55 protein-coding genes (2 of these 55 running past the window's edge) are annotated in these 56588 nt (G+C 71.5%); 9 read left to right on the top strand and 46 right to left on the bottom strand.

All coding sequences use genetic code 11. The features are described from left to right. Positions 1-221, bottom strand: partial view of an MBL fold metallo-hydrolase gene (locus tag HD593_RS15830; RefSeq protein ID WP_185102889.1) — the start only. 1627 nt of this gene lie to the left of the window's left edge; only the first 221 of its 1848 coding nucleotides appear in the window; its start codon is at positions 219-221; the stop codon falls past the left edge of the window. Between the two features lie 113 nt (positions 222-334). Here HD593_RS15830 and HD593_RS15825 point away from each other — a divergent pair, with 113 nt between their 5' ends. Further along, the gene (locus tag HD593_RS15825; RefSeq protein ID WP_185102888.1) at positions 335-1888 is read left to right on the top strand and encodes a protein O-GlcNAcase; all 1554 of its coding nucleotides are present in this window, start codon (positions 335-337) and stop codon (positions 1886-1888) included. 77 nt (positions 1889-1965) lie between these two features. On the opposite strand, the gene HD593_RS15820 is transcribed toward HD593_RS15825, so the two are convergent. The 12 genes from HD593_RS15820 to HD593_RS15765 all read right to left on the bottom strand — a co-directional run bounded on the left by HD593_RS15820 (position 1966) and on the right by HD593_RS15765 (position 16256). Next, positions 1966-3468, bottom strand: a complete 1503-nt coding sequence (locus tag HD593_RS15820) for an FAD-dependent oxidoreductase (RefSeq protein WP_185102887.1) — start codon at positions 3466-3468, stop codon at positions 1966-1968. After that, positions 3465-5174: an alpha-amylase family protein gene (locus tag HD593_RS15815; RefSeq protein ID WP_185102886.1), complete on the bottom strand. Its 1710-nt coding sequence runs from the start codon at positions 5172-5174 to the stop codon at positions 3465-3467. Before HD593_RS15815 ends, HD593_RS15820 begins: the two co-directional genes overlap by 4 nt. Positions 5175-5177: 3 nt before the next feature. Further along, the gene (locus HD593_RS15810; protein ID WP_185102885.1) at positions 5178-6524 is read right to left on the bottom strand and encodes a GH1 family beta-glucosidase; all 1347 of its coding nucleotides are present in this window, start codon (positions 6522-6524) and stop codon (positions 5178-5180) included. Further along, positions 6521-7348, bottom strand: a complete 828-nt coding sequence (locus HD593_RS15805) for a carbohydrate ABC transporter permease (protein WP_221524781.1) — start codon at positions 7346-7348, stop codon at positions 6521-6523. The genes HD593_RS15810 and HD593_RS15805 overlap by 4 nt, the downstream gene beginning before the upstream one ends. Continuing rightward, positions 7345-8247, bottom strand: a complete 903-nt coding sequence (locus HD593_RS15800; RefSeq protein WP_185102884.1) for a carbohydrate ABC transporter permease — start codon at positions 8245-8247, stop codon at positions 7345-7347. The genes HD593_RS15805 and HD593_RS15800 overlap by 4 nt, the downstream gene beginning before the upstream one ends. A 25-nt stretch (positions 8248-8272) precedes the next feature. Beyond that, entirely contained in the window at positions 8273-9664 is a 1392-nt protein-coding gene (locus HD593_RS15795) for an ABC transporter substrate-binding protein (protein WP_185102883.1), read from the bottom strand. Positions 9665-9982: 318 nt separating this feature from the next. Further along, entirely contained in the window at positions 9983-11581 is a 1599-nt protein-coding gene (locus HD593_RS15790; protein ID WP_185111881.1) for a solute symporter family protein, read from the bottom strand. Between the two features lie 17 nt (positions 11582-11598). Then, positions 11599-11928 carry a DUF485 domain-containing protein gene (locus tag HD593_RS15785; RefSeq protein WP_185102882.1) on the bottom strand — a complete coding sequence of 110 codons (330 nt, stop codon included), beginning with the start codon at positions 11926-11928 and terminating at the stop codon, positions 11599-11601. Between the two features lie 165 nt (positions 11929-12093). Further along, on the bottom strand, positions 12094-12918 hold the full coding sequence (locus HD593_RS15780) for a carbohydrate ABC transporter permease (protein ID WP_185102881.1): 825 nt from the start codon (positions 12916-12918) through the stop codon (positions 12094-12096). After that, a complete protein-coding gene (locus tag HD593_RS15775) occupies positions 12915-13799 on the bottom strand; it encodes a carbohydrate ABC transporter permease (RefSeq protein ID WP_185102880.1) in 885 nt (294 codons plus the stop codon). The genes HD593_RS15780 and HD593_RS15775 overlap by 4 nt, the downstream gene beginning before the upstream one ends. Next, positions 13796-15058, bottom strand: coding sequence for an ABC transporter substrate-binding protein (locus HD593_RS15770; RefSeq protein ID WP_185102879.1), 1263 nt, complete (start codon positions 15056-15058; stop codon positions 13796-13798). Before HD593_RS15770 ends, HD593_RS15775 begins: the two co-directional genes overlap by 4 nt. Before the next feature lie 40 nt (positions 15059-15098). After that, entirely contained in the window at positions 15099-16256 is a 1158-nt protein-coding gene (locus HD593_RS15765) for a trans-sulfuration enzyme family protein (RefSeq protein ID WP_185102878.1), read from the bottom strand. Between the two features lie 136 nt (positions 16257-16392). Between HD593_RS15765 and HD593_RS15760 the strand changes: the two genes are divergently transcribed. Then, positions 16393-17391, top strand: coding sequence for a LacI family DNA-binding transcriptional regulator (locus tag HD593_RS15760; RefSeq protein ID WP_185102877.1), 999 nt, complete (start codon positions 16393-16395; stop codon positions 17389-17391). Here the strand turns inward: HD593_RS15760 and HD593_RS15755 are convergent. From HD593_RS15755 to HD593_RS15710, 10 genes are all read right to left on the bottom strand, one after another. Beyond that, entirely contained in the window at positions 17388-18263 is an 876-nt protein-coding gene (locus tag HD593_RS15755) for an inositol monophosphatase family protein (protein WP_221524779.1), read from the bottom strand. The two genes, HD593_RS15760 and HD593_RS15755, sit on opposite strands and share 4 nt — an antisense overlap. Before the next feature lie 5 nt (positions 18264-18268). Continuing rightward, the gene (locus tag HD593_RS15750) at positions 18269-19444 is read right to left on the bottom strand and encodes an alpha-D-ribose 1-methylphosphonate 5-triphosphate diphosphatase (RefSeq protein ID WP_185102875.1); all 1176 of its coding nucleotides are present in this window, start codon (positions 19442-19444) and stop codon (positions 18269-18271) included. After that, positions 19441-20190 (bottom strand): ATP-binding cassette domain-containing protein, encoded by a 750-nt coding sequence (locus HD593_RS15745; RefSeq protein WP_185102874.1) that lies wholly within the window; start codon positions 20188-20190, stop codon positions 19441-19443. Before HD593_RS15745 ends, HD593_RS15750 begins: the two co-directional genes overlap by 4 nt. Beyond that, entirely contained in the window at positions 20187-21023 is an 837-nt protein-coding gene (locus HD593_RS15740; RefSeq protein WP_185102873.1) for an ATP-binding cassette domain-containing protein, read from the bottom strand. The genes HD593_RS15745 and HD593_RS15740 overlap by 4 nt, the downstream gene beginning before the upstream one ends. Further along, entirely contained in the window at positions 21020-21877 is an 858-nt protein-coding gene (locus tag HD593_RS15735) for an alpha-D-ribose 1-methylphosphonate 5-phosphate C-P-lyase PhnJ (RefSeq protein WP_185102872.1), read from the bottom strand. Before HD593_RS15735 ends, HD593_RS15740 begins: the two co-directional genes overlap by 4 nt. Beyond that, positions 21874-22992, bottom strand: a complete 1119-nt coding sequence (locus HD593_RS15730; protein WP_185102871.1) for a carbon-phosphorus lyase complex subunit PhnI — start codon at positions 22990-22992, stop codon at positions 21874-21876. The genes HD593_RS15735 and HD593_RS15730 overlap by 4 nt, the downstream gene beginning before the upstream one ends. Before the next feature lie 2 nt (positions 22993-22994). Then, complete coding sequence (gene phnH / locus HD593_RS15725) at positions 22995-23666, bottom strand: phosphonate C-P lyase system protein PhnH (RefSeq protein WP_185102870.1); 672 nt, start codon at positions 23664-23666, stop codon at positions 22995-22997. Then, positions 23663-24103, bottom strand: coding sequence for a phosphonate C-P lyase system protein PhnG (phnG, locus tag HD593_RS15720; RefSeq protein WP_185102869.1), 441 nt, complete (start codon positions 24101-24103; stop codon positions 23663-23665). The genes phnH and phnG overlap by 4 nt, the downstream gene beginning before the upstream one ends. Then, a complete protein-coding gene (locus tag HD593_RS15715) occupies positions 24100-24819 on the bottom strand; it encodes a GntR family transcriptional regulator (RefSeq protein ID WP_185102868.1) in 720 nt (239 codons plus the stop codon). Before HD593_RS15715 ends, phnG begins: the two co-directional genes overlap by 4 nt. Positions 24820-24890: 71 nt before the next feature. Then, a complete protein-coding gene (locus tag HD593_RS15710; RefSeq protein WP_185102867.1) occupies positions 24891-26450 on the bottom strand; it encodes a PhnE/PtxC family ABC transporter permease in 1560 nt (519 codons plus the stop codon). 4 nt (positions 26451-26454) lie between these two features. Between HD593_RS15710 and HD593_RS15705 the strand changes: the two genes are divergently transcribed. Further along, positions 26455-26592 carry a hypothetical protein gene (locus HD593_RS15705; RefSeq protein WP_185102866.1) on the top strand — a complete coding sequence of 46 codons (138 nt, stop codon included), beginning with the start codon at positions 26455-26457 and terminating at the stop codon, positions 26590-26592. 10 nt (positions 26593-26602) lie between these two features. On the opposite strand, the gene phnC is transcribed toward HD593_RS15705, so the two are convergent. Continuing rightward, positions 26603-27364, bottom strand: coding sequence for a phosphonate ABC transporter ATP-binding protein (phnC, locus tag HD593_RS15700; protein WP_185102865.1), 762 nt, complete (start codon positions 27362-27364; stop codon positions 26603-26605). Next, positions 27361-28284 carry a phosphate/phosphite/phosphonate ABC transporter substrate-binding protein gene (locus HD593_RS15695; RefSeq protein ID WP_185102864.1) on the bottom strand — a complete coding sequence of 308 codons (924 nt, stop codon included), beginning with the start codon at positions 28282-28284 and terminating at the stop codon, positions 27361-27363. The genes phnC and HD593_RS15695 overlap by 4 nt, the downstream gene beginning before the upstream one ends. Positions 28285-28514: 230 nt before the next feature. Between HD593_RS15695 and HD593_RS15690 the strand changes: the two genes are divergently transcribed. Continuing rightward, on the top strand, positions 28515-29042 hold the full coding sequence (locus HD593_RS15690; protein ID WP_185102863.1) for an HD domain-containing protein: 528 nt from the start codon (positions 28515-28517) through the stop codon (positions 29040-29042). On the opposite strand, the gene HD593_RS15685 is transcribed toward HD593_RS15690, so the two are convergent. From HD593_RS15685 to HD593_RS15630, 12 genes are all read right to left on the bottom strand, one after another. Then, positions 29039-30526, bottom strand: coding sequence for a sodium/solute symporter (locus HD593_RS15685; RefSeq protein WP_185102862.1), 1488 nt, complete (start codon positions 30524-30526; stop codon positions 29039-29041). The genes HD593_RS15690 and HD593_RS15685 overlap by 4 nt on opposite strands. A 37-nt stretch (positions 30527-30563) precedes the next feature. After that, positions 30564-30965 (bottom strand): hypothetical protein, encoded by a 402-nt coding sequence (locus tag HD593_RS15680; RefSeq protein ID WP_185102861.1) that lies wholly within the window; start codon positions 30963-30965, stop codon positions 30564-30566. Next, on the bottom strand, positions 30962-31711 hold the full coding sequence (locus tag HD593_RS15675; protein WP_185102860.1) for a LytR/AlgR family response regulator transcription factor: 750 nt from the start codon (positions 31709-31711) through the stop codon (positions 30962-30964). Before HD593_RS15675 ends, HD593_RS15680 begins: the two co-directional genes overlap by 4 nt. A gap of 33 nt (positions 31712-31744) precedes the next feature. Beyond that, positions 31745-32926, bottom strand: coding sequence for a sensor histidine kinase (locus HD593_RS15670; RefSeq protein ID WP_185102859.1), 1182 nt, complete (start codon positions 32924-32926; stop codon positions 31745-31747). Positions 32927-32945: 19 nt separating this feature from the next. Then, on the bottom strand, positions 32946-33350 hold the full coding sequence (locus HD593_RS15665) for an HIT family protein (protein WP_185102858.1): 405 nt from the start codon (positions 33348-33350) through the stop codon (positions 32946-32948). Continuing rightward, positions 33347-34054, bottom strand: coding sequence for a DUF1838 family protein (locus HD593_RS15660; protein ID WP_185102857.1), 708 nt, complete (start codon positions 34052-34054; stop codon positions 33347-33349). The genes HD593_RS15665 and HD593_RS15660 overlap by 4 nt, the downstream gene beginning before the upstream one ends. A 10-nt stretch (positions 34055-34064) precedes the next feature. Further along, positions 34065-34499 carry a protease inhibitor I42 family protein gene (locus tag HD593_RS15655; RefSeq protein ID WP_312903490.1) on the bottom strand — a complete coding sequence of 145 codons (435 nt, stop codon included), beginning with the start codon at positions 34497-34499 and terminating at the stop codon, positions 34065-34067. After that, a complete protein-coding gene (locus tag HD593_RS15650; RefSeq protein ID WP_185102856.1) occupies positions 34496-35446 on the bottom strand; it encodes a YihY/virulence factor BrkB family protein in 951 nt (316 codons plus the stop codon). The genes HD593_RS15655 and HD593_RS15650 overlap by 4 nt, the downstream gene beginning before the upstream one ends. 3 nt (positions 35447-35449) lie before the next feature. After that, positions 35450-36151 (bottom strand): DUF3618 domain-containing protein, encoded by a 702-nt coding sequence (locus HD593_RS15645; RefSeq protein WP_185102855.1) that lies wholly within the window; start codon positions 36149-36151, stop codon positions 35450-35452. Then, positions 36148-36528 (bottom strand): phage holin family protein, encoded by a 381-nt coding sequence (locus tag HD593_RS15640; protein WP_185102854.1) that lies wholly within the window; start codon positions 36526-36528, stop codon positions 36148-36150. Before HD593_RS15640 ends, HD593_RS15645 begins: the two co-directional genes overlap by 4 nt. Positions 36529-36598: 70 nt before the next feature. After that, on the bottom strand, positions 36599-36772 hold the full coding sequence (locus tag HD593_RS15635) for a hypothetical protein (protein ID WP_185102853.1): 174 nt from the start codon (positions 36770-36772) through the stop codon (positions 36599-36601). A gap of 80 nt (positions 36773-36852) precedes the next feature. Further along, the gene (locus tag HD593_RS15630) at positions 36853-37602 is read right to left on the bottom strand and encodes a methyltransferase domain-containing protein (RefSeq protein WP_185102852.1); all 750 of its coding nucleotides are present in this window, start codon (positions 37600-37602) and stop codon (positions 36853-36855) included. A gap of 81 nt (positions 37603-37683) precedes the next feature. Here HD593_RS15630 and HD593_RS15625 point away from each other — a divergent pair, with 81 nt between their 5' ends. Together HD593_RS15625 and HD593_RS15620 are read left to right on the top strand one after the other, a co-directional pair. Continuing rightward, complete coding sequence (locus HD593_RS15625; RefSeq protein ID WP_185102851.1) at positions 37684-40803, top strand: DEAD/DEAH box helicase; 3120 nt, start codon at positions 37684-37686, stop codon at positions 40801-40803. A gap of 49 nt (positions 40804-40852) precedes the next feature. Further along, positions 40853-41620, top strand: a complete 768-nt coding sequence (locus HD593_RS15620) for an SWIM zinc finger family protein (protein ID WP_185102850.1) — start codon at positions 40853-40855, stop codon at positions 41618-41620. Positions 41621-41733: 113 nt separating this feature from the next. Here HD593_RS15620 and HD593_RS15615 read toward each other — a convergent pair whose 3' ends face one another. From HD593_RS15615 to ctaD, 8 genes are all read right to left on the bottom strand, one after another. Further along, positions 41734-42672 carry a diacylglycerol/lipid kinase family protein gene (locus tag HD593_RS15615; RefSeq protein WP_185102849.1) on the bottom strand — a complete coding sequence of 313 codons (939 nt, stop codon included), beginning with the start codon at positions 42670-42672 and terminating at the stop codon, positions 41734-41736. Positions 42673-42771: 99 nt separating this feature from the next. Beyond that, positions 42772-45516, bottom strand: coding sequence for an immune inhibitor A domain-containing protein (locus HD593_RS15610; RefSeq protein ID WP_312903489.1), 2745 nt, complete (start codon positions 45514-45516; stop codon positions 42772-42774). 122 nt (positions 45517-45638) lie between these two features. Then, on the bottom strand, positions 45639-45980 hold the full coding sequence (frdD, locus tag HD593_RS15605; protein WP_185102848.1) for a fumarate reductase subunit FrdD: 342 nt from the start codon (positions 45978-45980) through the stop codon (positions 45639-45641). Further along, positions 45977-46408, bottom strand: coding sequence for a fumarate reductase subunit C (locus tag HD593_RS15600; RefSeq protein WP_221524778.1), 432 nt, complete (start codon positions 46406-46408; stop codon positions 45977-45979). Before HD593_RS15600 ends, frdD begins: the two co-directional genes overlap by 4 nt. After that, positions 46405-47166: a succinate dehydrogenase iron-sulfur subunit gene (gene sdhB, locus HD593_RS15595; RefSeq protein WP_312903488.1), complete on the bottom strand. Its 762-nt coding sequence runs from the start codon at positions 47164-47166 to the stop codon at positions 46405-46407. The genes HD593_RS15600 and sdhB overlap by 4 nt, the downstream gene beginning before the upstream one ends. After that, on the bottom strand, positions 47159-48892 hold the full coding sequence (gene frdA / locus HD593_RS15590) for a fumarate reductase (quinol) flavoprotein subunit (RefSeq protein ID WP_221524777.1): 1734 nt from the start codon (positions 48890-48892) through the stop codon (positions 47159-47161). The genes sdhB and frdA overlap by 8 nt, the downstream gene beginning before the upstream one ends. Before the next feature lie 5 nt (positions 48893-48897). After that, positions 48898-49131, bottom strand: coding sequence for a hypothetical protein (locus HD593_RS15585; protein WP_185102846.1), 234 nt, complete (start codon positions 49129-49131; stop codon positions 48898-48900). 39 nt (positions 49132-49170) lie between these two features. Then, positions 49171-50886, bottom strand: a complete 1716-nt coding sequence (gene ctaD / locus HD593_RS15580) for an aa3-type cytochrome oxidase subunit I (protein ID WP_185102845.1) — start codon at positions 50884-50886, stop codon at positions 49171-49173. Positions 50887-51076: 190 nt separating this feature from the next. On the opposite strand from ctaD, the gene HD593_RS15575 reads away from it, so the two are divergent. Then, the gene (locus HD593_RS15575) at positions 51077-52288 is read left to right on the top strand and encodes an aspartate aminotransferase type Ic (protein WP_185102844.1); all 1212 of its coding nucleotides are present in this window, start codon (positions 51077-51079) and stop codon (positions 52286-52288) included. Positions 52289-52309: 21 nt separating this feature from the next. Here the strand turns inward: HD593_RS15575 and HD593_RS15570 are convergent, their stop codons facing one another. Further along, complete coding sequence (locus HD593_RS15570) at positions 52310-52831, bottom strand: hypothetical protein (RefSeq protein ID WP_185102843.1); 522 nt, start codon at positions 52829-52831, stop codon at positions 52310-52312. A 112-nt stretch (positions 52832-52943) separates the two neighbouring features. Here HD593_RS15570 and HD593_RS15565 point away from each other — a divergent pair, with 112 nt between their 5' ends. Together HD593_RS15565 and HD593_RS63390 are read left to right on the top strand one after the other, a co-directional pair. Continuing rightward, positions 52944-54305, top strand: coding sequence for an FAD-binding oxidoreductase (locus HD593_RS15565; RefSeq protein WP_312903487.1), 1362 nt, complete (start codon positions 52944-52946; stop codon positions 54303-54305). Positions 54306-54488: 183 nt separating this feature from the next. Beyond that, positions 54489-56588, top strand: the 5' portion of a protein-coding gene (locus HD593_RS63390; RefSeq protein WP_312903486.1) for a serine/threonine-protein kinase. 351 nt of this gene lie beyond the right edge of the window; the window shows 2100 of its 2451 coding nt (coding positions 1-2100); it begins with the start codon at positions 54489-54491; its stop codon lies beyond the right edge, outside the window.

The following is a 56588-nucleotide window of genomic DNA, read 5'->3' as shown; positions in this document are numbered from 1 at the left end:
AGCCCCTGCACCTGGTCGCGGTGGTGGTGGGTGACCAGGACATCGGTGATGCGGTCGAGGCCGAGCTCGTCGAGCAGGTCGAGCACCCGCCCCGAACCGAAGTCGACGGCGATCCCGGTGCGCTCCTCGCCCTGGGCGGCGGGAGCCTTGATGACGTAGACGTGGCAGGTGTCCTCGACGCGGAGCACCCCGGGCACAACTTCGGTTACTTCCTTACCCACGAGGCCCGATCCTATCCGGTATCGTTCCCACAATGGATGCCCTGGAGTGGATTGTTCCCTGTCCGAAAAAGGCTACTTTCGGCATTTCACACCTCGAACTTCGTGACGGCGGAGTGCAGGGCGACGCGGCTGCCGCGAGTGCCGTCGGCGAGCTGCGCCGGGCACTCCCGTTGACACCCGGCGCCCCCGCGCTCGTCGAGGTGCGGGTCGACTCCGGTGCCGGGCTGCCGCCGGAAGGGTACACGCTGACGGCGGGCGACGGCAGGGTGACGATCGTGGGAGCCGATCCCGCCGGGGCGTTCTACGGGGCGCAGACCCTGATCGCGCTGGCGGAGGTCCCGTGCTCCGAGCACGTGGCGTGCGTGCCCGAGTCGGACGTCCGCGACTGGCCCGACCTGCCGCTCCGCGGCACGATCGAGGGCTTCTACGGCACCCCGTGGACGCACGCCGACCGCATGGACCACCTGCGCTTCTCCGCCAGGCACAAGCTCAACGCCTACGTGTACGCCCCGAAGGACGACCCGTTCCACCGGGAGCGGTGGCGGGAGCCGTACCCGGAGGAGGAGCTGGCGCGGCTGGCCGAGCTGGTGGCGGAGGCGGCGGCGCGGCACGTGCGGTTCGTGTTCGCGCTCAGCCCCGGCCTGTCGATGGTCTACAGCGACCCGGCCGAGCGGGCGGCGCTGCGGGCCAAGGCCGAGCAGGTGTGGCAGGCCGGTGTCAGGGAGTACGCGCTGCTCTTCGACGACATCCCGCCCGAGCTGAGCCACGTGCCCGACCGCGAGGCGTACGGCACGGCGGAGGGGGCGAGCGCCAGCGCCCACGCGGCGGTCTGCCGCGACTTCGCCGAGCACTTCCTCGCGCCCCACGGCGCTGACCGGCCGCTGACCATGGTGCCCACCGACTACGCGGGCACCGCCCGCACCGCCTACCGCGACCGGCTGGCGGCCGAGCTGCCCGCCGACGTGCTGGTGTGGTGGACCGGCTCCGACGTGGTGGTCGGCACGATCTCCGCGTACGACATGACGGCCGCGGCGGCCTCCTACGGCCACCGGGTGGCGCTGTGGGACAACTTCCCGGTCAACGACTTCGACTTCTCCCGGGTCTTCCTGGGGCCGCTGGTCGGCCGGGCCACGGACCTGGACGAGGTGCCGCTGGAGGGCATCACCGCCAACCCGATGGTGGAGGCCGCGGCCTCGCGGATCGCGCTGACGACGGTGGCCGACTACGCCTGGCACCTGGCGGCCTACGACCCGGCCCGCTCGCACGAGCGGGCGATCCGGCTGCTGCCGGGGGCCGCGGAGCTGCTGCCGCTGGTGGAGGCGTGCTCGGCGTGGCCACCCGGCGACGACCAGAGCCCGGCGCTGACCGCTCTGTGCGCCGCCGCGCTGGAGGGCGGCCCCTACGAGGTGCTGCGCGCCGAGCTGGTACGGCTGGCGGAGCTGCCGACCGGCGTGCCGGGCCCCATCGCCGCCGAGCTGGCCCGGTGGGTGTCGGCGGCCAGGGACATGGGCGCGGCCGGGCTGGCCGCGCTCGACCTGCTGACGGGCGCGGGCACGCTGGCGGCGGCCGAGGAGGCGCTGGCCCGCGCCGAGACGCACGAGGCGAACGTGCTGCGCAAGGTGATCCCGCCGTTCGCCCGCCAGGTGCTCGAACGCGTCACCGCCTGAAAAGCAGGAAGCGGCCCGTGGTGGTGAGACCACCACGGGCCGCGTCGTGTGTCAGAGCGCCGGCGCCGCTGCGCGGGTCAGAGCGACAGCACCTGGCCGGCCGCCCGCAGCTCCTCCTGCAACGCCGCCACGTCCACGTCCTGCACCGCCTTCCCGCTCCCCGCCGCCTGGGCGGCGGCCAGCCCGGCGGCATGCCCGAGCATCTGGTACTGCACCTCCATCCGGATGGAGGAGAACGCCACGTGCGAGGCCGACACGCACACCGGCACGACCAGGTTCGCGCACTCCTCCCGCCGCGGCACGATCGCCCCGTACGGGATCTGGTACGGCGCCACCCACACCGACAGGTACCCCTCGGTCACCACCATGGGCACCGGGTCGGGATGTTCGTAGACGTGCCGCCAGGTCCGCTGCACCTCGCGGATGTCCAGGTGGTAGGAGCCCATCGCGATCACGTCCGGCTGCGGCCGTCCCTGGACGAGGTCGTGCTCGGTCAGGTGCCGCTCCCCCAGCATCCGCCGCGCCTCGCGCACGTAGAGCTGGTGCGGCAGGTGCCCGGTGTCGGCGAACTCGTCGGCCGGCAGCCCCCACCGCGACAGCTCGGCCCGCACGGCGGCGGGCACCTCGGGGTCGTGGGAGAGGAAGTACAGCAGGTCCTGGGCGTGGTGCAGGTGGTGCAGGCGGATGCGCTCGCGCCCGGCGGCGTCCGCGTCGGGGTAGGCCCAGGCCGAGCGGTCGAGCACGCTGAGGGAGAACGACCCGAGCGAGTTGCCGTCGCACTTGCCGCCGGGCAGGTTCGGCTCCAGGCCGACCAGGCGTCCCGCGCGGGGCTCGACGCCCCGCTCGCGCCAGTGGCGGAAGAGCCGGCGCCCCAGCTCCCAGTGCTCCTCGTCGTAGCCGGGCCGCCGCTCGAACGGGATCCGGTCCGGCGCGGTGGTCATGCAGACGCGGTAGCCGTACGACATGACGCCGCCGTCGCCCGCGCCCACCTCGGCCATCGGCCCGTCGGCGACCTGCGGCAGGAGCGTGCCGTCGGCGCGGAACGGCGAGATCCACGGCGGGAAGTTGTGCAGGCCGGGCACCACCTCGCGCCGCCCGGCGAAGGTCTCGCCGTGCAGCGACCGGTCCTCGCGCCCGACGCGGTACGGCACCCCGGCGGCGGCCATCAGGTCACCCTCGTAGCTCGCGTCCACGAACACGCCCGCCGCGAACTCCCCGGCCGACACGATCCGCCCGCCCGAGCTGACCACCTCGCCCAGCGGCGCGCCGAACACGACCTCCACCCCCGCCCGCTCCAGCCAGGACAGGAAGATCTCCTCGGCGACGTGCGGCTCGGGCCCGGCGTAGTGCCCGGGCGCCACCCCGTAGGCGCCGGCGACGGCCTGGCGGAACTCGGCGGCCATGCCGCCCAGCACGCGGGCGTCGCCGAGGTCGGTGTAGCCGAGCCCACCCGAGGTCATGCCGCCGACGTGCCGGCCGGGTTCGAGCAGCACGGTGTCCAGGCCGCGCCGGGCGGCGGCCACGGCGGCGCACACGCCTGCCGAGGTCGCGCCGTACACGACCACCTCGGCCTGCCTCATCGCAGCCCCCACCAGGCCGCCACCTGGTCGAGGTCGGCGCCGCCGATCGGCTCGCCGGTGTTGTCGATGGACTCGACGTAGTACAGGGCGGGCACGCCGAGCCCGGGCTGCGCCCGCGCGTAGGCGAGCCAGTCGGCCCGGCTGGGCATCGGCCACTGGTCGGTGTCGATCAGGTGGTGCGGCATGGCGTGCGCGGCCACCGCGTGCCGGTAGCGGAGCTGGTCCACGGCGGGCACGAGGTCGCCGCGGGCGTCGTACTCGAGCACGTCGTTGAGCCTGATCATGTCGGTGACGCCGGCGAAGGCCGGGTGCGGGGTGTGGGTGATCATGAGAGCGTCGGGTTTGACCTGCTTGGCGGCTTCGTACATGGTGGCGAGCAGCTCGTGCAGGAGGGCGATCCCCCAGGTGGAGCCGTACGTCTTGAGGTGCGAGCCGCTGGGTGACCACTGCGTGAAGTCGATCTTGAAGCCGTCGGCGCCGAGGTCGCCCAGGAGCCGTTCCATGATGGCCCGGACCCGCAGCCGGTAGGCGGGGTTCGACGGGTCGGCGGCCACGGGGCGGCCGCCCGCGTCCGTCACGCACTCCTCCGGCGGCAGCCCGTCGGCCGACCAGGCGCGCCACCACAGCAGCACGCGCTGGCCGCGGGCGTGCCGATCGGCGATCCACTCGCGCAGCGCCGGCCACTTGGCCTCGTCGGGCTCGCAGTCGCCGTACGTGAGCTGCCACCGGTCGTCGATGACGATGGTGCCGGGGACGATGCCGTGCTCCTCCAGCGTGGCCAGCCACTCGTCGTACAGGTCGCGCCGCGACAGCTCCACCGGCGAGACGCCGTCGGCCCTGGCGCACTGCGCGCCCCAGCCGCAGAAGATCGGCCGGCTCCACCAGTCGGCCCGCTCGGGGGCGCCCGACGGCGCCAGGCCGTGCTCGACGAGGTCGGCGCGGTGCTGGGCGATGGCCTCCCAGGGCGAGGCCGCGGCGCGGAACACCACGGCGGGCGAGGTCCAGGAGCCGCGTACCTCGGTGTGGCCCTCGTAGTCGAAGCGCAGCAGCGCGCCGCCGTCCAGCGGCTCGTACGTCAGCTCGGTGAAGGTCAGGCCGTCGATCCCGGCGCGGACCGACGCCGCCAGCCAGTCGCCCGCCGGGACGGAGGTCGCGCCGTCCGGCTCGTCCTTGCAGAAGGCCAGCACGAGCGGCGGCGGGGAGAAGACGGCGTGCAGGCGGCCGGGCGAGGCGTCGCCGACGACGGTCAGCGCGACCGGCTCGGACACCGGCCGCACCACCCGCACGGGGTGCGCGGGCGTGGGGCTGAAGACGCCGCGCGCGTGCACCCCCGACCGGAACGTGCCGGCGGCGCGGGTGTTGAGCACGGCCCTGCCGCCCATCAGCGTCACCTCGCCGAGCACGCCGTCGCCCTCGACCCGGACCTCCAGCGCGACCGTCTCGGGGGTGCAGGTCAGCCGGACCGTCTTGGCCTCCCACTGGGTGCTGCGCTGCGGGAAGTCGAAGATCGCCACGTCCCCGCGCTCGACGAGCACGGGCGGCAGCGTCTCGTACGTCTCGTCGCGCCCGCCCCGCGTGCCGGCCGAGGCCAGCAGGTTGAGCGTCAGCCAGCCCACCAGCTCGGCGCTGGGGTCGGTACGGGAGACGGTCAGGTGGTAGTGGCCGCTGTCCAGGTGGTAGGCCGTGTCAGTGGTGGTGATCCGCATGGGTTAGCCGTAAGCCTCGATCCTGGGCAGGGCGGGGGCCGTGCCGCCCCCGGCGATGAGCCGGGCGTAGTAGCGCCCGGAGTCCTTGACGGTGCGGGCGCCGGTGGCGTAGTCGACGTGGACGAGCCCGAACCTGGGCCGGTAGCCCAGCGCCCACTCGAAGTTGTCCATGAGCGACCAGTGCAGGTACCCGCGCACGTCGGCGCCCGCGTCGAGGGCGGCCTCGACGGCCGCGACGTGGTCGCGCAGGTAGGCGACCCTGCGGTTGTCGTGCACCTGGCCGTCGTGGCTGGGCGCGTCGCCGAAGACGCCGCCGTTCTCGGTGATCATCAGCGGCGTGCCGGGGAAGCGCCGGCTCAGCCCGACGAGCAGGTCGCGCAGCGCGCCCGGGTTGATCTCCCAGCCCTCGTCGGTCCTGGCCACGTCGCCGCTGGGCCCGACCACCCTCCAGGGGAACGGGTCCGGGGGCGCGGCGGCCATGACGCGCCGCGTGTAGTAGTTGATGCCGAGGAAGTCGCTGCGCCCGCCGATCGCGGCCTCGTCGCCGTCCTGGATGAAGTCCAGGCCGTGGCCGAGCGCCCGTTCCCAGTGCTCGCGCATGTCGGCGGGGTAGCCGCCGGCCAGCAGCGGGTCGAGGTACCAGCGGTTGACGTAGCCGTCGGAGCCGATCGCCGCCGCGCGGTCGGCCTCGCTGCCGGTCGCGGGATCGCAGGGGAAGAGGCTGAGCGCCGCACCGGCCATCGTGCCGGGGTGGGCGTGCAGCACGTCGGCCGCCGCGCCATGGCCGAGCAGCACGTGGTGGCCCGCCCTGACGGCCGTGCCCAGGTCGGCGACGCCGGGGGCGTGCAGGCCGAGCTGGTAGCCGAGCAGGGCGATGATCCACGGCTCGTTCTGGGTGATCCACCAGGTCACGCGGTCGGCCAGCCGGTCGGCGACGGCCTGCGCGTACGCGGTGAAAGCGTTTACGGAGGAGCGCTCGGCCCACGTGAGGCTCGACGGCATGTCCCAGTGGTTGAGCGTGAGCACCGGCTCGACGCCCGCCTCCAGCAGCGCGTCGGTGAAGCGCTCGTAGTGGTCGAGCGCCTTGGGGTCGGCGTGCGCGCCGTCCGGCATCACCCGGGACCAGCCGGTCGAGAAGCGGTAGGCGCCCAGCCCCAGCTCCTTGACCAGCTCGACGTCCTCGCGCCAGCGGAGGAACGAGTCGCAGGCCCGCGAGCCGTCGCCGCCGCCCTCGACCGCGCCGGGGCGGCGGCAGAACACGTCCCACACCGACTCGCCCCGGCCGTGGTGCCCCTCGATCTGGTACGCGGACGTGCCCGCGCCCCACAGGAATCCCTCGGGGAAGCTCATCCCTTGCTCCCGGTCGTGGCGATGCCCTTGACGAAGTGCTTCTGGCCGAGGAAGAACAGGATGATCATCGGGATCGTGGTGATCACGCTGGCCGTCATGACGATCTCCCAGTGCCACTCGCCGCCGAACCCGAACTGGTCGAGCAGCGCCTTCAGCCCGCGCGGCACGGTGAACGTGCTGGAGTCGCGCAGGTAGATGAGCGGCCGCATGAGGTCCGTCCACGCCGCCTGGAACTCGAACAGCAGCGTCACCACGACCGCCGGCTTGCACAGCGGCAGGGCCATCCTGGTGAAGATCTTCCAGTTGTTCGCCCCGTCGATCTTCGCCGCCTCGAACGGCTCGCGTGGCAGGCCCATGAAGAACTGCCGCAGCAGGAAGATGTAGAACGCGCTGCCGAACAGGTTCTGCGCCCACAGCGGGGTCAGGGTGCCGACCATGCCCAGGTCGTTCCAGATGAGGAAGACCGGGACCATGGTGACCGCGCCCGGCAGCATCATGGTGGCCAGCAGCAGGCCGAACAGCGCCTTCCTGCCGGGGAAGCGGAAGTAGGCGAAGCCCCACGCCACCATCGCGCTGGTGATCGTCACGGCCACCGCGGCCAGCACCGTGACCAGCAGCGTGTTGGCCATCCACAGCCCCAGCGGCGCCTCCTGCCACACCCGGATGTAGTTGTCGAAGGTGAAGGTCTCGGGCAGGATCCGGTGGTCGAACACCTCGCTGCGCGGCTTGAACGAGGCGCTGAGCAGCCAGACGAACGGGTAGATGAACGCGACGGCGAACGCGCTCAGCGCCGCCCAGATCAGGATCTTCCGCAGCCGCCTCACGAGTTCCCCCCTTCGTAGTGCACGAACCGCCTGGTCACCAGGATCTGCACGGCGGTGATCGCCATGATCACGATGAACAGCAGCCAGGCCAGCGCGGAGGCGTAACCCATGTGCAGGAACTCGAAGGCCTGCTGGAACAGGTAGATCGCGTAGAACAGGGCGGCGTCGTTGCTGTAGGTGGTGTTGCCCGCGCCGAAGAAGGCGGTGTACGCCTCGGTGAACGACTGCAGGGCGTTGATGCTGTCCACGATGAACAGGAAGAACAGCGTCGGGCTGATCATCGGCACGGTGATCCGCAGCGTGCGCTTCCACCAGCCGGCCCCGTCCACGAGGGCGGAGTCGTACAGCTCCTGGGGGACGCCGCGCAGCGAGGCCAGGATGATGACCACCGACGACCCGACGGTCCACAGGCTCATCAGCACCAGGCCCGGCTTGACCCAGGCGGGGTCGGTGGTCCAGGCGGGGCCGTCGATGCCGAAGACGCCGAGGAAGCTGTTGATCAGGCCGTTCTGGCCGTTGAACAGCATCAGCAGCAGGATGCCGATCGCGACCGGCGGCGTCATCTTCGGCAGGAAGAAGGCCGTGCGGAAGAAGCCGGTGGCCCGGGTGGCGCTGTTGAGCAGCAGCGCCAGCCCGAGGGAGACGACGAGCTGGGTCGGCACGGACATCACGGTGAACAGGAACGTGTTGCGCAGCGCCAGCCCGACCTTCGGATCCTCGAAGAGGGTCACGTAGTTGTCGAAGCCGATGAACGACGGGTCGTTGATGACGTCGTAGTCGGTCAGCGACAGGTAGGCGCTGTTGATCACGGGCCAGGCGGTGAAGATCAGGAAACCGATGATCCAGGGGCTGATGAACAGCAGCGCTGCCCTGGTCTCGATGAAGCGCATGGACCTCATGCGCGGTGTTCTGGTGCCGGCCATCTCAGTTCGTACGCTTCGTCCAGTCGGCCCACGCCTTGTCCAGGGCCGCCTGGGCGTCCTTCTGGGCCTTGTCGAGGGCGGCCTGCGGCTCCTCCTGGCCGTTGAGCACCCGGTTCACCGCGCCCTGCCAGGCGTCCTTGAACTCCTTGTCGGCCGGGTTGGCCGGCAGGCTGAAGGTGTTCTGGTTGGCCTCGTAGACGGCCTTGACACCGGAGTCCCAGGGCTCGCCGCCCGAGGTGAGCATCTTCTGGATCTCCTCGTCGGCCTTGACGTTGCCGGTGAGGACGCCGGTGAACGGCTTGCCCTCGGCCTTGCGCTTGTCCAGGCGGGCCTGGGCGGCGGCCTTCCACGACTCCACCAGCGTCATCGTCTTGGCGAAGCGGCAGGCGGCGCCGGGGTTCTTGGAGCCCTTGGGGACGGCCCACGACGAGCCGGAGGAGTAGGCCAGCGGCTTGCCCTCCGGGGTGCGGAAGGTGTCGAAGGCCATGGACGCCTTGGGCGAGACGTCGTTGAGCACGTTGACGTACCACTGCTCCATCGGCATCGCGCCGAGCGCGTTCTTCGCGTACTGGTTGCCCTTGCCGAAGAAGTCGGCCGAGTCGCGCACGGCCTTGACCTTGGCGAAGCCGCCCTGCGCGTCGTAGATGGCGACCGCGAACTGCAGGGCCTTGACCACCTCGGGGGTGTTGAGCTGGGCGGTCCTGCCGTCGGCCGACAGCAGGTCGGCGCCGAGGGACTTGGCCCACAACGGCAGGAACTCCGGCAGCTTGCTGTCGAAGCCGATCACCTGCAGCTTGCCGCCCGGCGCCTTGACCAGCTTCTTGGTCGCCGCGGTGACCTTGTCCCAGTTGGAGCCGTTGACGTCGGCGATCGTCAGGCCGGCGTCCTTGAGCAGGGCGGCGTTGGCCATGGTGATCTGGACCTGGTTGAACTCGGGGATCGCGTAGACCTCGTTGCCGAACGTGACCTGGCTGAGCGCGTTCTTGTTGTACATCGAGGTGTCGATCTGCTCGCCCTGGACGCACGAGGTGAGCGGGATGATCGCGCCGCGCGAGGCGAAGGTGCCGATCTGGTCGCGGTTGGCGTAGATGATGTCCGGCGGGTCGCCGGCCGCCACCGCCGACAGGAACTGCTGGATGTCGAGGTCGCCCTCGATCAGCTTCACGTCCGCGCCCTTGAGCGACTTCTTGGCCAGCTCGACGCGGGTCTCACCGATCTCGTCGGTCGCGCCGAAGCCCATGACCGAGATGGTGCCCTGGTAGGAGGCGCCGGGGTCGAACTGGCCCGCCGACGGAGCGGGCGCCGCGGCGCCACCGGTGCCCCTGGCACACGAGGTGAGCGCCAGCGCGAGCGACACGGAAAGGACGGACCAGCGGACGAGCGGGGATCTCATGGGGGTTTCGCCTCCACACTGAACAAGCGGGGCATCAGGCATGCTGATGACGGCCACGTGGCGCCAGGCCAGTGTGGCAACGTTCACACATCTGAGAACGTACCCATACCGCTGAAATCCCGTCAACCACTCACTTCACTGCGTTTCTGTCCTGTTAAGAAACTCCAGGGTGTGGGACGCCCCACTGGGACGCCCGCATCCCCTTCCCCGCCGGGGATCCCGTACACGCGAGAGGGCCCGGCCGTGGGTCACGGCCGGGCCCTCATGGGCAAGGCGCCCCGGGGCAGGGGGGTCGGGCGCCTCTCCAGGGGGTTGGCGTCAGTGTTCGGAGGCCTTCTCGGCGCCGACGCCGGTGAGCGAGCGGACCTCGATCTCGGCGTACTTGGCGGCGTTGTACTCCTTGCTGAGGATCGTGCCGAGCCAGCCGCACAGGAAGCCCAGCGGGATCGAGACGATGCCGGGGTTGCTCAGCGGGAACAGCACGAAGTCGGCCGTCTTGAACAGCGCCGTCGGGCCGCCCGAGACCACCGGCGAGAAGATCACCAGCACCAGGGCGGAGACCAGGCCGCCGTAGATGGCCGCGACCGCGCCCGCCGTGTTGAACCTCTTCCAGAACAGGCTGTAAAGGATCGCGGGCAGGTTGCCCGAGGCCGCCACCGCGAACGCCAGCGCCACCAGGAACGCCACGTTCTGGCCCTGGGCGAGGATGCCCAGGCCGATCGCGACGGCACCGATCACGAAGGCGGAGATGCGGGCCACCACGACCTCCTGGCGCTCGCTGGCCTGGCCGCGCTTGAAGACGTGCGCGTACAGGTCGTGCGAGAAGCTGGAGGAGGAGGCCAGGGTCAGGCCGGCGACCACGGCGAGGATCGTGGCGAAGGCCACGGCACCGATCAGCGCCAGCAGGATCGTGCCGCCGACCGGGCCGAAGATCTCCTGGCCGATCTGCTGGGCCAGCATGGGGGCGGCGGTGTTGCCGGCCGCGTCGCCTTCGGCGATCCTCGCCTTGCCGACCAGAGCCGCCGCGCCGAAGCCGAGGACCAGGGTCAGGAGGTAGAAGACGCCGATGATGCCGATGCCCCACAGGACGGACTTGCGGGCGTCCTTGGCGGTGGGCACGGTATAGAAGCGGATGAGGATGTGCGGCAGGCCCGCCGTGCCCAGGACCAGCGCCAGGCCCAGGCTGATGAGGTCGATCTTGCCGGCCAGGCCCTGCGCCTCGGTGCCGTACTTCAGACCGGGGCTGAGGAAGCTCTCCGGGTTGGCCTGCGGGCCGCTGACCGTGGCGGCCTGGCCGAGCAGGGCCGACAGGTTGAAGCCGAAGTTGGCCAGCACCAGCACCGTCACCAGGGCGGCGCCGCCCATGAGCAGCACGGCCTTGACGATCTGCACCCAGGTGGTGCCCTTCATGCCGCCGAAGACCACGTACACGATCATCAGCGCGCCCACGCCGACGATCGTCCAGGCCTTGCCCGCGTCACCGGTGATGCCGAGCAGCAGGCCGACCAGCGCGCCCGCGCCCACCATCTGGGCCAGCAGGTAGAAGATGCTCACCACGATCGTGGACACGCCCGCCGCCGTGCGGACCGGGCGCGGGCTCATCCTGAACGCCAGCACGTCGGCCATGGTGAACTTGCCGGAGTTCCGCATCAGCTCGGCCACCAGCAGCAGCGCCACCAGCCAGGCGACCAGGAAGCCGATCGAATAGAGGAACCCGTCGTAACCGGACAGCGCGATGATGCCCGCGATGCCGAGGAAGGAGGCGGCCGACATGTAGTCGCCGCCGATCGCCAGGCCGTTCTGCACGCCGCTGAACGACCGGCCGCCCGCGTAGTAGTCGGCGGCCGTCTTGGTCTGGCGGCTCGCCCAGAACGTGATCGCCAGGGTGGCGGCCACGAAGGTGAGGAAGAGGATCATCCCCAGGGTCGTCGAGCTCACTGAGTCTTCTCCTCCACCTCGTGGCGCAGCTTGTCGGCGATCGGGTCGAGCTTCTTCTCCGCGTGCCTGGCGTACGCCCACGCGATGAGGAAGGTCGAGACGAACTGCAGCAACCCGAGGACCAGCCCGACGTTGATCTCACCGAGGAGTTTGATCGCCATGAAGCCGCGCGCCCATCCGGACAGCACCACGTAGAGCAGGTACCACGCGAGGAACGCCACGGTCATCGGGAACGTCCAGCGACGGAACGCCCTTTTCAGCTCCTGGAACTCACTGCTCTCCTGTACTTGTTCATAGACCGACGCGTCATGTTCTCTTGTCGTCACGAGACCTCCACTGTGATGCGGATCACGCCCAACGTAAGAGCGCAACCTACCCGCCGTGGAGATCCGTAGGTGGGTCGTTCGGTGAGCCGGTGCCGTCCGGCGCTTAGTTGGGGATGGCCTGCGGTGAAAGGTCTGTATCGCGCGATGAGCGGTCGGTCATGCCATTCACCCCTTTACGGCCCCCGCCGTCAGGCCCTCCACGATGTAGCGGCGGATGGCGGCGAACAGGACGAGGGTCGGCACCACCGAGACCACCGTGGCCGCGGCCATCGAGCCCCAGTCGATGTCGTACTGCGTGATGAAGGAGTTCATGGCCACCGGGATGGTCTTGGAGTCCTCGCTGTCGATGAAAGTGATCGCCAGGAACAGCTCGTTCCAGCACTGCACGAACGCGAAGATGAACGTGGCCGCGATCCCCGGCAGCATGACCGGGATCACCACCCGCACCATGGCCGCCAGCCTCGAGGCGCCGTCCACCTGCGCCGCCTCCTCCAGCGCCACCGGCACCCGCTCGTAGAAGCCACGCATGATGATCGTCGAGAACGGCACCAGCATCGCCACGTACACCAGCATCAGCCCCGCCAGCCGGTTGAGCAGGTCGAGGTCGGACATCAGCAGGTAGAGCGGCCCGAGCGCGATGAACAGCGGGATCATCTGCGTGACCAGGAAGGCCAGCATCAGCGCGCCGCGGCCGGGGAAGGCGAAGCGGGCCAGGGTGTAGCCGCCCAGCACGCCGACGGCGGTCACCACGGCCGCCGCCACCAGGGAGACCAGGAGCGAGTTCAGCAGGTACGTGCCGAAGTCGGCGAACTCGAACAGCTCGGCGTAGTGCTCGAAGGTGACGTTCGCCGGCCAGTACCGCAGCGGCACCGAGAAGATCTCCGGCTTGGGCTTGAGCGAGGTGACGACGATCCAGTAGAGCGGGAACAGGGTGATCAGCAGCCAGGCGCCCAGCACGACGACCTTGGCGACCGTGCCCAGACGCCTCATCGGGCCTTCTCGAATCGGGTGGCGTTCAGGTAGAAGATGCTGAAGGCGAGCAGGAGGGCGAGGATGAGCAGGCCCACCGCGCCCGCCCTGCCGTAGTCGCCGCCGATGACCTGCTGGATGAGGAAGGTCGTGATGATGTCGGTGCTGCCGGCCGGGCCGCCGCCTGTCATCGCGTAGATGAGGTCGGGGAAGTTCAGGATCCAGATGATCCGCAGCAGCACGATCAGGGCCAGCGTGGGGCGGATGTGCGGCAGCGTCACGTGCCAGAACCGGCGCAGCCGGGAGGCCCCGTCCACGGCCGCCGCCTCGTACAGCTCGCCGGGCACCGACTGCAGCGCGGCCATGATCATGATGGCGAAGAACGTGACGCCGTACCAGATGTTCGCCACGATGACGGACGTCATCGCCCACCCCGGCGAGGCCAGGAAGCCGATGCGCTCCTCGATCAGCCCCGCCTTGAGCAGCAGGTCGTTGACCACCCCGAACTGCCCGTTGAACATCCACCGCCACAGCAGCCCGATCAGGAACCCCGACATGGCCCACGGGAAGAACACCCACGCCTGGTAGAGCCCCCGCCCCCGAAAGTGCCGCCGCAGCAGCAGCGCCAGCCCGAAGCCCAGGAAGAACTGGAAGAACAGCGAGACGGCCACCCACGTGCCGGTGTTGCGCAGCGCCGTCCAGAACCGGTCCTCGGCCAGGACGGCGCGGAAGTTCTCCAGGCCGGTGAACGGGGTGGAGGTGAGGTCGAACAGGTTGTAGCGCTGGAACGCGATCACCGCGCCGCGGACCATCGGGTAGTACGTGAACAGCACCACGAACACCACGCCCGGCAGCAGGCACAGCGCGATGAAGCGGGCCCTGCGGACGGTGAACGTCCTCATGAGACCTTCTTGGCCTGGTCCACCCAGAAGGTGTCCCACGCCTTGAGCACCTCGGCGGTGGTCTTCTTGCCGGTGATCAGGGCCTGGATGTCACGGTCGGAGTCCACCAGGAACTGGCTCCAGCCCGGGTAGTCCACCGGCCTGATCGTGATCACCTGCTTCGGGTCCTGCTGGGCCTGGAGGTACGCCTTCCACGCGCCCTGGGAGAACTGCGGGTCGCTCTGCGCCTGCCTGGAGATCGGGATGAGCGAGTTGCCCTTGGCGAAGGCGATGCTCTGCTTGGCCTCCGACAGGAACTGCACCAGCTTGACGGCCTCCTTCGGGTGCTCGCTGAAGGAGGTCACGCCCCAGCCGGCGTAGCCGACGGGCTGGTAGGCGTACCCGGTGGGGCCCTTGGGGATCGGAGCGGTGGACCAGGCCGTGACGCCGCTCTCCTCGACCGTCTTGATCACCTCGGGGTCCTGGATGAGCATGCCGGTGACGCCCGAGGTGAAGCCCTGGACCATCTCGGGGTAGCCCCAGGACACGGAGTCGGGCGGGGAGGTCTCCTTGAAGATCTTGACGAAGAGGTCGAGGGCCTGCGTCGCCTCGGGGGTGGAGAAGATCGTCCGCTTGTCCTTGAGATAGAAGGATTTTTCGGGATTTAGTGCGTCGCCGTTGTAGGCGCTGATCATCATCACCGCGTAGTCCGCGCCGCCCTTGCCACCCCTGAACGAGTAGCCGTACCGGTCGCCGGAGGTCATCTTCCTGCCGGCCTCGTACAGCTCCTGCCAGGTGGCCGGGGGCGCGGTCATGCCGAAGTCCGTTCGGTAGAACAGCGTGCGCTGGTAGAACCCGTACGGGATCAGGTACGCCTTGCCCCCGACCTCCACCGCCTTCTTCTGGGCCAGCTCGGTCAGGTCCTGCCAGCCGGGCCAGCCCGTGGTGGGCAGCTCGGCCAGCCAGCCGTTGTTGGAGAAGGACTTGGCCGTGTGGTCGCGGACCTCCAGCACGTCCAGGCCCTTCTTCGTCTGCAGGATCTGGGTGATCTTCTGGTCGGCGCTGTCGAGCGGCGGGGAGATGAGCTCGACGGTGACGCCCGGGTTGGCCCGCTCGAAGTCGGCGATGAGGGACTTGATGAGCTTCGTACGCTCGGGGCCGGTCAGGCTCTCGATCATCCGCAACCTGATCTCGTCCGGCGAGCCGGACGAGCCCGAGCCGCAGCCCGCGAACATCAGCGTGACGACGGCGGCCGTGGCCGCCAGGACGGGGTTTCTCATGTCGAGCCTCCCGCAAGGTCAGACAGCGCTGTCAATCACGTTAGGCGGACATTCCCTCCAGGGCCAGACCGAGATCCTTGATCAGGACCTCCGCGGGCTCCAGCCCGACCGAGAGCCGGACGAGGCCGACCGGGATGCCCATGGTGGCGCGCACGCTCTCCTCGGTGGACAGCGCGGGCGCGTTCACCAGGCTCTCGAACCCACCCCACGACACCCCGATCCGAAAATGTCGCAACCTGGAGAGGAAAGCCCCGACCTCCGGCCGGGACTCCGTGTCGAGTTCCAGGCTGAACAGGCTGGAGAAGCCGGACATCTGCCGCACCGCGATCGCATGCCCCGGATGCGACGGCAGCCCCGGATGGTTCACCGAGCGCACGGCCGGATGGTCCCGCAGGAACGCCGCCACCGCCAGGCCGCGCTCCTGGTGCGCCGCCATCCGCACCGGCAGCGTACGCAGGCCCTTGATCACCTTGGCCGCGTCGTGCGGCGACATGGCGGCCCCGTAGAGCTGGTACTCGGTCAGCGCCAGCGGCCTGATCAGCCGCGCGGGCCCCACCACCACCCCGCCCACCAGGTCGCTGTGCCCGCCGATGTACTTCGACAACGAGTGCACCACCAGGTCCACGCCCATCGTCAGCGGCTTCTGGAACAGCGGCGTGGACCACGTGTTGTCCATCACCGTCACCAGCCCCCGCTCCCGCGCCCACCCGGTCACCCCGGCGATGTCCACCACGGCGTAGGCCATGTAGGAGGGGGACTCGAAGTAGAGTAGGCGGGTGCTCGGCCTGATAGCGCTGTCACCTTCCTCGAGGTCCCTGACATGCGTATGCGTGACCCCGAACTTCTCCAGGTAGCGCAGGAACTGCGTGGTCGGCCCGTAGACCGCGCCCAGCACCAGCACGTGGTCGCCCGCCGACACGAGCGAGGAGATCGTCGCCGAGATCGCGCCCATGCCCGACCCGAAACACTTGGCCCGCTCTCCCCGCTCCAGCGCGGCGAGCTTACGCTGGGCGAGATCAACCGTCGGGTTGGTCCCCCGCCAGTAGACGTAACGCTCGTCCTCGTTCCTGACGGCCTCGCCCAGCTCCTCCGCCGTCGCGAACGTGAACACCGAGTTCTCGAACACCGGCGGGTTGACCGCGCCCAGCATCCAAGGCTCGTCCTCACCCAACCGGCCACAGATCCATTCATCATCCATGGGGGCACACTATGACAGCGAGGGAGTGCCACCGCCTGGAGGAGCGACGCGCTCCGCGACAGCGGACCGAGCGGCAGCGCGGCGACCAGAGCGGGCAAGCGCGTCCGGCGACCCGGCGGTTGAGCGGAGCGGAGCGATGAAGCGCGGCAAGCCGACCATGGCGGACGTCGCCCGGCAAGCGGGGGTGAGCCTCAAGACCGTCTCCCGCGTCGTCAACCAGGAGCCCCACGTCCGGGCGTCGTTGCAGCAGCGCGTGCAGGCCGCGATCAACGCGCTCGGCTACCGCCGCAACGAGGCCGCCGCCCGGCTGGCCAGGGGCGCCACCATGCTGACGCTCGGGCTGGTGATGGAGAACATCTCGAACGAGTTCTACTCGCGCCTGGCCGCCGCCGTCGAGTCCGCCGCCGCCGGTCACGAGGCGCTGGTGGTGTTCGGCTCGTACGAGGAGAGCGCCGACAAGGAACGCATGCTGATCGAGTCCATGTACGCCAGGGGCGTGGACTCCCTGATCGTCGTGCCCTCGGCGGCCGACCACTCCTGGCTGGCCGAGTACGCCGGCCTCACCACCGTGTTCGTGGACCGGGTGCCGCCCGGCCTGGACGGGGCCGACGTGGTGCTGCTCGACGACGTGTGGGGCGGCCGCATCGCCACCGAGCACCTGCTCGCCCGCGGCCACCGCCGGATCGCGCTGATCTCCGACGACGACGGGATCAGCTCGGTGCACGACCGCGCGACCGGCTACCGCGCCGCCCTGGCCGGCGCGGGGGTGCCGGCCGACGAGGAACTGGTGGTGCGCGAGCTGTACGACCCCGGCCGGGTCTCGGGCGAGGTCACCCGGCTGCTCGACCTGCCCTCGCCGCCCACGGCCTTCTTCGCCACGAACAACCGGGCGGCCATCGGCATCCTCCAGGCCCTGCGCGAGCGGCCCGAGCGGCCCGCGTACGTGGGGTTCGACGACTTCGCGCTGGCGGACGTGTTCAACCCGGGCGTGACGGTGGTCCGCTACGACACCGCCCGCCTGGCCCGCGCCGCCGTGGACCTCCTGCTGAGCCCGTCGCCGGCGGCCCGGCGCATCAAGGTGCCGGTGGAGCTGGTGCCGCGCGGCTCCGGCGAGCTCCCCCCGGGCCTGACCTAGCCGTCGCGTCCGGCCTCGTAGGACTCGCGCAGGACGGTGGCCAGCTCGTCGGCCAGCTCCGGGGTGGCGGCCACGACGCCGCTCCACCGCCTGGTCAGGTCCGTGTCCAGCTCGACGGCCCGCCCGAACACGTCCCTGACCGCCCCGCCCGCCGCCTCGGCCAGGACGACGGAGGCGGCGAGGTCCACCAGCCGGTGCGTGTCGGTGGCGGCGTCGGCGAAGGCGTCCGTCGCGCCCTGGGCCACCAGGGCGCCCTCCAGGCAGCTCGTGCTGAGGATCCGCACGCGGGCCGCCCGCCGCGCCACCTCCCACCAGGCGGCCGCCGCCCCCGGGTTGGCCGGGTGGGGGCGCAGGAGGGAGACCGCGGCGCCGTCCAGCGCCTTGCGACCGGTCGTACGCAGCGGGGACGGCACGCCCGCCCGGGCCCACCAGCTCCGCCCGGTGTCCAGCCACACCGTCAGCGCCTCGGTGAAGACGCCGTCCTCGGCCACGGCCGCCGAGAACGCCGACAGGGGGACGCCGGCGGCGGCGTTGGCCGAGCCGTCCACCGGGTCGAGGACGAGGGTCAGTGCCGAGCCGTGGTCCACCCAGCCGGTCTCCTCGGTGAGGACGTTGACCGGGTGCCGGGCCAGGGCGGCCAGGATCGCGTCCTCGACGAGCACGTCGATGCGCATGGTCGGGGTGCCGTCCGCCCCGTCGGCCACGACGGCGGCCAGGGTGGCGCGGTCGTGCTCGGTGGTGGCGGCGGTGTAGGCGTCCAGCGCCGCCGAGGCCGCGGCGGCCAGGGCCGGATGCGCCTCCACGGGCACCCCGGCGCCCCACCCCCGCGCATTCCGCACCCCGGGCATCGGCGTCCCCTCTCCTCCCGGCATCCGCGTCACTGTCCTACCCCCGCGAGCAGCGCGGAGTCACCGGCCGTGACCGTGGTGCGCACCGTCGGCCACCCGCGTTCGACGGTCACCACCGCCAGGTCCCCGCGCTGCCCCGCCACCAGCGCGCCCCGGTCCGCCAGCCCCGCGACCGAGGCGGGCCCGGAGGTGACCAGTGCCACGGCGCGCGGCAGCGGCACGATCCCGAGCGAGGCCAGCCGCAGCGCCGCCGCCAGCGGCGTGGAGGGCAGGTAGTCGCTGGACAGCCCGTCCACCAGCCCGGCCGCCACCAGCTCCGCGGCCGACACGTTCCCCGAGTGGGAGCCGCCGCGCAGGACGTTCGGCGCGCCGGCCACCACCCGCAGCCCGCGCTCGCGGGCGGCCCTGGCGGCCTCCGGCGTGGTGGGGAACTCGGCGACCGCGACCCCGTTGGCCACCGCGGCGTCGATCTCGTCCGCGGTCACGGGGTCGTGCGCGAGCAGCCGCGCCCGTCCCCTCGCCGCCAGCTCCGCCAGCCGCCCGAGCGCGACCTCCCGGTGCCCGATGCGCGTGTCGCGCTCGGCCACCAGCGTCTCCACCCGCCGCTGGGCCTCCTCGGGGGAGATCCCCTCGGTGCCTTCCAGCCAGCGCCGGTACACGGCCGAGTCCCGGTACTGGCCCTGCCCGGGCGTGTGGTCCTCGAAGGACACCAGTGGCGGCGGCACGGGCGTACCGGACAGGCAGGATTCGAGGGCCGCCAGGCCCTCGGGGTCGCGGGCGTCGAGGCGGTAGAGGACGCGGTGGTCCACCAGCGCGTGCCCGGAGGCGGAGCGCTCGCGCAGCGCGGCGTCGATGCGGCGCGCCCGGTCCACGGTGCGGCCCTTGCGGTTGTGCGACTCGAACGCCACCCCGTGGAACACCGTCGTGATGCCCGCGGCGCGTACCCGCCCCTCGAAGCTCGACACGGCGAATCCGACCTCGAACTCCGCCGACGGCCGGGGCCGCAGCTCGGTCTCCAGCCCGTCGGAGTGGGTGTCCACGAGGCCGGGCAGCAGCAGCGCGCCGCGCAGGTCCACGGCCTCGGCGGGCACGGCGCCCGGCCGCGCCTCGCCGACGTGGGTGATCAGCCCGCCCTCGGTGACGACCAGGGCGTCGTCGACGACGCGGTCGGGCAGGACGGCCTTGGCGTGTGCCAGCACCTTCATCGGGCAACCTCCACAGCAGAGTTCCGCAGGACGTCGGCGGGCGCCCCGCCGGCGGCGACCAGGCCGTCCTCCAGCACCACCACGCGGGTGGCCAGCCGTTCGATGGCGTCGAGGTCGTGGAAGACGGACAGCACGGCCACGCCGGCGCCCGTCAGGTCGGCGATCATGGCCAGCACCGCCTCCCGGTTGACGGGGTCGAGCGCGGAGACCGGCTCGTCGAGCAGCAGCAGCCTGGGCGGCGAGATGGTGCCGGCGGCCAGGTTCACGCGCTGCTTCTGGCCGCCCGACAGGACGGTGGTGTGCATGGCCCACAGGCGCTCGTCGATGCCCAGCCTGCGCAGGGCGGCCGCGGCGGCGTCCGTGGCGGCGTCCGGGTCCAGGCCGCGGGCGGCGCCGGCGCGGGCGACCACGTCGAGCACGGCCCGCCGCGGCTCGGCCCGCAGGAACTGCGAGACGTAGCCGAGCTCCCTGCCGCGCAGGTCGGCGACCTGGGCGTCGGGCAGCCCCGCCAGGTCCACGACCTCGCCGGAGGAGGTGCGCAGCAGGATCCGCCCGGCCGTCGGCACGTACGTGCGGTAGACGCAGCGCAGCAGCGACGACTTGCCCGCCCCGGACGAGCCGGCCAGCGCGACGTGCTCGCCGGCGGCCACGTCCAGGTCCACGCCGCGCAGCGCGCCCACGGTGCGGCCGTCGATCGTGTGCAGGGTGAAGGACTTGACCAGCTCCCTGATCCGGAGAACGTTCATCCGCGCGCCGCCGCCACGAGCCGCTGGCTGTACGGGTGCTGCGGGTCCTCCAGCAGCTGGTCGGTCAGGCCCGTCTCCACGACGCGGCCGTGCTGCATCACCATCACCCTCCTGGTCAGCATCTCGATGACGCCGAAATCGTGGGAGACGACCACGGCGGCGACGCCGAGCCGTTCGAGCAGGTTCCTGAGCAGGTCGAGCACGCCGGCCGCGACGGAGGCGTCCAGGCCGGTGGTGGGCTCGTCGAGCAGCAGCACGGGCGGCCGGTTGGCCAGCGCCTTGGCGATCTGCACGCGCTGCCGCATGCCGCCGGAGAACGTGCGCACGGGGTCGTCCATGCGCGACAGCGGCACCTCGGTCAGCTCCAGCAGCTCGGCGGCCCGTTCCCTGATGCGGCCGAAGTGCCGGCCCCCGGCGGCGGTGAGCCTCTCGGCGATGTTGCCGCCCGCGCTGGTGTCCAGGTCGAGCCCGTAGGCCGGGTCCTGGTAGACGACGGAGACGCGGTCGACGCGCAGCCGCCTGCGGGCGCCGTCGTCCAGCGCCAGCACGTCCGTCCGGCCGTCGTCGTAGCCCCGCAGGTACGCGCTGCCCCGGCTGGGCCGCTCGTCACCGGCCACGCAGCGCATGACCGTGGACTTGCCCGAGCCCGACTCGCCGACGATGCCCAGCGCCTCCCCCGGCGCCACCTCGAAGGCGACGTCCCAGGCGGCCACCACGGCCCCGGTCGCGGGCGAGACCGAGGTGCCGTGCTCGGGCCCGGTGCCGGGCAGCGAGCGCGGGTCCTGGTCGCCGTAGACCCTGCCGAGCCCGTCCACCTTCAACGCCCAGCTCATCGTTCCCTCTCCCTGTTACGCGTGCAGAAGTCCGTGTCGCTGCACACCCACGTCACGGACCCGTCCGTCGCCGGCACCTCCACCAGGTACGACTCCTCGCACCCGCAGTGCCGGCAGGCGGCGCCGGGCGTGTGCTCGACCTCGAACGGGATGTCCTCGAACACCAGCGGCTCCACCTCGGTGTGCGGCGGCACCGCGTAGATCCGCTTCTCCCTGCCCGCCCCGAACAGCGTCAGGTGCTCGGTCCTGTCCAGCTTCGGCACGTCGAACCTGGGGATCGGCGTGGGCGAGATCAGGTACCGGCCGTTCACCATGCAGGGGTAGCCGGCGGTCTTGGTGACGACGCCGTTGCGCACGACGTCCTCGTACAGGCCGACCCACATGCGCGAATAGTCGGCCTCGGCGTGCATCCTGCGCTGCTCGCGCACGTCGTGCTCGACGGCGCGCAGCGGCTCCGGCACCGGCACCTGCAGCACGAGCGTCTGGTCGGCGCGCAGCGGCGTCTCGGGGATGCGGTGCCTGGACTGGATCAGGCTGGCCTGCCGCGTGTCGGTCTCCTCCTCGCAGCCGACGTGGCCGACGACCAGGCGGCGCAGGTTGGAGGCGTTCACGCCGCCGTCCTCGCCCTGGTCGATGACCTTGAGCCGGTCCTCGGGGCCGACGAGGGCCAGCGTCACCTGGAGGCCGCCGGAGCCCCAGCCGCGCGCCACCGGCATCTCGCGGGAGCCGAACGGCACCTGGTAGCCCGGCACGGCCACGGCTGTGAGCGCGGCCCTGCGGACCTCGCGCTTGGACAGCTCGTCGAAGATGCCCCTGGGGGCGCCGTCCCCGGCCAGGTCGGTGATCGTCCTCATCGGGCCTCCTCCATGGCCGCGCGCACCGCGCGCTTGCGGTCGAGCACCGACCTGAAGTCCACGTAGTGGGGCAGCTTGAGGTGCTCCAGGAAGCCGGACGCCTCGATCCCGTCGAGGGTCAGCAGCACCTCCTGCTCCAGCTCCGTACGGCCGCCGTCGCGGTGCACCAGCAGGTCGAGGCCGGCCATGGCGATGGCCTTGCGCTCGTTGTGGCCGAAGCACATGCCGTAGCCCAGGTCGAGGCGGCTACGGTCCTCCTCGGCGCGGTCGAGGTCGTCGATCGTCTCCACCTCGGTGACCCGCACCTCCGCGACCGTGACCGGGTTGCCGGTCAGAGGATGGCTGACCCGTACGGGGAGAGTGCCGTGGCGTACCTCGCCGGGGAACTCGTGGTTGTGCCTGCCCGGCTGGAAGGTGTTGGAGTACCACAGGTGCACCAGGGCGCCCGTCTCCGCTCTGGCCATCGCGGTCAGGCGGGCCGAGCGGGGGACTCCCGGGCGTACGGGCGAGCGGGTGATGTCGTACGGGTCGGGGTCGCCGTCCGTACGCCTCTCGACCAGCATGCCCATGGAACGCAGCAGGCCGAGCAGGCGCGGCGGCCGGCGCGGGTCCTCACCCCCGGCGTGCCCGTGCCCGTGACCGTTCGCGTGGCCGTTCGCGTGGCCGTTCGCCGGGGGCTCGGCGGGTTCCTCGGCGCGGGCCCTGGCCTGCTCCTCCGGCATCAGGTCGAGCAGGCGGCCCACGTAGTCGAGGGTGCGGCCGAGCAGCTGGCTGCCGGGCGGGTTGCGGAAGGCGGGCGAGATGCGGCGCGAGACGCGCAGCTCGTCGGCGTGCACCGGCTCGGAGTAGGCCACGCGGGGCAGCGTCGAGCGGTGCGCCCTGATGAGCTGCGCCGCCTCCTGCACGTCGCCCTCCGACTGGCGCAGCGCCCTGGCCGCCAGCTCGGGGGCCCACAGGCCGCCCTCGCCCATGATCCGGTCCACGGCCAGCCGCAGCCGGCCGGTGATCTGGTCGATGGCCAGCCAGTCGCTGGAGCCGCCGTAGCGGTGGCGTTCGACGAGCCGCTCGGCGGCCAGGATGGCCTCGTGGCCGCCGCTGGCACCTGAGTAACCCATGGTCAGTGGTCTCCGTTCTCGATCTCGATGCGGGTGCTGCGCGGCAGCCCGGCCACGGTCCCGTCCTGGGCGACGAGGAACGTGTCGACGCCCGCGGGGAAGCCGGCGTTGGCGGCGGCGAGCGCCTCGAAGACGTCACGGGGCAGGCCGGTGACGCACAGCCGCCGCGTCCCGGGCACTCCCGGCCCGCTGAGCGTGAGGACGACCGCTCCTGGAACGTTCCCGGAGTCCTGTCCCAGGCCGTCGACGGCGACGACCAGCCGCGTCCCGAGCTCGGGGTGCATGGCGTCACCCCTGGTCAGCCCGGCGATCTCGGCCGCGGCCGGTGGGCGGAGCGCCACCACCATGCGGGCCCGCTCCGGCGGGGCGGGCGGCGCGGACGTCCCCAGGTGCAGGGCGCGCGCCCAGTGCTCGTCGCCGGGCGCGGTCAGCACGGCGGTCGGCACCTCGACGTCGGCCAGCCCGGCGGCCACGGCCAGCGCCACGGGCCCCTCGCCGCGACTCTCGCCGCGCCCCTCTCCGTGCCCTGGCCCCTCTCCGCGCCCCACGACGTCGAGCACGCCCGGCCTGGACAGCACGTTCAGCAGCGCGCGGAAGTCGGCCTGGGCCTGCGCCGCCGTCGGCGTCACCGCGCGGACGTGGACGCCGATCCCCTGGACGGCGGTGACGGTCATGTCAGCTCCTCGAAGGCCACGCGGGTCATCGACACCTCGGCCCACTCGGCGGCGTCCTCCCTGGCCCGCCGCTCGGCCACGGCCGCGCACAGGGCGTGCACGTCGCCGGCGGCCGGCAGCCCGGCCTCCGCCGCGGCGTCCAGGAGGGCGGCGGCGAGGGCGGCCACGCGGTCGTCGCCGCCCCGCATGCACCACCCGGCGGCGCCCGCCACCTCGACGGTGCACGAGGTGACGAGCACCTCGCCCAGGTGGAAGCGCTCCTCGGCCACCGGCTCGCGCACGGTGAGCATCACCATCCCGACCTCTGGCCGGCGCAGCACGGTCGGCTCGCCCAGCTCGCCGGACTGGAGCAGGCGCTCGGCGAGGGGCAGCAGCTCTCCGGGAGTCGCGGAGGCCAGCAGCCCGGCCCGCTCCTCCCTACTGATCAGGTCGTTCAATGGGTTTCCTCTTCGATCTCGAAGGTGACGTCGAGCACGTCGGGCCGCAGGTACGTGCGGGCGTACTCGACGTACGGGCCGCCCGCGGCGCGGTTCACGCTCTCGGCCAGCCAGACGGGGCCGCGGCTGCCGCCGGTCAGGTGCTCGGCGATGCCCTGCGGGGGCACGTCGAGGCTGATCCGGTAGCGGGCGCGGACGACGGTGAGCCCGTAGCGGCGGCGCAGCACCCTGTGCAGGGAGACCTCGTCGCCGAGCTCCCTGTCCAGGTTCAGCAGGGGGCGCCGGGGCAGGACGCTGGTGGCGTACGCGGCGACCTCGCCGTTCACGCTGAACACCCGCTCGACCGTCCACACGGCCGCGCCGGGCTGGAGCTGCAGCCTGGCCCGTTCCTGCTCGACCGCGCGCCGCACGCCGCAGCTCACCAGCCGCGACGCCGGCTCGGCGCCGGCCAGGCGCACGGTCTCGCTGAACGAGGGCGGGAAGTGCGCGGAGATCACGTACTCCACACGCCCCCGCCTGAAGGTGCCGACACCCTGGACGCGGCGCACCAGCAGCCGCCGCTCCAGCTCCTGCAGGGCCGCGCGGGCGGCGGGCCTGCTGACGTGGAAGCGCTCGGCCAGCACGTGCTCGCTCGGCACCTGCGCGCCCACGGGCACGTGGGCCAGCTCCGCCTCCAGGATGTCGGCCATCTCCAGGTAGCGCTGCGTGCTTGTCATGACAAGCAGCCTCGGCGAGCTTTCTGACCGGGAGGTGAACGGCGGGCGACGCCGCATGAGCGCACAGGTCATCAACGCAGGACGGATCGCAGCCGGGCCGAGACCGCCTCCACGGCCAGGACCAGCAGGAACACCGGCAGCACGATGGCCGTCACCACGTCGTACCCGAGAGCCCTGATCTGCTGGCTCAGCGCGAAGCCGAGCTCGCCGGCCCCGACGATGCCGAGGACGAAGAAGGCCCGCAGGTTGACGTCGAGCGCGTACAGGGTGGTGGCCGTGAGCCGGGGCGTGAGCTGGCCGAGCACGGCCACGGTCAGCTCCTGGCCCGGCCCCGCCCCGGCCGAGCGCACGGCCTCGCGCGGCCCTGCGCGCAGTTCCTCGGCGTCGTCGGCGACGAGCTTGGCGACCAGGGCGGCCGTGAACACGGCCAGCGCCAGCGTTCCCGCGACGGGCCCGTCCATCAGCCCGAACGCGGCCACGAACACCAGCACCAGCAGCAGGTCGGGGATGGAACGCAGGCCGACGAGCAGGACACGGGCGGTCAGGCGCACGCCGTCGCCGGGCGCCACGGCGCGGGCGGCGGTCAGGCCGAGCGGGATGCCCGCCAGGGTGCCGAGGAAGGTGGCGCCGAGCGCGATCGCGACCGTCTCCAGCAGGCCCTCGCCGAGCGAGCCGGCGATCGGCCCGAAGTCCGGCGGGAAGAACTCGCCGAGCGCGCGCACCGATCCGGCGGCGGCGTCGGCCAGCGCCGCCGGGCTCGCGCCGACCCGCCAGAACGCCACCGCCGCCAGCACGATCGCCCCCCATCCGGCCAGGTGCGCGGCGGTCCTGCCGCGGGTCCACGGCACGCGGACACCCCGCACGGGAGGTACGGCCTTGGCCCGCCCGGCGCCGAGCAACTGCCCGCGCAGGCCCACGGAGACCGCCTCGACGAGCAGCACGACGGCCACGGTGACCAGCGCGATCCCGACGGCCTCGCGGTAGTCGGTGAACCCGAACGCCGTCTTGAGGTCCAGCCCGATGCCGCCCGCGCCGACGGCGCCGAGCAGCACGGAGCCGCGGAAGTTGATGTCGAGCCGGTACAGGACGGCGGCCACCCAGGCGGGCGCCACCTGCGGCAGCACGCCGGCCAGGAGCCGCTGCCCCGGCCCCGCGCCGGTGCCGGCCACGGCCTCGCGCACCCCCGTGTCCGCCTGCTCGACCGCCTCGGCGAACAGCTTGCCCAGCATGCCCACGGAGTGCAGGCCGAGCGCCAGCACGCCGGGCAGCGGGCCGATGCCGATCGCGGCCACGAAGAAGACGGCGAACACCACATCGGGGACGGCCCGGCACGCCACGATCACGGCCAGCGCCGCCGGCCGCACGACCTTCCGCCAGGCGCCCGGCCCGCCGGCCCTCTCCCGGCCCTTCGAGGCGGCGAGCACCCCCAGGACGGCGGCCAGCACCGTGGCCAGCGCGGTCCCCGCGATGGCCATCCAGAGCGTGTCGAGCACGTGCGCGAACGTGGTGGCGGGGTCGCCGAGCGTCGGCGGCACGGCCCTGGCCAGCAGCGCGACGACCTCGCCGAACCCGCTGACCAGCCCGCCGACGCCGACGCCGAGGTGGCCGAGCGCGAGCACTCCGAGCGCCACGAACATGATCGGAAACGCCCACGCGGCCACCCGCCGCCCGGTGCGCGGCGGCCCCGGCCAGTCCCCGCCCGCCCCTCCCCCGCGAGCCGCGGTCAAGGTCGAGGTCGAGGTCGAGGTCGAGGTCGAGGTCGTCTCCTCCTGAGCGAGCCGGATCATGGCACCGTCACGGGGTCGGACAGGTACAGCCCGCGCAGCCGTACGGCGTCCAGCAGCTCGGTGGGCTCGTCCAGCCGGATCTCCCCCAGCCGCAGCCCCACCACCCGCCGGGTCCACTCCAGCGCCAGCTCGATCTGGTGCAGCGTGCACACCATGGTCAGCCCGTCCTCCCTGCACACGCGCACCAGCAGGTCCATCACGGACGCGGCGGTCTCGGGGTCGAGCGAGGCCACGGGCTCGTCGGCGAGCATCAGCTCGGGTCGCTGCAGCAGCGCCCGCGCGATGGCGACGCGCTGCTGCTGCCCGCCGGACAGGCTCCCGGCCCGCTGGTAGGCCCGGTCCGCCAGGCCCACCCGGTCCAGGTGCTCGAACGCCTCGGCGCGTACGGACCTGGGCCAGGTCACGATGCCGTACCGGGGGCCGCGGACCCGGCCGAGCGCCCCGTGCAGCACGTTCTCCATCACCGTCAGCCGTCCGACGAGGTTGAACTGCTGGAAGACCACGCCGACCCGCCGCCGCAGCGCCCGCAGCTCGGCGCCCTTGACGGTCGCGACGTCGGCGCCGAGCACGCGGACCTGGCCCGCGTCCGGCCGGGTCAGCCCGTTGAGGTGCCGCAGCAGCGTGGACTTGCCGGACCCGGACGGCCCGAGCAGGGCGACGATCTCCCCGCGGGCCACGGTCAGGTCGATCCCGGCGCACGCGGTGACGTCGCCGAAGGACTTGACCAGCCCCTTCGTCTCCACGACCGGTGCCGTCATGCCTTGGAGCACTTCTCGTTCTTCGTGGCGGCGCACACCTCGCGTACGGGGTCGAAGGTCGCGTCGGTGACGGCCTGCCAGCTCCAGATGGAGTTGTCGTTGGTCACCGCGCAGGCGTCCACCGACGCGCAGATGCCGAGCTGCACCATGCGGTCCTTGTTCGCATCCTCGGTGTAGGTCTGCTGGAGCTTGGTCCTGAGGTCGGCGGGCAGGTCGTCGCGCATGGCGACCGGCGACATGGGGATGGGCTCCGACCTCCACACGATCTTCACGTCGCCGGCCTTGAGCTTGCCCTTGCCGATGAGGATGTGGTCCACCATGCCGCTCTCGGAGAAGCCGGCCTCGCACTTGCCCGAGGCGACCGACAGCACGGAGTTGTCGTGCCCGCCCGCCATGACGGGCCGCACCCCGGTCTTGGGATCGATGCCGGCGCTCAGCAGGCCCTGGCTCGGGAAGAGGTAGCCGGAGGTGGAGCCGGGGTCGACGAAGCAGACCTTGGCGCCCTTGAACCCGTCGATGCCGGTGATCGTGCTGCCGGCGGGGACGATGCCGTAGCTCTGGTACGTGGGCTTGCCGCCCTTCTCGACCATGGACGCGATCGGCGTGATCTTCGCGCCGTTGCTCCTGGCGAGCACGTACGACAGCGGCCCGAACTCCGCCAGGTCGATCTTGCCGGACACCATGCCCTCGATGACGGCGTTGTAGTCGGTGGAGCGGACGAACTCCACCTTCCTGCCGGTGTTCTTCTCGATGAGCGCGATGATGTCCTTGTACTCGGCGGTGGGGTCGATGTTCTGCTCGGTCGGCACGGCGGCGAAGCGCAGCACGTCGCCGTCGCCCGCGCTGCTGCCGCTGGCGGAGGAGCAGCCCGCCGCCGCGAGCGCGCCGATCATGGCCAGGGCGGTCAGAGTACGTTTCACAGTCGGTTCTCCGAGCTTTTCGCAGGTAGCACGTCTGGCCGGCCACGGTCGTCGCCGACAATGAGGAGCAGGCCAGTCGTGCCTGACCCTGCACGAACCGGGGGGTTAACTCCGGGCGAACCCACCCGCCCGTAACGTTCCGGCCGGTGCACCTTCACCGTGCGGCCACCGTCCGGTCACGGGAGGGAGGTCATCATGCGTGCACCAAACCCGCTAAAAGGGGATAAATCATGCTTTCTCGGGATGAGCTGCACGACCTCTTCGACGCCCTCGCCGGCGTGCCGTACGGCGGCGAGGTCGTCGACCAGCGCACCCACGCCCTCCAGGCCGCCGCCCACGCCGTCGCGGCGGGCGCGGACGACGAGCTGGTCCTGGCCGCCGCCTTCCACGACGTGGGCCGCGCCCGCGAGGTCGCCACCCGCTACCGCGGCATGCCCCACGAGCAGGCCGGCGCCGCCTTCGCCCGCGACCACCTCACCGAGCGCTCGGCCTGGGCCATCGAGCGGCACGTGGCCGCCAAGCGCTACCTCGTCGCCGTGGACCCCGCCTACCACGACACGCTGAGCCCGGTCTCGGTGCGCTCGCTGCGCGTCCAGGGCGGCCCGATGTCCCCGGAGGAGGTGGCCGCCTTCGAGGCCCACGCGTGGGCGCCCGACGCGGTCGCCCTGCGCCGCTGGGACGACGCCGCCAAGGACCCCGAGGGCCCGGTGCTGGCCATGGACGACCTGGTGGCGGCGTACGAGCGGGTGATGAGCTAGGACGAGCGGGGACGCCAGTCACCGCGGTCGAGGTCGAGGTCCTCCGGCGTGTGCAGCCTCACCATGGTCCTGGCCACCCCGGCCGGCACCCGGTGCGGCGTCAGGAAGGACACCGCCACCATCACCGTGAACGCGATCGGCACCGTCCACGCCGCCGGCTGGGCCAGCAGCGCCCCCGCCAGCCCCCGCTGCGGCCCCGCCACGATCGTGACGAGCACGGCGGCGCAGGCCAGCCCCCCTCCCACGAACAGCCCCGCCAGCGCCCCCGTCGTGGACAGCCGCCGCCACCAGATGCCCAGCACCAGCAGCGGGCAGAACGACGAGGCCGCCACCGCGAACGCCAGCCCCACCACGTCCGCCACCGGCAGCGCCCGCGCCCACAGCGCCAGGGCCAGCGGCACCGCCACCGCCATCAGCGTGGCGATCCTGAACGAGCGCACCGAGCCCTTGAGCAGGTCCTGGGCGATCACCCCCGCCACGGACACGGTCAGGCCCGAGGAGGTGGACAGGAACGCGGCGAACGCGCCCGCGGTGACCAGCGCCGTCAGCAGGTCGCCGAGGGTGCCGCCGATCATGCGGGACGGCAGGGTCAGCACGACGGTGTCCGTGCGGACGAGCTCGGGCGTGTACATCCGGCCCAGCCACCCGTACACGGCGGGCAGCAGGTAGAACGCCCCGAGCAGCGACAGCACCACCAGCGTCGTACGGCGGGCGGCCCGCCCGTCGGGGTTGGTGTAGAAGCGGACGAGCACGTGCGGCAGCCCCATCGTGCCCAGGAACGTGGCCAGGATCAGCGAGTACGTCGAGTACAGCCCGTACTCCTTGCCCCCGGCCAGCGGCACCTGCCAGGTGGCCGCGTCCGCCGCGCCGACGTTGGGCGCCCCGTCGGCCTGCCAGGCCATCAGCAGGAACACCAGCGGCACCGCCAGCGCCGTCAGCTTGAGCCAGTACTGGAACGCCTGCACGAACGTGATCGACCGCATCCCGCCCGACAGCACGTTCACCGCCACGACGACCGCGACCAGCAGGCCGCCCACCCACACGGGCGCGCCGGTGATCGTGCGCAGCACCAGGCCCGCGCTCTGGAACTGCGGCATGAGGTAGAGCCAGCCGATCAGCACGACCAGCACGCTCGCGGTGCGCCGCACGGTCATCGACTCCAGCCTGGCCTCGGCGAAGTCGGGCAGCGTGTACGCCCCCGACCGGCGCAGCGGCGCCGAGACCAGCACCAGCAGCACCAGGTACCCGCCGGTCCAGCCCACGGGCAGCCACAACATGTCCACGCCGAAGGACAGGATCAGCCCGGCGACGCCGAGGAAGGAGGCCGCCGACAGGTACTCGCCGCCGATGGCCGAGGCGTTCCAGAGCGGGCTGACCGTGCGGGAGGCCACGTAGAAGTCGGACGTGGTCCGCGAGAACCTGATCCCGAACGCCCCGATGAGCACGGCCGCGACCACCACGACCAGCACAGCCGCCAGGCTCATGCGACCGGCCCCGCGTCACGCCGTGCCCGGTGCCCGCTCACCGGCGCTCGACCAGCTCGGCGAAGTGCCGCTCGTTGCGCTCGGCCTGGCGGACGTAGAGCCAGGCGCCGATGACGAAGGCCGGGTAGATGAGGCCGGCGAGCACCGCCCACGGGAGCGGCACGCCGAGCAGGTGCACCTCGCGCAGCTCGGGGATGAGCAGGAACAGCAGCGGCAGCCCGCCCACCACGCACGCCAGCACCGTGCAGACGAACAGGGCCAGCCTGAACTGGGTGCGCAGCAGGGAGTGCATGTAGACCTCGCCGAGCCGGGTCTGCTCGTCGATCTCCCGGGTCGCGGGGTAGCGGGGGCGCCGGGCGGCGGCGGTGCGCGGGCTGGTGACGGCGACGCGGCGGGGATGGGGCGAGCGTCGCGCCGGACGCGGCTGCTCGGCGCTCATTCCTGCCTGCCCTTCCTGGCCCGCCGCACCAGCAGGTCGCGCAGCTCGCGCGTGTGCCGCCGGCTGACCGGGATCTCGGTGTCCCCCACCCGGACGCTGCACTTGCCCGAGTCGATGTGCAGCTCCTCGATGTGCTTGACCGCCACCAGGTGGCTGCGGTGCACCCGGACGAACCCCGCCGACGCCCACCGCTCCTCCAGCGTGGCCAGCGGAATGCGCACCAGGTGGCTGCCCGCGGCCGTGTGCAGGCGCGCGTAGTCGCCGTGCGCCTCCACGTACATGACGTCGGCGCTGGAGACGAAGCGGGTCACCCCGCCCAGCTCGACCGGGATCGTGTCGCTCTCACCGCCCTCCGCCGGCACGTCGGCGGAGACCGCCACCCGCCTGATCGCCTCCGCCAGCCGCTCGGGGCGGACGGGCTTGAGCAGGTAGTCCTCGGCCTTGATCTCGAACGCGTCCACCGCGTGCTCCTCGTACGCGGTCACGAACACCACCCTCGGCGGGTTCGCGAACTGCGACAGCAGCCGCCCGAGCACCACGCCGTCCAGCCCGCGCATCCTGATGTCGAGGAACACGGCGTCGATCGGCCGCCCGTCGGCGATGGCGCGGTCGAGCAGCCGCAGCGCCGCCGCGCCGTCCCTGGCGGTGACCACCTCGCCGATGCGGGGATCGGCGCGCAGCAGGTACGACAGGTCTTCGAGGGCGGGCAGCTCGTCATCTACCGCGAGTACCCGGAGTTGTGCCATAGACAGTGATAAAACCGACAACAAAGATCGAGGTCAACGGGCGGAGACGCCTGGGTGATATTTCGGCAATCTGATGTTGACCTTGGTGCCCGCGCCGCTGGCCGTTTCGACGACCAGACCGTACTCGTCGCCGTACACCTGGCGCAGCCGCTCGTCCACGTTCGCCAGCCCGACGCCGCCCGCGGGAGTGATCTCACCTGCGAGGATCCGGCGCAGCCTGTCGGGGTCCATGCCGAGGCCGTCGTCCTCGACGCTGATGCGGCACTCGGCGCCGGCGTCCTCGGCGATGATCGTGATGCGGCCGACGCCGTCCTTGCTCTCCAGGCCGTGCCGCACGGCGTTCTCCACCAGCGGCTGCAGGCACAGGAACGGCACCGCCACCGGCAGCACCTCGGGCGCGATGCGCAGCGTCACCTGGAGCTGGTCGCCGAACCTGGCCCGCTCCAGGATCAGGTAGCGGTCGATGGAGCGCAGTTCCTCGGCCAGCGTGGTGAACTCGCCGTGCCGCCGGAAGGAGTAGCGGGTGAAGTCGGCGAACTCCAGCAGCAGCTCCCTGGCCCGCTCGGGGTCGGTGCGCACGAACGAGGCGATGGTGGTGAGCGAGTTGTAGATGAAGTGCGGGGAGATCTGCGCGCGCAGCGCCCGCACCTCCGCCTCCATGAGCAGCGTGCGCGAGCGGTCCAGCTCGGCCAGCTCCAGCTGCGAGTCCACCCATCCGGCCACCTCCTGCGCGGCCCTGACCAGCCCCGCCGAGGCGTTCTGCCCGTAGGCGGCCAGCGCGCCCACGACGCGGTCGTCGGTGGTCAGCGGCACCACGACGGCGTGCCTGATGGGGCATTCGAGCAGGTCGCAGTCGATGGTCAGCACCTGCGTGCGGCCGTCCTTCAGGGTGGCCGCCGCGTGCTCGAACGCCTGCTCGGCGTGATGGTCGTCGCCCTCGCCGTCGTACACGAGCAGCCGCTCGACGTCGGTGATCGCCAGCGCGGCCGACCCGAGCAGCGCGCGCAGGTGCCGCGAGGCGCGCTCGGCGCCGTCGGCGGTCAGCCCGGCCCGCAGCGGCGGCCCGGCGAGCGAGGCGGTGTGCAGGGTCTCGAACGTGGCCCGCTCCGCCGGGCTGGTGCCCAGCTCGCGGCGGCCCCGCATGACCCGCCACAACACGATCGAGGGCACGCCGACGAGCACCGCGACGACGGCCACGCCGACCAGGTACTCCACGCGGCCAGAGCCTAGCCGGTCAGCGGGCCTTGGCGATGAGGTCGGCGTACGACTGGGCCTCCTCGGCGGAGTCGTACGTCGTGCGCGGCCAGAAGAAGCCGCGCAGCCCGTCCTTCTTGTTGCGCGGCACGACGTGCACGTGCAGGTGGGCGACGCTCTGGCTGATGCGGTTGTTCATGGCCACGAACGTGCCGCCCGCCTGCAGCCCCTGCTCCACCGCCCGCGCCATGGCCTGCACCCGCTCGAAGAACGGCCCGACGTCGCCGAGGTCGCCCAGCGTCTCCACGTGCAGCCGGGGCACGACCAGCACGTGCCCCTTGAAGACGGGCCGGGTGTCGAGGAAGGAGACCGCCACCTCGTCGGCGCCCACCACGTAGGCGGGCCGCTCCCCGGCGATGATCTCGCAGAACAGGTCGGTGCTCACCGCCCGACCCTATCCGCGAACGCCGTCCAGCTCGTCATGTTGGGCGCCGACCACTCCTGCGGGGCGTGCAGGAAGTGCTCGCCCACGCGCGCGCGCAGCCGCTCCGGCACCTCCTCGACCTTGGCGCCCCGGCAGTGGTAGACCAGCCCGCCCCCGCGCTGCCCCATGGCCATCCACGGCAGCCACGGCGACACCCGGCACCAGGAGAACACGCACGGCACGTCCGCCATCCCCGACTCCACGTCGGCCGCCGAGGCGAAGAACTGGAACAGCTCCAGCGCGCGGTAGGTGTCGGAGGCCGAGTTGTCGGGGAAGTCGGCCACCTTGAGCGGCGACGGGTAGGCCAGCCGCACGTCCACGTTGTAGACGACCTGGCCGCCGAGCCGCGTCTCGGGCACCGGGTACGCGCCAAGCCGCTGGTTCACCGGGTCGTTGAAGACGTGCTGCACCTCGACCTCGTGCCCGGTGAACGGGTTCGGCCAGGAGTCGAGCACCTGCCTGCTCCCCGGGTCCAGGTAGAGAGCGGCCTCCCTGGTCAGGAGCTGCCAGCCGCCGTCGGCCTCGACGGCCCTGGCCACGTTCAGCCCCTCGAACCCGAACAGGTGGTGCGGGCCGTCGTCGTCCTGCCAGCCGTAGACGTCGCCCGTCCAGTACGAGATCGTCTCCGCGCCGTCGGACGAGGCGCGCACCCGGAGGAAGTCCATGATCGGCAGCCTAACGCGGCACCACCGTCACGGCGAAGATCGCTTCTCCGGACTGCTGTTTGCTCTCCTCCGTGGAGGGTGTTCCGGCCTGACCGCATCGCCAGCAGTCGAACAGCTTGATCTCGGTGGTGCCCGGCTGCTTGCCGTTGAAGACGAAGTAGGCGGTGCGGCCCGACCCCGGGCCCTCGCCCTGGCTCTCGTGCTCCTCGCTGATGAACGAGGCCACCTTCGCGTCGGGCAGCTCCACCAGCTCCCAGCTGTCGCCGACCGAGGGGTTGTCGGTGACGGCCAGCGAGAACCGCTGCCCGGCGCGCACCTCGACCTGCACGGTCGCGCCCTTGGAGCCCTTGACCACCTTGCCGTAGTCGCTCACCGCCGACCCGCCACCGCACCCTGCCAGCAGGAAGGCGAGCAGGGCTGCGGCTGATGTCGTCCGGCGTATCACTCCGGCAGGTTATCGGGCTCGGGCGGATCCCTGGGCACCGCGTACGGCTCCCGCCCCGCCGGCTGCCCCTCGGCGATCCTGCGCTGCCTGACCAGCTCGGCGTCCAGCTCGGCACCGAGCAGCAGCACCATGTTCGACAGCCACAACCAGACGAGGAACACCACGACCGCCGCGAGCGTCCCGTACGTCCGGTCGTAGGAGGCGAAGAAGGCCGCGTACAGGGCGAAGCCGCCCGACACGACCACCCACAGCACCACCGCCAGCAGCCCGCCGGGCGTGAGCCAGCGCACGCCCGGCTGCCGGACGTTCGGCGCCGCCCAGTACAGCACCATGATCATGCCTGCGGCGATCAGGGCGAGCACCGGCCACTTGACCACGTTCCACGCGGTCACCATCGCGTCGTCCATGCTCAGCGCCGCGCCCACGGCCTCGGCCAGCTTCCCCGTCAGCGTGACGGCGACGGCCCCCGCCGCGAGCAGCACGGTGGTCAGGATCGTCAGGGCGAGCCTGAGCGGGGTGATCTTCCAGAACGGGCGGCCCTCCTCGATGTCGTAGATCACGTTGCCGGCCCTGATGAAGGCGCCGATGTAGCCCGAGGCGGACCACAGGGCGATCAGCAGCCCGGCCGCGGCCACGACGCTCGCCGCGTGGTCCGTGCCCTGGACCGCCCGCACGCCCTGGTCGATCACGCTGCGCACCTCGGCGGGCGCCACCGCCAGCAGGCTGCCCACGACCGCGGCCGCGTCCTGCCTGCCCAGCAGGCGGAACAGGGACACCAGCACGATCAGCGCGGGGAAGATGGACAGCACGGCGTAGTACGTCAGCCCCGCCGCGAGGTCCTGGAGACGATCGTTGCGGAATTCCGCGATCGTCCGCCGTAACACGTGCCACCACGCCCCGCGCGGCAGGTCGGCCGGATGGTCGGGGACAGCCTGGGGGGACGGCATGCGCTACCTGGCCGCCCTGCGGCGCCTCATCATGCGGCGCAGCACGAACGCGATCACCGCGCCGATGGCCGCGATCAGCACCACGGGCCGCTTCTTCGCCTCGGCGGCGGCGTCCCTGACCTGGTCGGGTGTGTGGTCGCGGACCTTGCCCGCCACCTCGGAGGCCTTGTCCCTGACGGTCCCGGCCGCGTCGGCGGCGCGGTCCCTGGCCGCCTCGGCCGCGTGCCCGGCCCGGTCCTTCGCCACTTCCGCGGCGTGCCCGGCCCGGTCCTTGGCCACCTCGGCGGCGTGCCCCGCCCGGCTCTTCACGTCGGCCTTGGCGGCGAGCCGGCTGACGGTCTCGCCCATCTCTCTCCGGGTTTCCTCGATGTTCTTGCGCACGTCGTCCTCGTCCTCCTCGTCGTCCTCCCCGCGCGAGCCGCTTGCCCTGCGCGCCCCGCTTGCCCCGCGGGCCCCGCGCAAGGACTCCTCCTCGGTCCGGAGATGCTCGGCCGCCTCCGACCGCTCGTCCTGGATGGGGGCCTCGGGGATGAAGGTCTCGTGCTCCTGCCGGGCCGCCTCGGCCGCTCGCGCGTTCTCGGCCGCGCCGGGCCTGGTGGGAGGGACGTTGATGGATTCGCGCTCCGTCGGCGTGCCCACGGTCTGCCTGCGGGCGCCGACGTTACCGGCGTGCTGTTCGCTGTATCCGGGGTCGGTCTCGCTCATCGCCGTGCCCTCTCCTTGACCATGTCGATGTCGGCCTTGACGCTCGCGATGGTCTCCTCGGGGACCGGCGGCGTGGCCCGTTTGACCTCGTTCTTGCCGAACAGCCCGAGCAGGGCGGAGACGATGAACAGCACTCCCGCGACGATGGCGGCGGCCGCCCACCCGGGCAGGACCAGCGCGAGGAGCATGACGACGGCGGCCACCAGCGCCGCACCGCCGAAGAACGCGGCCATCCCGGCCGCGCCGAACAGGCCCGCGCCGAACCCGGCGCGCTTGCCCTTCTCCGTGAGCTCCATCCTGGCCAGGCGAAGCTCATCCTTCACGAGCCTGGAGACCTGCTCGGAGAGGTCGTTGACCAGTCTGTGGGTGTCGTTCACGACGTTCGCCTCCTCTGCTGAGGAAGGCGACTACCCAGACAAATGGCCTTCTATCACGAGCAAAAGGCGCTCAGCGGCGCTTCTTCGCCGCCGTCTTCAGCAGGAAGCCGAGCACGGAAACCACCGGGTCCTTCTGGACCTCGCACCAGTTGTCGGGCTGCTTCGGCTTGCTCCACGGGGAGGGGAGCTCGCACGAGGGAGCCTGCGGCTTCGGCCGCTCACACCACGATCCTGGACGCTCCATACTTCGATCCTACGTCCTCGAACCCCGGCCTGGCAGCTCCATCCATCCCTTCGGCACCCAGACCTGCCCTGCAGCCGTCCTCAGGCAGCGGATTGGCAGAGGAGATGCGTCAGGGCGGCCACCGCCCGGTAGGGGTCGGTACGTCCCGCCCGCTCCTCGGCCGCCAGCAGCTCGTCGAGATCGCCGGGAACGGGCGTGCCGTCGGCCACCACGTCCGTGAACACCCGCACGCCGTACCACTGCCGCACCTCCAGCCCCAGGACGGCCAGCCGCCTCGTCAGCTCGGCGAGCCGATCCGCCCTGGCCGTGACCCCGACCCTGTTGGGGTAGAACACCTCGTCGAAGGCCCGCGACGCCCCCGCCCAGTCACCCAGCAGCCCCGGCCGCATGGCCAGCGCGTCACCGTTGCGCACCAGCAGCGACAGCACCCCACCGGGCGCCAGCATCGCCGCCAGACCGGCGAGGAGCGGATCGGGGTCGTCGAAGTACATCAGCACGCCGTGGCAGAGGACCGCGTCGAAACCTCCCGGCTCGAACAGCTCGCCCAGCCGCTCGGCCTCGGCCTGCACGGTCCTGACGCGCATGCCCGGCTGGATCCCCGCCTCCAGGATCCCGAGCAGCTCGCGGGAGGCGTCGAGCGCGGTCACGTGGTGACCCCTGGCCGCCATCCTGAGAGCCTGCGTGCCCTGCCCGGAACCGACGTCGAGGATGCGGCAGGGGGTGGCCGGGAGGTGCGGGAGGAGCTGACGGGTGACGAGCTCCTGACGTACGACGTCGCGCAACGTGCCGAGCCCTTCCCGCCACCTGCCCTCAGCCCCCGAGAAGCTCATGCTCACGACCCTAACCGGCGGTTGTCCACAGCTCCCGGGCGGCCTGCCCCGATCTTCCGCCGGTCCGGGTAACCTGCCGGGGTGCTGGTACACGGGGTTTGGACGACGGACGGGCTCGCCTTCTGGGCCGAGTCCACCCCCGCCGACCCCACCGCCTCAGGACGTACGCGCCCCGCCGGGGCACCACGCCCCCACCCCTTCGCCGCCCCCGCCCCCGCCATCGCCGCCGCCCTCGGCTTCGACACCCCACCGACGGCCGAGGCGGACGCTCCGCCGCCCACGGCCGGGCACACCGCCAAGCCGCGCCCGCCCCAGGGCGCTGCCGAGCCGCGCGTGCTGGAGTTGCTCCTGCCCGGCTCGGCGCAGGAGCCGCTGCCCTCTCCCGAGACCGGGCGCATGGCCGAGGTCGCGCGGCCCCGGCTGCGGCTGTGGCAGGTGCCGGCCGTCGTCCCGCGCGCCGCCGACGCCCTGCGGGTCCTCACCGAGCACACCGGCACCACCACCGGCACCACCACCGCCACCGCACGCCACTGGGCCGCCGTCGCCGCCTTCGCCCACGACCTCGTACGCCGAGGCCGCGTGATCCCGCAGCTCGTCCCGCTCCCCGCCGCGGACCACGAGCGTGCCGCGAGCGACCCGGACGACGCCGCCACGGCCATGTGGGCGACCCCTGAGGCCAACGCCAGGGCCGTGTGGCGGCCGGTCCTGACGGGGGCCGATGCCGCCTACTTCCGTGACCTGGCCCTGGCGATGCCGCCCGCCTGCCGTACGTCCTCGGTCGAACGCCACTCCGCGGACGTCCAGCACGAGGCCCTGGAGGCGTTCACCGACGCCGTCGTCCGGCGCACGCTCACCGGCCCCCTGCTCTCCAGACCGCCCAGGACCCTCCAGGAGCGCTGGCTGGCCGCGCTCACCGGCGACGGCGCGGCCTGCCCCGACGTGCCGGAGCTCCGCCGCGAGCTGGAGAGGTGGCACGAGGCGGTGACCACGTCCGAGGGCGCGACCCGGGTGTGCTTCCGCCTGGTGGAGCCGCCCGACGGGCCCCCCGGCACCAGCGGGGCCGGCGAGTGGCGGGTGGAGCTGGCGTTGCAGGCCGCTGACGACCCCAGCCTCTACGTCCCGGCCGCGCAGGTCTGGGGCGGGGTGACAGGGCTGCCGGGCAAGCCGGAGCGGGAGCTGCTCACCGGCCTCGGGCGGGCGGTGCGGCTGTACCCGGAGCTGGACCGGGCGCTGCGCGTGCCGGAGCCGGGCGAGCTGGCGCTGGACACGGCGGGCGCGTTCGGGTTCCTGCGGCAGGCCGCGCCGCTGCTGCAGGCGGCCGGGTTCGGGGTGCAGCTGCCGCGCTGGGCGGGCCGTACGCGGCTGGGCCTGAAGCTGACCACCCGCACCAGGAAGCAGCAGTCGGCGGCGGCGGGCCAGGGCTTCGGCATGCGGGAGCTGGTCGACTTCCGGGTGGACCTGGCGGTGGGCGGCGAGGCGATCAGCGAGGCGGAGCTGGCCGAGCTGGCCAGGCTCAAGGTGCCGCTGGTCAGGGTGCGCGGCCAGTGGGTGGAGCTGGACGACAGGCAGCTCAAGGCGGCGCTCAGGGCGGTGGAGGGCAGCCGCACGGGCGAGGCCGAGGCCGCCGAGATCCTGCGGCAGGTGGTGCGGAGCGACGACGAGGAGCTGCCGCTGCTGGAGATCGACGCCGACGGGGTGCTGGGCGACCTGCTGTCCGGGCAGGCCGAGCGGCGGCTCACCCCGCTGGCCACCCCGCCGGGCCTGGACGCCACGCTCCGGCCGTACCAGGAGCGGGGGCTGGCGTGGCTGAGCTTCCTGTCGGAGCTCGGGCTGGGCGGGGTTCTGGCCGACGACATGGGGCTGGGCAAGACGATCACCACGCTGGCCCTCCTCGTGCACGAGCGCGTCACAGCCCCGCCGGCCGCCCACGACCACGCCGCGGCTCCGACGCTGCTGGTGTGCCCGATGTCGCTGATCGGCAACTGGCAGCGCGAGGCCGCCAGGTTCGCGCCGGGGCTGCGGGTGTACGTGCACCACGGCAGCGGCCGCGACGCGGCGGGGATCGCGGACGCCGACCTGGTGATCACCACCTACGGCACCGCCCAGCGCGACCTGGAGACGCTCAAGCGGCACGAATGGCGCAGGGTCGTGTGCGACGAGGCCCAGGCGATCAAGAACAGCGGCACGCTGCAGGCCCAGGCGGTGCGGGCCATCCCCACGGGCACCCGGCTGGCGCTGACGGGCACCCCGGTGGAGAACCACCTGGCCGAGCTCTGGTCGATCATGGAGTTCGCCAACCCCGGCCTGCTGGGGCCGCGTTCGCGGTTCAGGACCCGGTTCCAGGAGCCGATCGAGGCCCGCCAGGACGAGCAGGCGGCCACGGCGCTCAAGCGGGCGACGGGCCCGTTCATCCTGCGTCGCCTCAAGACCGACAAGTCGATCATCTCGGACCTGCCGGAGAAGCTGGAGGTCAAGGAGTGGTGCCCGCTCACGACCGAGCAGGCCACGCTCTACCAGGCGGTCGTGGACGACATGCTGGCCAAGATCGACAGCAGTGAGGGCATCGAGCGGCGCGGCCTGGTGCTGTCGGCGATGGCCAAGCTCAAGCAGGTCTGCAACCATCCGGCCCACCTGCTGAAGGACGGGTCCCGCCTGGCCGGCAGGTCCGGCAAGCTGGCCCGGCTGGAGCAGCTGGCGGAGGAGATCCTGGCGGAGGGCGAGAAGGCCCTGCTGTTCACGCAGTACGCCGAGTTCGGCGCCATGTTGCAGCCCTACCTCGCCCAGCGCCTCGACCGCCCGGTGCTCTGGCTGCACGGCGGCCTGCCGAAGAAGACCCGCGACCGCCTGGTGGACCGATTCCAGCACGACCCGGAGCCGACGCTGTTCGTGCTCTCGCTCAAGGCCGCCGGCGTCGGGCTCAACCTGACGGCCGCCAACCACGTCGTCCACGTGGACCGCTGGTGGAACCCTGCCGTCGAGGACCAGGCCACCGACCGCGCGTTCCGGATCGGCCAGCGCAAGAACGTCCAGGTGCGCAAGCTCATCTGCGCCGGCACCCTGGAGGAGCGCGTGGACCAGATGATCGAGCGCAAGAAGGCGCTGGCCGAGCGGGTCGTCGGCACGGGCGAGGACTGGCTGACCGACCTGTCCACCGAGGAGCTGCGCGAGGTGTTCCGGCTCACGGCGGAGGGGGCGGGCTGATGACCCGGGGTGGGATCGACGGACCCGCTCACATCGAGGAGGCGGGCTGATGGCCTGGTTCGAGGCGGGCAAGCCGATCAAGGTCGAGGGCGGCCTCAAGGCCCGGTCGCAGCGCGGCAGCATCGGCTCGGCCTGGTGGTCGCGCCGCTTCATCGACATCCTGGAGCGCATCTGCGACAAGGGCCGCCTCTCGCGTGGCCGGGCCTACGCCCGTAAGGGTCAGGTGCTGTCCATCGACCTGTCCGCCGGCGAGGTCACGGCCGCCGTCCAGGGGTCGCGGCCCGATCCGTACGAGGTCGTGATCAGGATCGAGGCGTACGGCGAGGCCCGCTGGGCCGCCATCGAGGAGTCGATCGCGGCGCAGGCCGTCTACCGGGCCAGGCTGCTGGCGGGCGAGATGCCGACGGAGATCGAGGAGCTGTTCGCCGCGCTGGGCGCCGACCTGTTCCCGCGCGACCTGGACATGGACTGCTCCTGCCCCGACTGGGGGTTCCCCTGCAAGCACCTGTCGGCGGTGCTCTACCTGCTGGCCGAGTCGTTCGACGACGACCCGTTCCTGGTGCTGGCCTGGCGCGGGCGCACCAGGGAGCAGTTGCTCGGCTCGCTGGCCGACGAGCCGGCGGCGGACCCGCTGCGGGTGGCGGACGTGCCGTTCGCGGACCGGCTGGCCGACTTCTACGCGCCGGGCGCCACGGCGCACCGGCCCGAACGCCGTCCCGTCGCCGCCGCCCCCGACCTGCTCCTGCGGATCTTCCCGCCGCCCGCCGGCCTGGAGCGGACGCTCGCCCCGGCGTACCGGGGGCTGGCCGAGGCGTGAGACGTACACCCTCTTCAGGGTCGTGACGCAGGGCGAGTGTTCGATTACTCTGGGTTGAAGAGAGGCTGCGACCTACGGAAGGGGCGAGAACATGGGTTTCTCCTGGATCTGATTCAGCGGTCCTCGAAGGCCGCGGGCACCATGACGCGCACTCCGTTCGGGACCACGCGGAGCCTGATCGGGGTGCGCAGCCGCACCTCGCCGTCCACGTCGGCGGCCATCGGCGGGTCGGTCTCCAGCAGCATCTCCCTGCCCACCACGAACGGCCCGCCCGCCAGGCTGCGCCAGCGGCCCGTGGTCGCCCGCAGCAGGGTCTCGCCGAGCAGGCGAAGCTTCTTGCCGGAGCCGAGCTGGTAGGCCACCAGCATGCCGTTGTCGATGCTGATGTCCCTGGCCACCTGCCAGCCGCCGTGGAAGCGGCCGTTGGCGATGTTGAGCTGGTGGGTGAGCAGCTCGTGCCGCTGCCCCTCCACGGTGATGAAGGCGCGGAACGCCCGGTGGTTCGGCAGGATCGTCAGGGCGGTGAGCGGATAGGCCGGGCGGCCCACGATGCGCTTGAGCCACGGCTTGACCTTGCCGGCCACCTCGACGGAGACGCCGAAGCTGGCCAGGTTCGCGAACGGCCGGTCGTCGGCCATGCCCAGGTCGATGTCGGCCACCTTGCCGGTGGCGAACACCCTGATCGCCCCCGCCAGGTCGAGCGGCAGGCCGAGGCTGCGGGCGAAGTTGTTGGTGGTGCCCAGCGGCAGCACGCCGAGCGCCACGTCGCGGTGGGCGACGTGGCGCACGGCCGTCGACAGGGTGCCGTCGCCACCGCCGACGATGAGCAGGTCGGGGTCGGTGGCCAGGGCGGTGTCGAGCAGGTCGCGCAGCTTCTTGGTGTTGTAGACCGACAGCTCAGCCAGCGGCTCGAAGCCGAGGTTGTGGATCTGCTCGATCACCTCGAAGTAGTGGCGGCGGCCTCGGCGCGAGCGAGTGTTCACCACCACCGCCACCCGGCGATCCCGCCGGATCGCCTCGGTGTGCTCATCTTTGGTGCGCAGTTCGCTCATGGTCATCAATCGTAGGTGCAAAGACTCGCGACCTGAGATCGATCGCTGGACGCGACCGATCATAGGGGGCCACGGGGTTACCGGTGGCCCCCTGAACGATTACTTCTTCGGGGGAACCACGTGAACGATCGCGCCCAGGTTCCCGGGCAGCGGGCTCACGAGCTTGAACTGCACGCCCAGCGCCTTGCCCTCGTCACCGGGGTTGCCGGTGCCGAGCACGGAGCCGGCGGCCACCTGGCCGTACAGCTCGGTGGCGGGGGTGCCGTCCTGGTGCACCACGCGGGTGGTGTACGTCTGGTCGCCCTTCGACGGCACGACCACCGAGGCGTCGGCGTCCCGGAAGTACAGGCCGCCGTCGATCAGCTCGATCCCCGGGTACCAGGTCTTCGCGTCGGTGAAGGTGGAGACGCCCTTCTGCGCGGGGAAGTCCGTGCAGTACTCGCTGAACGGCTCGTCCGCCGCCTCCAGGCACTCCTTGAACGGGTACGTCCTGCCGAACCCGAACGCGGCGTTGGAGGTCTGCACCCGGCCTTGCAGGTTCTTCTGCGGCGTCGGGTCCTTCTCGGCGGCGACGCCGGTCCGGCGCAGCGGCTCGAAGTGGGAGTCGACGACGAGCAGGCTGCCCTTCGGGCCGAGGCTCGGCGGCTGCCTGAGGGTGTCGTTGATGTTGTTGTTGATGAACGTCGAGTCGCGGTACCAGACGAGCAGGCCAGGCGCGTTGTACTTCACCTTCTGCACCTTCCACGCCCCGTCACGGAGGTAGTCGGTGTCGTAGGTGTACTGCAGGCCCTTGTCGAAGCCGTCGAAGTTGCGCCACTCGGCGAGGTAGAAGCGCTCGATCTGGCGCTCGCCGTTGTTGCGGGCCCAGCCGGTGCCGCTGGTGTTGGTGAACGTGCCGTGCACGGGCCTCCAGCCCGTGTCGGTCTCGACGTCGTCGCTCCACACGGCGGTGCCGCCGTTGGTGAGCTCGAAGTCGTCCACGTGCCAGCCGCGCATCTGGTAGGCGGCGTCGGTGTTGTACGCCAGCCGCAGCTTGATCGTCTGCCCGGCGAACGGCGCCAGGTTCACGTAGTCGTGCCGCCAGGCGCCGCCGGTGTCACCGGTGAGGCCGTACTTCTTGTTGCCGAAGGTCTTGAGGTTCTTGTACGGGTCCGGGTAGTCGTCCGGCGTGGTGACCTCGTTGCCGGCCTCGTCGTAGACCTTCTGCTGGGTCCACGTCTCGCCGCCGTCGGTCGAGACCTCGACGAAGCCGAAGTCCCAGTCCTGCTCGATCTCGTAGTTGTTCCACATCCACAGCTTGAGATCGGTGCCGGCGGGGACGGGCAGGTCGCGCTGCAGGCTGAGGTTGGCCCAGTCCTGGTCGAGGCCGCTCCACCAGGCGTTCGAGCCGCTGTGCACGTCGATCATCTTCAGCGGCGTGGAGGCCAGGTTGACCCGGATGCCGTCCTGGGTGAGCTTGGGCGTGCGGGACGTCTGGCCGACGGTGACGAGCCTGGAGGCGTCACCGGGGTTGAACGTCTTCGGGTTCGCCCAGCCGAGCACCCACTTGTCCCACAGACCCATGTGGGTCGGCATGGACTGGAAGATCGGGCCGGAGTGGGAGCCGCTGGACATCAGGTCCCAGAAGTCCACGGCGGAGCTGGCGACGCCCGAGGTGTCGTACAGGTCGGGCAGGCCGAGGTCGTGGCCGTACTCGTGGGCGAAGACGCCGACGCCGGAGTCCTCGGGCTGCACGATGTAGTTGGAGATCTTCTTGTCGGTGCCGGGGATCTTGTAGCCGCCGGCCACCGCGCTGGAGTGGGCCCAGATGGCGTAGGTGCCCTGGGCGCCGCCGTCGGAGGACTTGTCCTTGCCCGCGTGCACGAGCACGAGGTGGTCGATCACGCCGTCGGGCTCGGCGAAGTTGCCGTCACCGTCGGCGTCGGAGATGTCCTCGACGTCGTAGTCGGCCCACGGGAAGTCCGGCTGGGCCTGGGCCAGCGCGTTCACCGTGTCGATCGGGAGCTGCTGGGCGCCGAGCGGGTTGTCGGGGTGGCCGGACATGTCCTGGGGCGGGTTGCCGCAGGCGGCGGCGCCGTACCAGGCCTCGGAGTGCGGGACCTTGATCCAGCCGACGGCCGAGCCGGTGACGGAGTAGGCGCCCTTGGACATCTCCTCGTACATCTTCTTCATCGTGAAGCCGGAGATGTCGATGCCGGGCTTGCCGTCGCGCGGGTCCTTCAGGTCGGGGCGGACGCGCTCGGTGATGCCCTTGTCGGTGTAGAGCATCTTGTTGAAGTGCTCGGTGCTGAAGTCCTTGACCCAGAAGGAGTTGTTGTCCTTGTGCGGCAGCGTGGCCGGGTCCGGGATCTGGTTGTGCAGCGGGCCGTTCAGCAGCGTGCCCGGGGGCTCGACGACGCAGTCGTCCGACCCGCTCTGGGTGCTGCGCAGCCGGTTGAAGCCGGAGAAGTCGTCGTTGGCCTGCTCGTTGAACTCGACCAGGACGGTCAGGAGCTTGGCCGTGCGGGTCTGCTTGGTGTTCTTGAAGATCCATTCAGCGGGGTTTCGGCCCGTCCTCATGGCCTGCTCCTCGCGGGCGGCGAGAATGCGGCCGGTCACCGGGTTGCCGCTGTTGAACTTCCTGTCGAACTTCTGCGCGGGAGTCAGCGAGCGCGACCTCGCGTCCTCGAGCGCCGGCTCCTTCGTGTCCTCGGGGACCGCCGGAGGAGCGTAGTTGATGTAGTAGTCCGAGGCCGTGGGCTGGTAGTTCGCGACGGACGTCGCGGCTGCCGGCGGCGTGGACAGGGCGGCGCCAAGGAGGGCGACCGCCGGGATCGTTGCTAACAGGCGCTTAGAACGTGGCACCAGGAACCCTCTCTGCCCGGGGTCGCCGGGCGCATGGCCATAGGGTGTGCAATGCCGGACGCTAAGGGGTACGTCAACCGAACGTAAAGTACGTTGTTGAAACGTGATCAAACTACGACATTTCAGAACATCAACATCACTGCGGCGATCCCGCCCGCAATAGCCCCGCCGTAACAAAGGGCTGCCACCACCAGGTCGAATCTGGCGATGCCGAGCAGTTCCTCACTCGTGTGACGGATCCGGTGCGCGGCGTGGAAGAGACACAGCACCACCACCACGACCAGCGCGAGCCGTACGAGCACGCTGTCCAGCAGCCCGCGCAGGTGCTCGGCGGTGGGCCAGTCCACGATCCCGAGCGGCATGAGCACCCCGAACAGCAGCACGAGCACCGGCACCACCAGCGCCGCCACCACTCCCCCGCCGCTGAACAGCAGCCACAGGTACGGCTCCGGCGACCGCCTCATCGGAACCCCCTCAGCACGAAGAACGCGATGACCGCGGAGACGAGCAGCCACAACGAGTGGTTGCCGCCCTGGATCATCCACGCGGGCAGCCGGTAGCCGTCCAGGCGCACGACGGTGGCCTTGGGCGCGAGGTTCAGGAACGTGACCGAGTGGAACGCGGTCGCGCCCAGCGCCACCACGTTGATCGCGATCATCCACGGCCGGGCGGCCAGCGCCGCGAACTCGTCCAGCGAGCCGCCGAGCACCGCCCCGACCAGCATCAGCAGGAACACCATCGACCAGGCCACGAAGACGCTGGTCAGCTCGCGCAGCACGAAGATCGTGTAGTTGCGGGTGCGGGCGAACCACAGGTTGTCCCGCCGGGGCCGGTAGGCGGCCGAGGTGGTCCGTACGGCGGCGCTCGGCGTCACCCTGTCGCGGGCCTTCACCGCTTGCTCCACGGCAGCACCGAACGCAGGGCGGCGGTCAGCTTGTAACGCTGGATCGCCTCGGCCGGGTCCACGTGCTTGGGGCAGACCCGGGTGCACTCGCCGACGAACGTGCACCCCCACACCGCGTCGTCCTGGCTGAGCACGTCGAACCGGTCGCCCATGTCGCGCGAGTCCAGGTTGTAGCGCTGGGCCAGCGCGATGGCCGCCGGGCCGAGGAAGTCGGGGTCGAGCACGTAGACCGGGCAGGCCGAGTAGCACAGCAGGCAGTTGATGCACATGCTGTACTGCTTGTACGCCTCCAGCTGCTCGGGCGTCTGGGCGTACTCGGCGGTCAGCGGCAGGTCCTCGCCCTCCCTGATCAGCCAGGGCCGCACGGACGACAGCTTGGCCAGGAAGTCGTCGATGTCCACCACCAGGTCCCTGATCACCGGGAACCCCTTCAGCGGCTCGATCCGCACCGGCCCCTCGCCGTACTCGGTGAGGAAGGTGCCGCAGGTCAGCCGGGCCTCGCCGTTGACGGTCATGCCGCACGAGCCGCACACGCCCATCCGGCACGACCAGCGGTAGGACAGGCTGCCGTCGAGCTGGTCCTTGATGTAGTTGAGGCCGTCGAGCACGGCCCAGTCGCTCATCAGCGGCACGTCGTAGCCCTGGAACACCGGCTCGGCGTCCTGCCCGGGCCGGTACCTGGCCACGTCCATCCGGATCGTCCGCGTGCCCGCCGCCTGCCGTACCGCTTCCGTCGTGTCAGTCACGGCCGTAAACCCTTTCTCCCGGAGGCCAGCGGGTGATCGTCACGGGCAGCAGGCCGACCGACGGCGTGCCGTCGGGCGCGCGGTGCACCAGCGAGTGCGCCAGGAACGCCTCGTCGTCCCTGGCGGAGAAGTCGGTGCGCTGGTGCGCGCCGCGCGACTCCTGCCTGTTCAGCGCGCAGGCCACGATCGTCTGCGCGATCTCCAGCATGCTCTGCAGCTCCTGCAGGTTGATCAGCTCGGTGTTGAAGGCGGTGCTGCTGTCCTCGACACGTGCCTCCTCGGCCCGCTCGCGCAGGTCCGCGAGCGTGTCCACGGCCTTGGCCAGCTCGTCGCCCGTGCGGTAGATGCCGGCGGCTCCTTCGAGCGTGTGCTGCATCTGCTCGCGCAGGTCGGCGATCCGCTCACCGTGACTGCTGCCCTCGCGCACGCGCTCCAACCGCCGCCGCTCGTCACCCCCCTGACTCCGTACGGCAGGCGGCTCGCCCCCGCGGTGCTCCCTGGCGAACCCGGCCGCCGCGAGGCCCGCCCGGCGGCCGAAGACGAGAATCTCGGGCAGCGAGTTGGAGCCGAGCCGGTTGGCGCCGTTGATGCTCACGCACGCCGTCTCCCCCGCCGCGAACAGCCCCGCGATCGGGGTGGCGCCGTCGAGGTCGGTGTGCACGCCGCCCATCATGTAGTGCACGACCGGGCGCACCGGGATGAGGTCGGTGGCCGGGTCGAGGTTCTGGTAGCTGCGGCACAGCTCGCGCACGAACGGGATCCGGGCGTCGATCTTGCCCTCGCCCAGGTGGCGCAGGTCCAGGTAGACGACGGGCCCGTACGGGGTGTCCACCGTGCGGCCCTTGTGCTGCTCGTGCACGAACGCCTGCGACAGCCGGTCGCGCGGGCCCAGCTCCATGCTGCGCAGCTTCGGCGTAGGGGTGGGCTTGCCCAGGTCGTAGTCCTGGAGGTAGCGGTAACCGTCCTTGTTGATCAGCCAGCCGCCCTCGGCCCTGGCCGCCTCGGTGATGAGGATGCCGGTGAACGGCAGGCCGGTCGGGTGGTACTGGACGAACTCCATGTCCTTCAGCGGCGCGCCCTCCCGGTAGGCCAGGGCCATGCCGTCGCCGGTCTTGATGGCGGCGTTGGTGGTGAAGGGGAAGACCTTGCCGCAGCCGCCGGTGGCCAGGATGACGGTCCTGGCCGGGATGGTCTCGATGCGGCCGGTCCGCATCTCCACGGCCACGACGCCGTGGACGCGGCCGTCGTCGACGACGAGCTTGGTGACGAACCACTCGTCGTACCTGATGATGTCCTGATATTTCAGGGTCGTCTGGAAGAGCGTGTGCAGCAGGTGGAAGCCGGTCTTGTCGGCCGCGTACCAGGTGCGCATCTTCTTCATGCCGCCGAACGGCCGCACCGCCACGCGGCCGTCGCTCTCGCGGCTCCACGGGCAGCCCCAGTGTTCGAGCTGGATCAGCTCCCTGGGCGCCTCGGCCACGAACGCCTCCACCGCGTCCTGGTCGCAGAGCCAGTCGCCGCCGGAGATCGTGTCGTAGCAGTGCTCGTCGAGCGTGTCGCCGACGCCGATCACCGCGGCGGCGCCGCCCTCGGCGGAGACGGTGTGGCTGCGCATCGGGTAGACCTTCGACACGACCGCCACCTTGAGCGCAGGATCCGTCTCGGCGACCGCGACGGCCGCCCGCAGCCCGGCTCCGCCTCCTCCGACGATGAGCACATCGATCATTGACGTCACTTTCCGTGGTCTGGCTGGATCTGGTCCTTCACCCGTTTGCCGTCGTGGCGGATGGCCGACAGGTGGATGCTGCCGTCGTGGTACTCGTGCCGGATGCGGCGGCAGCCGCAGTCGAAGAGCTGGTCGCGGATGACCAGGCCGTAGCCGTCGTCGTCGACGAGGCGATCACCTCCGGACTTCTTCCCGCAGGGGGCCGTCTCGGGGTCGAAGGGAATCTTCGTGCCTGTCATCGCCGATCTCCCTAGATAGGCGAAACATCATGGTGGGGGTCAGCCGGGCGAGTCCTGGCGCGGCGGCAGCTCCGGGGCGTCGTCGCGTTCGCCGCCGGACTGCTCGCCGGCCTGCTCGCCGGGCTTCTCGAGCGGGTAGTGCAGGTCGAAGGCCGGCCGTTCGGAGCGGATCGGGGGCATGAAGGTGAAGTTGTGGCGCGGCGGCGGGCAGCTCGTCGCCCATTCCAGGGAGTTGCCGTAGCCCCAGGGGTCGTCGAGGGTGACCTTGGGCGCGTGCCTGGCGGTCTTCCAGACGTTGTAGAGGAACGGCAGCGTCGAGGCGCCGAGCAGGAACGCCCCGACCGAGGAGATCTGGTTGAGCGCCGTGAAGCCGTCGGCCACGCCGTAGTCGGCGTAGCGCCTGGGCATGCCGAGCTGCCCGAGCACGTGCTGGATGAGGAACGTGGTGTGGAAGCCGATGAACAGCGTCCAGAAGTGCACCTTGCCGAGCCGGTCGTCGAGCATGCGGCCGGTCATCTTGGGCCACCAGAAGTAGAACCCGGCGAACATGGCGAAGACGACGGTGCCGAAGACCACGTAGTGGAAGTGGGCGACGACGAAGTAGGTGTCGGTGATGTGGAAGTCGAGCGGCGGCGAGGCCAGGATGATCCCGGTGAGCCCGCCGAGCAGGAACGTCACCAGGAAGCCCACGGCGAACAGCATGGGCGACTCGAAGGTGAGGTGGCCGCGCCACATCGTGCCGATCCAGTTGAAGAACTTCACCCCGGTCGGCACCGCGATGAGGAACGTCATGAACGAGAAGAACGGCAGCAGCACCTGCCCGGTGGGGAACATGTGGTGCGCCCACACCGTCATCGACAGCCCGGCGATCGCGATCGTGGCCCCGACCAGGCTCATGTAGCCGAAGATCGGTTTGCGGCTGAAGACCGGGATGACCTCGGTGATGATCCCGAAGAACGGCAGCGCGATGATGTAGACCTCGGGATGGCCGAAGAACCAGAACAGGTGCTGCCAGAGCAGCGGCCCGCCGTTGTCGGACAGGAAGACCTGCGTGCCGAGCTTGCGGTCCGACTCCAGCACCAGCAGCGCCGCGGCCAGCACGGGGAACGCCATCAGCACGAGCATGCTGGTCAGCAGCACGTTCCAGGTGAACAGCGGCATCCGGAACATGGTCATGCCGGGCGCCCGCATGCCGATGATCGTGGTGATGAAGTTGACCGCGCCGAGGATCGTACCGAGGCCTGACAGGGCCAGGCCCATGATCCACAGGTCCGCGCCGACCTGCGGCGAGTAGATCGATGACGACAGCGGCGTGTACGCGAACCAGCCGAAGTCGGCCGCGCCGCCGGGCGTGAAGAACCCGGCCAGCACCATCAGCCCGCCGAACAGGAACAGCCAGTACGCCACCGCGTTCAGCCGCGGGAACGCCACGTCGGGCGCGCCGATCTGCAGCGGCATCACCACGTTCGCGAACCCGGCGAACAGCGGGGTGGCGAACAGCAGCAGCATCACCGTGCCGTGGATGGTGAAGAGCTGGTTGTACTGCTGCTGGCTGACGACCTGCATGCCGGGGGTGGCGAGCTCGGCCCTGATGAACATGGCCATGACGCCGGCGACGAGGAAGAACCCGAACGAGGTGATCAGGTAGAGGTACCCGATGACCTTGTGGTCGGTCGTCGACAGCCAGGATGCGATGACGGTCCCGGTGCGACGGCGCCTGACCTGCTCGATCGAGGTCTCTCGAACGGTCGTCACGGCTGCTCCCTCCGACGCGGAGTTGTGCCTGCCCCGATCTACCCATTCCACGCCAACGATCGCCGCTCGGCTAGGCGTTCTTTGTTATTCGCCCGCGAAAGCTTTGACCCCGGGGGTCCACATTCCGGATACATACCGGCCTACCTGGTGACATCTTCTATCCTTCGTAGGCCACACAGAATCGGAGGAGATGCTCGTGACCGCCCAGAGTGACTACGCCGACCTCGTCCAGCGAGGGCTCTCGCTCGACCTCACCCGGGGAAAGCCGTCGCCGCGCCAGCTCGACCTCTCCAACGATCTGCTGAAACTGCCCACGTCGTACAGGGCCGCCGACGGCACCGACGGCCGTAACTACGGCAACCTGCAGGGCCTGGCGGAGCTGCGCGAGCTGTTCGCGCCGCTGGTGCAGGTGCCGGCGGAGCAGCTCGTCGTCGGGGGCAACTCCAGCCTGGCCATGATGCACGACACCGTGGTGCACGCGCTGCTCACCCCGGTGCCGGGCGCCGCGCGCCGGTGGGTGGAGGAGCCGGAGATCACGTTCCTGTGCCCCGTCCCCGGCTATGACCGGCATTTCACGATCTGCGAGCGGTTCGGGATCAAGATGGTCCCCGTCCCGATGAACGCGGACGGCCCCGACATGGACGTCGTCGAGCGCCTGGTGGCCGAGGACGCGAGCGTCAAGGGCATGTGGTGCGTGCCGAAGTACAGCAACCCGTCCGGCCTCACCTACAGCGACGAGACCGTGCGCAGGCTGGCCGCCATGGAGACGGCCGCGCCCGACTTCCGGATCTTCTGGGACAACGCGTACGCGGTGCACCACCTCACCGACACCCCCGACGAGCTGGCCGACGTGCTGGCCCTGGCCGCCGGGCACGGCAACGCCGACCGGGTGTTCGTCTACGCCTCCACCTCGAAGGTGACGCTGGCCGGCTCCGGCGTCTCCTTCTTCGGCGGCTCCCCGGCCAACGTCACGTGGTTCCTGCACAACACCTCGAAGCAGTCCATCGGCCCGGACAAGCTCAACCAGCTCCGCCACGTGGAGTTCCTGCGTGACGGCGCCGGCGTGGCCGCGCACATGCGGCGGCACGCCGAGCTGATCGGGCCGAAGTTCGAGCTGGTCGACAAGGTGCTGACCGAGCGGCTCGGCGACCTGGCCACCTGGACGAGCCCCAGGGGCGGCTACTTCATCAGCCTGGAGGTGCCGCACGCCGCCGAGGTGGTGGCCAAGGCCAAGGCGGCCGGCATCGCGCTGACGCCCGCCGGCGCCACGCACCCGTACGGCCAGGACCCCGACGACCGCACGATCAGGATCGCGCCGACCTTCCCCGGCCTGGAGGAGCTGGAGCAGGCCATCAACGGCCTGGCCGTCTGCGTCCGCCTGGTCGCGGAAGAGCAGGGCTGACCGCCCGCGGCCCTCGCCCCCTCAGGGGCGGGGGCCGCCGCCGTTCCTGAAGCCGAAGATGTACTCGCGCGTCTCGCTCGGGTGGAACGTGACGCCGACGCCCGGCTCGAAGGCGACGTTGTCGCGGGCGCAGTAGTACAGGGCCTCCCACACGGCCAGGGCCTTCTCCCTGGCCGGGGCCTCCAGCGTGTCGCGCTTGCGGGCGCCGTGCGCACCGAGCACGTTCAGCAGGCCGAACCCCCAGAACAGGCCCGTCAGGCAGAACGGCGCCAGCAGCACCTCGCCCCAGTTCGGGTCCTGCCCCATCGCGATCACCAGGGACACGACGAGATGCACCAGGGCCGCGACCAGCAGCAGCACGTACCCCTGGTTCCTGGCCCAGGGCGTGTAGTGGCGGCTGGGGAACGACAGCCACACCGCGAGCTGCGTGCGGCTCATGACGTGCTTCGACGCGCCCAGCGCCGCCTGTGTGGGCAGGTCCGCGACCTCCCGCGTGCCCGGTAACCTGACCCGCCCGATCTTGTACGTGGTCCCGGCGGCCACCGCTCCAGGAACCGCGACAACCTGGTCAGTCTCCAAACACACCGGGCACCCGACTTTCACCCGGGCAGTCTGGCCGTAAGGAACGCAAGGCGCAAACCATAGGGTGCAAGGTGTGAGACCGATTGATGCCCTGGTGAACGCTCTGTCCGATGCCCGCGTTCTGACCGACCCCGACGTGATCGACTCCTACGCCCGCGACCGCACGTTCCTGGAGCCCGGCAAGCCGCTCGCCGTCGTGCTCGCCACCTCCCGCGACGACGTGGTGACCACCATGAGGTGGGCCACCGAGCACCGGGTGCCGGTGGTGCCGCGCGGCGGCGGCACCGGCCTGGCCGGCGCGTCGGTGGCCGGCGACGGCTCGGTCATCCTCTCGCTGGCCAGGATGACCGCGATCAGGGAGCTCTCCCCCGCCGACGAGATCGCCGTCGTCGAGCCCGGCGTCATCACCGCCGACCTGGACAAGGCCGCCAGGGAGCACGGGCTGATGTACGCGCCGGACCCGTCCTCGTACGAGATCTCCACCATCGGCGGGAACCTGGCCACCAACGCCGGCGGGCTGCGCTGCGTGAAGTACGGCGTGACCAGGGACTCGGCGCTCGGTCTCGAGGTCGTGCTGGCCGACGGCCGGGTGCTGAACACCGGGCGGCGCACGATGAAGGGCGTCACCGGCTACGACCTGACCGGGCTGTTCGTCGGCTCGGAAGGCACGCTCGGCGTGATCACCGCCGCCACGGTGCGGTTGCGGCGCGCGCCGGCCGCGCCGCCGGCGACGTTCGCGGCCGACTTCTCCTCGCTGCGGGACGCGGGTGCCGCCGTGTCGGCGATCATGGCGGCCGGCTGCCAGCCGTCCCTGATGGAGCTGCTCGACCGGGCGACGCTGCAGGCCATCGACGAGTGGCGCAACATCGGGCTCGAACCCGGCACGCAGGCCATGCTCATCGGCCAGTCCGACGCCGCCGACAGCCAGGCCGCCGTGGAGCGCATGGAGCGCATCTGCACCGAGAACGGCGCCTCGTTCGTCGCCGTGTCCTCCAGCCCGCAGGAGGCCGACGAGCTGATCGGGCTGCGGCGGCTGGCGTACGGGGCCAAGGAGCGGCAGGGCGCCTGCCTGGTCGAGGACGTGTGCGTGCCGCGTTCGGCGCTGGCCGAGATGATCGGCCGGATCGAGGCGGCGGCGGAGCGGCACGGGGTGCGGATCGCCACGGTGGCGCACGCCGGCGATGGCAACCTGCACCCGGTCTTCATCTTCGAGCACGGCACCGTGGAGCCGCCGCCCGAGGTGTGGGCCGCGGCGGACGAGGTGTTCAAGGACGCGCTGGAGCTCGGCGGCACGCTCACCGGGGAGCACGGCGTGGGGCTGCTCAAGCGGCGCTGGCTGGAGCTGGAGTCGGGGCCGGTCGCGGGCGAGCTCCAGCGGGGGATCAAGGCCGTGTTCGACCCCCTCGGCCTCCTCAATCCCGGCAAGGCGATCTGACCGCGGACAACTGGATCTTGCCTTCACCAAGCCGTGACCTTGGGCGTCCCGGCACACACGACCTGCGACGGAAGCCTGACTTTCTTCGTCAAAACACGAAACTTCTGACAGGTCCGGCAGACGCCTCAAGGGTCACGCTGGTAGCGTTTTGCCTCATCTATTGGGTTGTGATGGGGGTCCGACGTGAATCAGTTCCAGCCGTTGGCGGCGGACGATCCGCGGCGGCTGGGGGCGTATGACATCGTCGCCCGGCTCGGCGAGGGCGGCCAGGGCGTTGTTTATCTGGGCAAGAGCGACTCCGGGGAACAGGTCGCGGTCAAGCTGCTGCACAACGCCCTCGTGGCGGACGCCGACGCCAGGACGCGCTTCCTGCGCGAGGTGGCGGTGGCGCAGCGCGTCGCCCGGTTCTGCACCGCTCCGGTGCTCCACGCCGACCTGGACGGGAGCCGGCCGTACATCGTCAGCGAGTTCGTGCCGGGGCCGTCCCTGCGCGAGCTGGTCATCAACGAGGGGCCGCGGCGGGGTGCGGCCCTGGAGCGGCTGGCGATCAGTACGGCGACCGCCCTGGCGGCCATCCACCGGGCCGGGATCCTGCATCGCGACTTCAAGCCCGCGAACGTGCTGATGGGGCCCGAGGGTCCCGTCGTGATCGACTTCGGCATCGCCCGCGCCCTGGACTCCCCCGGCGCCACGGCCACCGGGATGGCCATGGGGACGCCGTCGTACCTGGCGCCCGAGCAGCTCAGCGGGGCGCAGGTTTCGGAGGCGGCCGACGTGTTCGCCTGGGGCGTCACGATGGTGTTCGCCGCGACCGGCAAGCCCGCGTTCGGGGCCGACTCCATTCCCGTGGTGATGAACCGGATCCTGAACGAGGAGCCGGAGCTCGGGAAGATGGAGGGGCTGCTGGGCGACCTGGTGGCGGCCTGCCTGTCGAAGGACCCGTCGCAGCGGCCGAGCGCCGACGAGCTGATCGTCCACCTCACGGGGCAGCCCGCCCCCAAGTCGGCCATCGAGCCGGTGACCGGCGGCCAGAAGGCCGCCGCTGCCGGTGCTGCCGCTGCCGGCGCCGGCGCGGCCGGGCTGGCCGGTGCGGGTGGCGCAGGCGGTGCGGGTGCGGGCGGTGCCGGTGCCGGCGGTGCTGGTGGTGCCGCTCAGGCGGGCACCGACGGCTCGGGCGTCCCCGGCGGCGGGCCTGGTGGCACGTCCGGACAGGACGACTACCCCGGCCCCTGGCACCAGCCGACCGGCCCCCAGCAGCTTCCCCTGCCGCAGACGGGCGACTACGGCCGCCAGGCGGCCGCGGCGGCCCAGGGCGGCCCCGCCGGCAACGCGCCCCACGGCGCCTCTCAAGGCGGCCGGCAAGGCGGCCAGCCGGGCGGCGCGGCCCAGGCCGCTGCCGGTCAAGGCGGCGCCGCGGGCAACGCACCGCAGGCCGGCCTGCCTCACGGCGGCCCCGCAGGCCCCCACGCCGGCCCCGTCCAGGGTGGCGCGCCGCAGGGCGGGCCCGGCGGGATGGCGTCCGGAGCGCCCCAGCCCGGGATGCCGGGCAATGGTGCTCAGTCCGGGATGCCGGGCGGCGGCGCTCAGCCCGGAATGCCTGGCGGCCCGCAGGCGGCGTCCGGAATGCCCGCGCACGGCCCAGGTCAGCCCTTCCAGGGAGCCCACGGCGGCCCCGCGGGTCCGGGCGGGCCTCATGGACCGGGTGGCCAGGGCGGGCCGGGCAGGCCCCATGGTCCCAATGGCCCCGGTAGAGCCGGTGGCCGTGCCGGAACGGCCGGGGCGCGGCCGGGTGGGGGCGGGGTGCCCGCCAAGCAGCGCCGTACCCTGACCCTCGCCCTCTCGGGCGCCGCCGCGGCGGCGCTGCTCGTCGTGGCGGGCGCGATCGTCGTGCAGGCCAACAGCAAGCAGGCCCCGGTCGTCGCCGTGGGCAACTCCTCCAGCGAGACTGACGGCGGCTCGGGCGGCGCGGGTCAGCCGAGCGAGCCCCCGGTCGCGCAGCAGTCGCCGCCCGTGGTGATCCCGTCGGACAGCGCAGCGCCGGTGCCCACGCTGGACATCGAGCCGGAAGAGACGAAGAAGACCAAGAAGCCGACGAAGGAGCCGATCGCCCAGGTTCCGCAGGTGGTCACCGAGGCCCCCAGGCCCCAGACGACCACGAAGAGCGCCGAGCCGACGCCCACCCCGACCAAGAAGAAGAAGACCACGCTGGTCGAGCCCGACGTGGAGCCGACGGAGAAGCCGACCTCCGGCCCCACGACGACCGTGCGCGCGGAGGGTGAGGCG

The organism is Nonomuraea rubra (genome assembly GCF_014207985.1).
Lineage (GTDB): Bacteria > Actinomycetota > Actinomycetes > Streptosporangiales > Streptosporangiaceae > Nonomuraea > Nonomuraea rubra.
The sequence above is the reverse complement of the archived record's forward strand: the minus strand, read 5'-3'. Positions and strand labels throughout refer to the sequence as shown.

Coding starts and splice junctions, on each gene's coding strand:
- HD593_RS15615 (WP_185102849.1), bottom strand. CDS start 42,672: ATGAGCGAACTGCGCACCAAAGATGAGCACACCGAGGCGATCCGGCGG.
- HD593_RS15620 (WP_185102850.1), top strand. CDS start 40,853: ATGGCCTGGTTCGAGGCGGGCAAGCCGATCAAGGTCGAGGGCGGCCTC.
- HD593_RS15775 (WP_185102880.1), bottom strand. CDS start 13,799: ATGAGGACGTTCACCGTCCGCAGGGCCCGCTTCATCGCGCTGTGCCTG.
- HD593_RS15740 (WP_185102873.1), bottom strand. CDS start 21,023: ATGAGCTGGGCGTTGAAGGTGGACGGGCTCGGCAGGGTCTACGGCGAC.
- HD593_RS15650 (WP_185102856.1), bottom strand. CDS start 35,446: ATGCCGTCCCCCCAGGCTGTCCCCGACCATCCGGCCGACCTGCCGCGC.
- HD593_RS15730 (WP_185102871.1), bottom strand. CDS start 22,992: ATGGGTTACTCAGGTGCCAGCGGCGGCCACGAGGCCATCCTGGCCGCC.
- HD593_RS15770 (WP_185102879.1), bottom strand. CDS start 15,058: ATGAGAAACCCCGTCCTGGCGGCCACGGCCGCCGTCGTCACGCTGATG.
- phnH (WP_185102870.1), bottom strand. CDS start 23,666: ATGACCGTCACCGCCGTCCAGGGGATCGGCGTCCACGTCCGCGCGGTG.
- HD593_RS15800 (WP_185102884.1), bottom strand. CDS start 8,247: ATGAGGTCCATGCGCTTCATCGAGACCAGGGCAGCGCTGCTGTTCATC.
- HD593_RS15575 (WP_185102844.1), top strand. CDS start 51,077: ATGCTCGTGACCGCCCAGAGTGACTACGCCGACCTCGTCCAGCGAGGG.
- HD593_RS15815 (WP_185102886.1), bottom strand. CDS start 5,174: ATGCGGATCACCACCACTGACACGGCCTACCACCTGGACAGCGGCCAC.
- HD593_RS15680 (WP_185102861.1), bottom strand. CDS start 30,965: ATGAGCGCCGAGCAGCCGCGTCCGGCGCGACGCTCGCCCCATCCCCGC.
- HD593_RS15795 (WP_185102883.1), bottom strand. CDS start 9,664: ATGAGATCCCCGCTCGTCCGCTGGTCCGTCCTTTCCGTGTCGCTCGCG.
- HD593_RS15765 (WP_185102878.1), bottom strand. CDS start 16,256: ATGGATGATGAATGGATCTGTGGCCGGTTGGGTGAGGACGAGCCTTGG.
- HD593_RS15735 (WP_185102872.1), bottom strand. CDS start 21,877: ATGAGGACGATCACCGACCTGGCCGGGGACGGCGCCCCCAGGGGCATC.
- HD593_RS15630 (WP_185102852.1), bottom strand. CDS start 37,602: ATGAGCTTCTCGGGGGCTGAGGGCAGGTGGCGGGAAGGGCTCGGCACG.
- phnC (WP_185102865.1), bottom strand. CDS start 27,364: ATGACGGCACCGGTCGTGGAGACGAAGGGGCTGGTCAAGTCCTTCGGC.
- HD593_RS15705 (WP_185102866.1), top strand. CDS start 26,455: ATGATCGGAAACGCCCACGCGGCCACCCGCCGCCCGGTGCGCGGCGGC.
- HD593_RS15660 (WP_185102857.1), bottom strand. CDS start 34,054: ATGGACTTCCTCCGGGTGCGCGCCTCGTCCGACGGCGCGGAGACGATC.
- HD593_RS15820 (WP_185102887.1), bottom strand. CDS start 3,468: ATGAGGCAGGCCGAGGTGGTCGTGTACGGCGCGACCTCGGCAGGCGTG.
- HD593_RS15685 (WP_185102862.1), bottom strand. CDS start 30,526: ATGAGCCTGGCGGCTGTGCTGGTCGTGGTGGTCGCGGCCGTGCTCATC.
- HD593_RS15635 (WP_185102853.1), bottom strand. CDS start 36,772: ATGGAGCGTCCAGGATCGTGGTGTGAGCGGCCGAAGCCGCAGGCTCCC.
- HD593_RS15585 (WP_185102846.1), bottom strand. CDS start 49,131: ATGACAGGCACGAAGATTCCCTTCGACCCCGAGACGGCCCCCTGCGGG.
- HD593_RS15715 (WP_185102868.1), bottom strand. CDS start 24,819: ATGACAAGCACGCAGCGCTACCTGGAGATGGCCGACATCCTGGAGGCG.
- HD593_RS15645 (WP_185102855.1), bottom strand. CDS start 36,151: ATGAGCGAGACCGACCCCGGATACAGCGAACAGCACGCCGGTAACGTC.
- frdD (WP_185102848.1), bottom strand. CDS start 45,980: ATGAGGCGGTCGCCGGAGCCGTACCTGTGGCTGCTGTTCAGCGGCGGG.
- HD593_RS15790 (WP_185111881.1), bottom strand. CDS start 11,581: ATGATCCTCTTCCTCACCTTCGTGGCCGCCACCCTGGCGATCACGTTC.
- HD593_RS15810 (WP_185102885.1), bottom strand. CDS start 6,524: ATGAGCTTCCCCGAGGGATTCCTGTGGGGCGCGGGCACGTCCGCGTAC.
- HD593_RS15675 (WP_185102860.1), bottom strand. CDS start 31,711: ATGGCACAACTCCGGGTACTCGCGGTAGATGACGAGCTGCCCGCCCTC.
- HD593_RS15755 (WP_221524779.1), bottom strand. CDS start 18,263: ATGCCGGGAGGAGAGGGGACGCCGATGCCCGGGGTGCGGAATGCGCGG.
- frdA (WP_221524777.1), bottom strand. CDS start 48,892: ATGATCGATGTGCTCATCGTCGGAGGAGGCGGAGCCGGGCTGCGGGCG.
- HD593_RS15690 (WP_185102863.1), top strand. CDS start 28,515: ATGCTTTCTCGGGATGAGCTGCACGACCTCTTCGACGCCCTCGCCGGC.
- HD593_RS15780 (WP_185102881.1), bottom strand. CDS start 12,918: ATGAGGCGTCTGGGCACGGTCGCCAAGGTCGTCGTGCTGGGCGCCTGG.
- HD593_RS15750 (WP_185102875.1), bottom strand. CDS start 19,444: ATGAAGGTGCTGGCACACGCCAAGGCCGTCCTGCCCGACCGCGTCGTC.
- HD593_RS15745 (WP_185102874.1), bottom strand. CDS start 20,190: ATGAACGTTCTCCGGATCAGGGAGCTGGTCAAGTCCTTCACCCTGCAC.
- HD593_RS15760 (WP_185102877.1), top strand. CDS start 16,393: ATGAAGCGCGGCAAGCCGACCATGGCGGACGTCGCCCGGCAAGCGGGG.